At 57.5% G+C, this 57,671-nt stretch carries 44 protein-coding genes and 1 pseudogene (1 of these 45 only partly in view); 14 read left to right on the plus strand and 31 right to left on the minus strand.

From position 1 onward, the window contains the following. Positions 1-71 precede the first annotated feature (71 nt). On the minus strand, positions 72-533 hold the full coding sequence (locus tag AC1RZR_RS37555) for an Lrp/AsnC family transcriptional regulator (protein WP_006328321.1): 462 nt from the start codon (positions 531-533) through the stop codon (positions 72-74). A 299-nt stretch (positions 534-832) separates the two neighbouring features. Here AC1RZR_RS37555 and AC1RZR_RS37560 point away from each other — a divergent pair, with 299 nt between their 5' ends. The 5 genes from AC1RZR_RS37560 to AC1RZR_RS37580 all read left to right on the plus strand — a co-directional run bounded on the left by AC1RZR_RS37560 (position 833) and on the right by AC1RZR_RS37580 (position 7,338). Continuing rightward, positions 833-2,023, plus strand: coding sequence for an aminotransferase class V-fold PLP-dependent enzyme (locus AC1RZR_RS37560; RefSeq protein WP_481829697.1), 1,191 nt, complete (start codon positions 833-835; stop codon positions 2,021-2,023). A 34-nt stretch (positions 2,024-2,057) separates the two neighbouring features. Further along, on the plus strand, positions 2,058-3,203 hold the full coding sequence (locus tag AC1RZR_RS37565; RefSeq protein WP_481829698.1) for a M20 family metallopeptidase: 1,146 nt from the start codon (positions 2,058-2,060) through the stop codon (positions 3,201-3,203). A gap of 1,196 nt (positions 3,204-4,399) precedes the next feature. After that, positions 4,400-5,161 (plus strand): SDR family NAD(P)-dependent oxidoreductase, encoded by a 762-nt coding sequence (locus AC1RZR_RS37570; protein ID WP_006328325.1) that lies wholly within the window; start codon positions 4,400-4,402, stop codon positions 5,159-5,161. A gap of 232 nt (positions 5,162-5,393) precedes the next feature. Further along, positions 5,394-6,779, plus strand: coding sequence for an MmgE/PrpD family protein (locus tag AC1RZR_RS37575; RefSeq protein ID WP_481829699.1), 1,386 nt, complete (start codon positions 5,394-5,396; stop codon positions 6,777-6,779). Between the two features lie 292 nt (positions 6,780-7,071). Beyond that, positions 7,072-7,338, plus strand: a complete 267-nt coding sequence (locus AC1RZR_RS37580; RefSeq protein WP_481829700.1) for a hypothetical protein — start codon at positions 7,072-7,074, stop codon at positions 7,336-7,338. An 892-nt stretch (positions 7,339-8,230) separates the two neighbouring features. Here the strand turns inward: AC1RZR_RS37580 and AC1RZR_RS37585 are convergent. Together AC1RZR_RS37585 and AC1RZR_RS37590 are read right to left on the minus strand one after the other, a co-directional pair. Next, positions 8,231-10,705 carry a GcvT family protein gene (locus AC1RZR_RS37585; RefSeq protein WP_481829701.1) on the minus strand — a complete coding sequence of 825 codons (2,475 nt, stop codon included), beginning with the start codon at positions 10,703-10,705 and terminating at the stop codon, positions 8,231-8,233. A gap of 883 nt (positions 10,706-11,588) precedes the next feature. Then, positions 11,589-12,770: a M24 family metallopeptidase gene (locus AC1RZR_RS37590; protein ID WP_481829702.1), complete on the minus strand. Its 1,182-nt coding sequence runs from the start codon at positions 12,768-12,770 to the stop codon at positions 11,589-11,591. 738 nt (positions 12,771-13,508) lie between these two features. On the opposite strand from AC1RZR_RS37590, the gene AC1RZR_RS37595 reads away from it, so the two are divergent. The 6 genes and pseudogenes from AC1RZR_RS37595 (at position 13,509) to AC1RZR_RS37620 (ending at position 21,839) form a co-directional block, all read left to right on the plus strand. Further along, entirely contained in the window at positions 13,509-14,987 is a 1,479-nt protein-coding gene (locus AC1RZR_RS37595) for an NAD-dependent succinate-semialdehyde dehydrogenase (RefSeq protein WP_481829902.1), read from the plus strand. Positions 14,988-15,001: 14 nt separating this feature from the next. Next, positions 15,002-16,405, plus strand: coding sequence for an aspartate aminotransferase family protein (locus tag AC1RZR_RS37600; protein ID WP_481829703.1), 1,404 nt, complete (start codon positions 15,002-15,004; stop codon positions 16,403-16,405). Positions 16,406-16,533: 128 nt separating this feature from the next. After that, entirely contained in the window at positions 16,534-17,862 is a 1,329-nt protein-coding gene (locus tag AC1RZR_RS37605; RefSeq protein WP_481829704.1) for a GlxA family transcriptional regulator, read from the plus strand. 208 nt (positions 17,863-18,070) lie between these two features. Continuing rightward, positions 18,071-19,249, plus strand: coding sequence for a M24 family metallopeptidase (locus tag AC1RZR_RS37610; RefSeq protein ID WP_481829705.1), 1,179 nt, complete (start codon positions 18,071-18,073; stop codon positions 19,247-19,249). Next, the gene (locus AC1RZR_RS37615) at positions 19,236-20,432 is read left to right on the plus strand and encodes a M20 metallopeptidase family protein (RefSeq protein WP_481829706.1); all 1,197 of its coding nucleotides are present in this window, start codon (positions 19,236-19,238) and stop codon (positions 20,430-20,432) included. Before AC1RZR_RS37610 ends, AC1RZR_RS37615 begins: the two co-directional genes overlap by 14 nt. Before the next feature lie 125 nt (positions 20,433-20,557). Further along, positions 20,558-21,839, plus strand: a pseudogene (locus tag AC1RZR_RS37620) (NAD(P)/FAD-dependent oxidoreductase). A 732-nt stretch (positions 21,840-22,571) separates the two neighbouring features. Here AC1RZR_RS37620 and AC1RZR_RS37625 read toward each other — a convergent pair. The 16 genes from AC1RZR_RS37625 to AC1RZR_RS37700 form a co-directional block, all read right to left on the minus strand. Further along, positions 22,572-22,709 carry a hypothetical protein gene (locus AC1RZR_RS37625; RefSeq protein ID WP_481829707.1) on the minus strand — a complete coding sequence of 46 codons (138 nt, stop codon included), beginning with the start codon at positions 22,707-22,709 and terminating at the stop codon, positions 22,572-22,574. 3 nt (positions 22,710-22,712) lie between these two features. Next, entirely contained in the window at positions 22,713-23,597 is an 885-nt protein-coding gene (purU, locus tag AC1RZR_RS37630) for a formyltetrahydrofolate deformylase (RefSeq protein ID WP_481829708.1), read from the minus strand. 569 nt (positions 23,598-24,166) lie between these two features. After that, a complete protein-coding gene (locus AC1RZR_RS37635) occupies positions 24,167-25,573 on the minus strand; it encodes an aminotransferase (protein ID WP_481829709.1) in 1,407 nt (468 codons plus the stop codon). A 165-nt stretch (positions 25,574-25,738) separates the two neighbouring features. Further along, a complete protein-coding gene (locus AC1RZR_RS37640; protein WP_481829710.1) occupies positions 25,739-26,236 on the minus strand; it encodes an Lrp/AsnC family transcriptional regulator in 498 nt (165 codons plus the stop codon). A 218-nt stretch (positions 26,237-26,454) separates the two neighbouring features. Then, on the minus strand, positions 26,455-27,999 hold the full coding sequence (locus AC1RZR_RS37645; protein ID WP_481829711.1) for a fumarate hydratase: 1,545 nt from the start codon (positions 27,997-27,999) through the stop codon (positions 26,455-26,457). Positions 28,000-28,005: 6 nt separating this feature from the next. Then, positions 28,006-29,433: an NAD-dependent succinate-semialdehyde dehydrogenase gene (locus tag AC1RZR_RS37650; protein WP_481829712.1), complete on the minus strand. Its 1,428-nt coding sequence runs from the start codon at positions 29,431-29,433 to the stop codon at positions 28,006-28,008. A gap of 192 nt (positions 29,434-29,625) precedes the next feature. Next, on the minus strand, positions 29,626-30,552 hold the full coding sequence (locus tag AC1RZR_RS37655) for a LysR family transcriptional regulator (RefSeq protein WP_481829903.1): 927 nt from the start codon (positions 30,550-30,552) through the stop codon (positions 29,626-29,628). Positions 30,553-30,676: 124 nt separating this feature from the next. Then, the gene (locus AC1RZR_RS37660) at positions 30,677-31,579 is read right to left on the minus strand and encodes an HpcH/HpaI aldolase/citrate lyase family protein (protein ID WP_481829713.1); all 903 of its coding nucleotides are present in this window, start codon (positions 31,577-31,579) and stop codon (positions 30,677-30,679) included. A 103-nt stretch (positions 31,580-31,682) separates the two neighbouring features. Beyond that, a complete protein-coding gene (locus tag AC1RZR_RS37665; RefSeq protein ID WP_481829714.1) occupies positions 31,683-32,834 on the minus strand; it encodes a CaiB/BaiF CoA transferase family protein in 1,152 nt (383 codons plus the stop codon). Between the two features lie 12 nt (positions 32,835-32,846). Continuing rightward, positions 32,847-34,100: a methylaspartate ammonia-lyase gene (locus tag AC1RZR_RS37670; RefSeq protein ID WP_481829904.1), complete on the minus strand. Its 1,254-nt coding sequence runs from the start codon at positions 34,098-34,100 to the stop codon at positions 32,847-32,849. A 170-nt stretch (positions 34,101-34,270) separates the two neighbouring features. Continuing rightward, positions 34,271-35,095 carry an ectoine/hydroxyectoine ABC transporter ATP-binding protein EhuA gene (gene ehuA, locus AC1RZR_RS37675; protein ID WP_481829715.1) on the minus strand — a complete coding sequence of 275 codons (825 nt, stop codon included), beginning with the start codon at positions 35,093-35,095 and terminating at the stop codon, positions 34,271-34,273. Beyond that, entirely contained in the window at positions 35,095-35,760 is a 666-nt protein-coding gene (gene ehuD, locus AC1RZR_RS37680) for an ectoine/hydroxyectoine ABC transporter permease subunit EhuD (RefSeq protein WP_481829716.1), read from the minus strand. Before ehuD ends, ehuA begins: the two co-directional genes overlap by 1 nt. 2 nt (positions 35,761-35,762) lie before the next feature. Then, positions 35,763-36,428 carry an ectoine/hydroxyectoine ABC transporter permease subunit EhuC gene (gene ehuC / locus AC1RZR_RS37685; RefSeq protein ID WP_481829717.1) on the minus strand — a complete coding sequence of 222 codons (666 nt, stop codon included), beginning with the start codon at positions 36,426-36,428 and terminating at the stop codon, positions 35,763-35,765. 78 nt (positions 36,429-36,506) lie between these two features. Beyond that, entirely contained in the window at positions 36,507-36,728 is a 222-nt protein-coding gene (locus AC1RZR_RS37690) for a hypothetical protein (protein WP_481829718.1), read from the minus strand. A gap of 369 nt (positions 36,729-37,097) precedes the next feature. After that, positions 37,098-37,940 (minus strand): ectoine/hydroxyectoine ABC transporter substrate-binding protein EhuB, encoded by an 843-nt coding sequence (gene ehuB, locus AC1RZR_RS37695; protein ID WP_481829719.1) that lies wholly within the window; start codon positions 37,938-37,940, stop codon positions 37,098-37,100. 539 nt (positions 37,941-38,479) lie between these two features. Further along, a complete protein-coding gene (locus tag AC1RZR_RS37700) occupies positions 38,480-39,661 on the minus strand; it encodes a M20 aminoacylase family protein (protein ID WP_481829720.1) in 1,182 nt (393 codons plus the stop codon). A gap of 246 nt (positions 39,662-39,907) precedes the next feature. Here AC1RZR_RS37700 and AC1RZR_RS37705 point away from each other — a divergent pair, with 246 nt between their 5' ends. From AC1RZR_RS37705 to AC1RZR_RS37715, 3 genes are all read left to right on the plus strand, one after another. After that, on the plus strand, positions 39,908-40,363 hold the full coding sequence (locus AC1RZR_RS37705) for an Lrp/AsnC family transcriptional regulator (RefSeq protein ID WP_481829721.1): 456 nt from the start codon (positions 39,908-39,910) through the stop codon (positions 40,361-40,363). Between the two features lie 274 nt (positions 40,364-40,637). Next, a complete protein-coding gene (locus tag AC1RZR_RS37710; RefSeq protein ID WP_481829722.1) occupies positions 40,638-41,597 on the plus strand; it encodes an aminotransferase class IV in 960 nt (319 codons plus the stop codon). 65 nt (positions 41,598-41,662) lie between these two features. Next, complete coding sequence (locus AC1RZR_RS37715; protein WP_481829723.1) at positions 41,663-42,847, plus strand: glycine C-acetyltransferase; 1,185 nt, start codon at positions 41,663-41,665, stop codon at positions 42,845-42,847. Positions 42,848-42,906: 59 nt separating this feature from the next. Here the strand turns inward: AC1RZR_RS37715 and AC1RZR_RS37720 are convergent, their stop codons facing one another. The 12 genes from AC1RZR_RS37720 to argE form a co-directional block, all read right to left on the minus strand. After that, positions 42,907-44,076, minus strand: coding sequence for a M24 family metallopeptidase (locus AC1RZR_RS37720; protein ID WP_481829724.1), 1,170 nt, complete (start codon positions 44,074-44,076; stop codon positions 42,907-42,909). A gap of 490 nt (positions 44,077-44,566) precedes the next feature. After that, entirely contained in the window at positions 44,567-45,445 is an 879-nt protein-coding gene (locus tag AC1RZR_RS37725) for an alpha/beta hydrolase family protein (protein ID WP_481829725.1), read from the minus strand. 25 nt (positions 45,446-45,470) lie between these two features. Then, positions 45,471-46,688, minus strand: coding sequence for an NAD(P)/FAD-dependent oxidoreductase (locus tag AC1RZR_RS37730; protein WP_481829726.1), 1,218 nt, complete (start codon positions 46,686-46,688; stop codon positions 45,471-45,473). Positions 46,689-46,746: 58 nt separating this feature from the next. Continuing rightward, positions 46,747-47,064 carry a 2Fe-2S iron-sulfur cluster-binding protein gene (locus AC1RZR_RS37735; RefSeq protein WP_481829727.1) on the minus strand — a complete coding sequence of 106 codons (318 nt, stop codon included), beginning with the start codon at positions 47,062-47,064 and terminating at the stop codon, positions 46,747-46,749. An 11-nt stretch (positions 47,065-47,075) separates the two neighbouring features. Then, the gene (locus AC1RZR_RS37740) at positions 47,076-48,407 is read right to left on the minus strand and encodes a cytochrome P450 (RefSeq protein WP_481829728.1); all 1,332 of its coding nucleotides are present in this window, start codon (positions 48,405-48,407) and stop codon (positions 47,076-47,078) included. 612 nt (positions 48,408-49,019) lie between these two features. Next, positions 49,020-49,454: a sarcosine oxidase subunit gamma gene (locus AC1RZR_RS37745; RefSeq protein WP_481829729.1), complete on the minus strand. Its 435-nt coding sequence runs from the start codon at positions 49,452-49,454 to the stop codon at positions 49,020-49,022. Positions 49,455-49,530: 76 nt separating this feature from the next. Further along, positions 49,531-52,572 (minus strand): sarcosine oxidase subunit alpha family protein, encoded by a 3,042-nt coding sequence (locus AC1RZR_RS37750; RefSeq protein ID WP_481829730.1) that lies wholly within the window; start codon positions 52,570-52,572, stop codon positions 49,531-49,533. Continuing rightward, a complete protein-coding gene (locus AC1RZR_RS37755) occupies positions 52,569-52,835 on the minus strand; it encodes a sarcosine oxidase subunit delta (protein ID WP_481829731.1) in 267 nt (88 codons plus the stop codon). Before AC1RZR_RS37755 ends, AC1RZR_RS37750 begins: the two co-directional genes overlap by 4 nt. Positions 52,836-52,850: 15 nt before the next feature. Continuing rightward, entirely contained in the window at positions 52,851-54,107 is a 1,257-nt protein-coding gene (locus AC1RZR_RS37760; protein WP_481829732.1) for a sarcosine oxidase subunit beta family protein, read from the minus strand. 415 nt (positions 54,108-54,522) lie between these two features. Next, positions 54,523-55,668, minus strand: a complete 1,146-nt coding sequence (locus tag AC1RZR_RS37765) for a M24 family metallopeptidase (protein WP_481829733.1) — start codon at positions 55,666-55,668, stop codon at positions 54,523-54,525. A 264-nt stretch (positions 55,669-55,932) separates the two neighbouring features. Then, positions 55,933-57,105 (minus strand): M20 aminoacylase family protein, encoded by a 1,173-nt coding sequence (locus tag AC1RZR_RS37770; protein ID WP_481829734.1) that lies wholly within the window; start codon positions 57,103-57,105, stop codon positions 55,933-55,935. A gap of 435 nt (positions 57,106-57,540) precedes the next feature. Then, positions 57,541-57,671, minus strand: partial view of an acetylornithine deacetylase gene (gene argE, locus AC1RZR_RS37775; protein ID WP_481829735.1) — the end only. The gene runs 1,039 nt beyond the window's last position; the window shows 131 of its 1,170 coding nt (coding positions 1,040-1,170); its start codon lies beyond the right edge, outside the window; its stop codon occupies positions 57,541-57,543.

Genomic DNA, 57,671 nt, shown 5'->3' on the forward strand with positions numbered 1-57,671 from the left:
CACCTCGTACCAGGTTGATGCGCTCGAGAAAGCAAAGTGCCGCTAACACTCGAAGCTAGCGAGTACCGTCGTTATTCCTCGATAGGCAGAGCGAACGATGCCTTAATGCGGTCCATTACGACCATCGTCTTAACTGCCTTGATATCAGACTCGTGAAAAAATCGACGGGTAAATGCCTCATATTCAGCCATGTCGCGCACAGAAATCATAAGGACGAAATCGGCCTCACCCGTCACATAATACGCACTCATGATCTCAGGCGTGCGCCGAACCGCTTGCTTGAAGCGATCAATGATATCTACCCGCTCGCGCTCTAGGCTGATAGACGCCAGCATGAGCATGGGCCGACCAACGGCTTGCGGTGAGACTATGGCAACGTCAGCCTCAATCACACCATCGTCCCGAAGTCGCTTCAGCCGCCGCTGACAAGCGGTCGCAGAAAGGCCGGCGAGTTCGCCCAGCTCGGCTGTCGTAAGCCGATTGTCGCGCTGCACTGCATTGAGGAGCTTCCGGTCGACTCGATCCAGATCCATTTTACGTTCACTGCAAAAAGAGGGTCAGTTGCGCAGAAAAACTGCTCATCTCCGCGCATATTAGCCTCACTTCCACAATGATCAAGCCATAATATGATCCGATCAGCGTAGCCCTTTGCTCATTCCGGCGGTACCCCTCTTGTCCTTAATGAACCAGGCCACCAAAGCATGGTCGCCCGCAAGGTGGCTCGACGGCTTCTCAATTCAAAGCCAGTTTCGTTGCTTTTTGAATGTAAAAATCGGGCGATCTGAGTAGATTCAGCAAATCTCTCCACGCGAACACGGGTCTGATGACGAGCATGACGAAACATTTTCTTCCCTTGGACCTTCTCCAGCAGGAGTTCCCAGCCACCAAAAACGCCGTTTACATGGATGTTGCCAATCAGGGGCTTATATCCAGGACGACGCGCACTTCTATGGATCAGCATCTCGATAATAGACTGAATGGCCTGAATGACGAAGACGGAATGATGGATCTTGTCGAGCGGACACGTTCCAGATTCGCTCAACTCATTGGCGCGGGAAAAGATGAAATCGCTGTCACGAAGAACGCATCGGAAGGCATCAATATCATTGGAAACGCGGTTGCCTGGGAACCCGGAGACAACGTTGTCCTGTGCCGGGAATTGGAGCACGCGAACAACATCTTACCTTGGCTGCAAATCAGGGACAAACATCGAATTGAACTTCGGGTGGTAGACGCTGATAGCGGTGCAATTCCCTGCGACGCTGTCACTAAGGCCATCGACGCTCGCACCCGTGTTGTCACACTGTCAACGGTAACAATGATCCCAGGCTTCAAGACAGTGTTGGAGCCGATTGCCGAAGCTTGCAAGCGGGTCGGCGCCTTTCTTTTGGCCGACGCGTCCCAATCGGTTGGTATCCTCCACACCGAAGTCGCTCGGCTGGGAGTAGATGGCTTGGTGGCATCAACCTACAAGGGGTTAATGGGTCTCTACGGGTTGGGATTTTTGTACTGCCGCCAGGAATGGGCCGATCGACTAAGCCCGGTTTACCTTGCACGATTCAGCGTCGACATGGGGAACGCACCAGAATCGGCCCCGATATTCGATTCGGTAAAGTTGCGCGCCGGCGCGCCCCGCTTCGAAATTGGTCATTACAACTTTCCAGGCGTTATAGCGGCCTACGCATCAATGGGTCAGTTGATGGAAATCGGCACACCGGCTATTGAGCAAGCCGTCACATCGGTCGCCAAGAGGCTGGCGTCAGGCCTCCTGGAACTCGGTCTGCCTGTCTGCGGCGGTATCCCAGGGGAACACACTGGAAGTATTGTAGCTCTCGGGGACCCGGGGAACATCGGCGGCTCGCCCGCAGCCGACAACCGCATTCGGCTGCTTCACGAGCACTTGTTGAACAATCAAGTGATCGTCTCAATACGCCGGGGCATGCTGCGCTTTTCGCTACATCTGTACAACACCGCCGATGAGGTCGATCAAGTCGTCCGCCTCACCAAGGATTGGTTGTCCTAGCAGCAAATTTGCGTCTTAGAAGATAGGAGTATCTATGTCCTCGATAAGCTCACAGACCGTCACGCTCCTCCAGCAACTGATTAGAATTGAGAGCATCAACCCTTCAGCGTCAGCACAAGGGAGCGGGGAACAGAAGGTTGCCGAATTTCTCGAGACCTTTTGCCGAGAGCGAAATTTGCCTTATGAATATCAAGAGGTAACCGACGGCCGTTCGAACTTCTTTACCTGGGTGCCAGGGCAGGACCCCACCAAGCGCGTCTTGTTCATATCCCATATGGACACAGTGCCCGTTGATAATTGGACGGCAGACCCTTTTTCTCCGGAGGAAAGGGAAGGAAGGATATATGGCCGAGGAAGTTGTGACGACAAGGGCCCATTGGCGGCGATGTTGATCGCTCTCAGCACCCTCGGAGAGCGAAAGCCCCGAGCCACGATCGTCTTGGCCGCAAGCGTGGACGAGGAGTACCGCAAGAAAGGAGCGCGAGCGATCGCTCAATCAGGTGTTTCATACGACGCAGCTGTGGTCGGTGAGCCCACGGACCTGGAGCTTGTCGTCGCACATAAAGGGTCGGTCCGCTGGCAGGTTGAAGTTGAGGGCGTGCCCGCTCATAGCTCCAAGCCCCATCTCGGAGTCAACGCCATAACAGGAATGGCCAAGGTTATTTTGGCGCTCGACAAAATCAATGAAACCTTGTCCCAACGCGTACACCCATTGGTAGGCCCACCCACCCTCACAATCACTCTGATCGAAGGTGGAGCAGAACTGGCGACCGTACCGCCGTCATGCCGTGTCTGGATTGACAGACGCCTCATTCCGGGAGAACGACCGGTAGACGCTCTGCAAGAGGTGGAAAACATCTTGGAAGGGTTGCGCCAGGGTGCTGACAAAATCAAAGTCCGGTCATTGCTGCCCGCTTTGGAAGATCCAGCTCCCCTCAGCGCGGAGGCGAATAAAATTGCCGCGGTGTCAGCCAAGGCGTGTGCTGAAGTTGCCGGGACTGGTAAGTACGTCGGTGTCCCTTATGGTACAGATGCTAGCCAGCTCTCTTTGGCCGGAATTCCCTGCGTTGTTCTCGGCCCTGGAAGTATCGATCAGGCCCATACAACCGACGAGTACGTGGAGATAGAGCAGCTGACCAAGGCCGTCGAAATCTACAAAAAGATCATGCTGAGCTACTAGGCAACATTGTACCATCTGACGCTTTACTGGATCCGCTTAGTTCCCTGTCGTATTCATAGCTTCGGCTCTCGGCCAGCCTATTGAGAGTTGGTCCTAGCGCGACGTAGGAGTGCTTCTTGGGAGATCGACTCTCATCTGGTGGAGCAGGCCCCGAGCCGATGGCGACTAACGAACTCTGGTTGTCACCGGCGCGTTTCGCTGACGCCGTGTTCCTCGGCAGAGTCTATTTCCATGGCGCATTGGCCGACTTTTCGCTTGAGAGCCGCGATGCGCGTCGCGCCCATTCCGCAATGGTGCTGGGCTCGGCCTCCTCGTCAATCAGCTCAACTGGGCCGAACTGTGTCAGTCAAACTCGATGGGTATTGGCAGGCATGCTATAGGTGCGATGGGCATCGTGGCGCCCTGACCTGAGGCCCTGTTCCTCCCACTTCGACGGAGAGGCCTGAGCTGCATTTCTGGCGTCAAGCGGCCTGTTCCCAGCGCCATTTTTACAGCGAATTCCATGGGCGGGACGTTGCCCAGCGTTGAGTTTGTTCTGTCGCGGTTGCAGTCCTCCTTCTCAGTTGCTATCCGCGCTTGCGAGAGGGTGGAGAACAGGTTTCGTTTAGGCATTCGCGTGATTTGGGGCAGGCATCGGCGGTCCTCATTCCCTCCTCCTGCCCCTTCAAGATCGCGACGACTTGTTCTTCCGCGAACCGTGAGTGCTTCATTCGTCCGTCTCCTTAGACTGGGACGGGCTCTGCCAAAAACTGGAGGAGCGTCAGACCCTTAGGTCAGATGCACTGACTTTGACAATGGCGACCAGCTCGGTCTCTGACCCAAGTTCGAGTAATCTCCACTCCTAGCCAGCAATCGCCGATTATATGCGTCCGCTACGAAAACGCGCTTATTTTCAGCGTTCGATGCCCGGTAATTCGCGCAAGGCGGTCCACTGATCTTAATATTATCGTCAAAGCATTAGGGGGACATATAGGTTGCGAGGAGCGCTCATTGTCCCGGCATCTATGCCAAAAACTCGCTAACTGGGTAGGCTCTGAAAGCCATTGCAAGCTTGCCTGTTCCAAGACCGAAAGCGTGATGTATACCCCGCATGGATCATGGGATGAGTATGTTAAAAAGGAGATGGAAGTGAGTGTAGGTGAATTTCACAGCCTTGTGACGGCGCTCGGCGTCGGCAATTGCGCAGGAGGTAGAGCGTGACTCAGGATTTAAAGGGCCGAACTGCGATCGTCACGGGATCAGGCCAAAACATCGGAAAGGCAATAGCTCTAACTCTGGCTCGTGCTGGCGCGAATATCGTTGTCAACGGACTTCGAGATAAAGATAAGATTGAATCCGTGGCCGCGGAGATCCGCGCGCTTGGTGTCGAATCCTACGCCGTCCTTGCAGACGCGGCCGATCCAGACGCAATTGCCCATGTCGTGGATGAAGCGGCCAAGCATTTCGGTTCGGTCGACATTGCCGTCTCTAATGTGGGAATCAGGCCTCATCAAGCGTTTACAGATATATCTGTCGACGATTGGCAGAAGGTCATCAATATTGATTTGAACTCCGCTTTCTACCTTGCGAAGGCCGTTGTGCCCCACATGCGCAAGAAACAATTTGGACGAATTATCCATCTTTCGGGGTCAGAAGGAGTGATCCCAATGCCGAACCGCGCCCACGTCAACGTGGCAAAGGCGGGTATGCTCATCTTGGCAAAATCAATTGCGCTCGAGCTCGGTCCTGACGGGATAACAGCCAACTGCATATGTCCCGGCTGGATCGATACGGATAGAGATATGAAAAACTATCCGGACCTTCAAAACATATATCGACATGCAAGAGAAACATTGCCGGCGCGCCGCCTCGGTACGGTCGAAGACATCGCCAACGCCTGCTTGTACCTAGTATCGGAGATGGGCGGGTACGTCACTGGCAACACAATCTACGTCGATGGCGGCGACTCCATGCTGTAACTATGGATTGCCTCGACTGTCGACGTCGCAAGCATGAAATAACCCAGGTTTACTAGATCGACTAATGTGCGTTGGAGATAACGTCGACATCGGCACTTCGTCCCAGCCTGGCGCCGGCTTCCACCCCGGCGGTTCGGTGGCGATTACGACAGCCCTATCACGTCAGGAGGCTCGTGGCCCCTTACCCGACTAACATGAGTCAAGAAATGAATATGTCCAAAAGGAGCTGGAAATGAGTGTAGCGCGTGATCTCGCCGAAGTAGCGCTTGCGGTGGATTTTAATAAACTACCCGAGGATATCGCACGCCATTCGAAGCATCTGCTTATTGATGCTTTTGCTTGTATTGTCGGAGGCTTTAACAGCCCCACTGGACGTATATGCCGTGGTTTCGCCCATGAGATGCAAGGGCCCGCGCAAGCTACGATTTTGGGTGAGAACACGCGTGTGCCATTGCGGGGAGCCATACTCGCCAATCAAGCAATGATGCGCTTTCTCGACTACAACGATACGGTGGCAATATCCCTCGTAGCGGGAGATGTTGCCGGCGGGCATCCAAGCGGTTCGTTGCCGACTGCCATCGCGGTCAGCGAGCTAGTTGGCGCTTCCGGCAAAGCATTCCTAGAAGCTCTGGTCGCCGGCTATCAAGTCTACGGCTGCATGCTCGAGGCCCTCACGATTTCGCTCGAAGCCCGGGGCTTTCATCATGGCTCGCTACACCCTTATGTCGGGGCCGCAATTGCTGGGCGGCTCATGGGGTTGAATGCCGAACAAATAGCGAATGCTATGGGGATTGCGGGGAGTCTCTCGGTCGGACTGGATATTCTGGACGCCACGGGGGAAGAATATGTAATGACGAAGAACATCGCAGACGGCGTACTTTCCGAAATGGGTTTGTTCGCGTGTCAACTGGCCGCCAAGGGATTTACAGGACCAGAGCGAATTATTGAAGGGATCAAGGGCTTTGGTCATACAATCCTTGGCAACTCAGAAGGTTATTTGCCAAAATCGTTGGGAGATCGGTGGTTTATTTCACGTGTGGAGATCAAGAACGTGCCGGCGGAGTCAACCACGCTAGGACACCTGGAAGCAACGACGACCCTGGTTCGCAATCATAATCTTAGCCCCGACGACATCGAGAAGATCACCATTCGCACCAATAGACGCGCGGTCGTGCACACTGGGGATCTCGTGAAAAAATATCCGAAAAATAAGGAGTCTGCCGACCATAGTTCTTACTTTCTTACGGCGATGGCGGTGCTGCACGGAGATATCACCCCGCGAATTTACGAAGAGAGCAACTTTACCGATCCGAGCGTGCGGAGTTTGATCGATCGCGTGGAACTAGTACATGGTCCTGAGTTCGATGCCAATCTACCGGCCGCCGAAGTGCGAATCCGGACGCGAGATGGACGAGAGCTGTACCAACGCATTGATCCCAAAGATTTGAAGGGAGATCCTAGCAATCCGATGACAGATGAGGACTTGCGTAAGAAATTCCTGCTTTGTGCAAAAGGTAAGCTGTCTGAGTCGCAAGTCGATAAGATTATTGACAGGTGTCTTGAGATTGAGCATGCTGACCAATTCTCAAGTGTTCTTCCTCTGCTCACTCTCAAGTGACCTACATTGTTTTAAGCCGGCAGACATATCATAGGCATTTTTCACTCTCGGACCTCAGTCGCCGCGGCAGTCCCACCGCGCCGGGAGACGGCATAACGTTGGCATCGAGTCATGAGGGCAGCACCTGGGCTATGACTCTACCAACGGTAGCGACCCGGCTCTTCACGGCGGCGACGTTACATAGTCAGATGTTGGGACGAGACTGATGGAGGCGACAAGGAAGTCTTGCCGCAGGACGTCGCCAAGTTCGATAGTTACTCTAATTAACGAGCTCAAAGAAAGGCGCATTGGCATGAGAGGCATCGTGTCGAATAATGCCGAGGGCCGCGACGTTAGCATCCCCATTGATGAGTATAACGTTGATCTGCCCTATCTGGTGACCCACTTTCAGCTGATCATCAAACCGGATGGCGACAAGGATGGTGCTGCGGCGGCATTAGCACCGGGCCTTGAAGGTGACGATCAACGAACCGGGCGTTCGGCGGAACGGCGAAAAGTCCACCGACTATTGGCAAGGCTGCGGGACTGGGCGCATTTGCTTCAACGAGGATGGGTCTGACGGACTGAAGGATGCCGTGTCATTGTGTACCCGAGCCGGGCTGAACTGGCTCAATCGTCGACCTGTCAGTTGGTCGCTAGCGGGCGGGCGGGGATCGATCCGCAGTGCATCAAAGCACTCGATCGCCGACGAAAGAAGACTTTCCGCGCACGCTAGGCGCCCCCAACTGAACTGCCCAGGGCAAGCCCGTCCATGCGGGATCAAAGAGCATACCAAGCTCGACGCCCACTGACCGACGCACAGCAAGAGATCAAGCTGGCGCAGCAGACTGCCCATGCAGGCTCCTCTAATTGCGCGGCCACGTGGCGCGCGGCACGTACGCCTTCTGCTGCTTGACTGATGGGCTGACATATGACCGCGCAGCTGAGAGTGCCGAGGAACATCACGCGGCGGCGGCTGCCGGCGCGAGTCCCCGACTCAGCCGGCCAGAACGTCTGGCAATATCTGCGCACCGATTGGCCTTTCCGACCGCGTCTTTGACGACATGAAGCCATCATCCACACCGTGTGCGGCGGCTGGGCAGAAGCTCATCGCCTAACCCAGACAGTGGGGCTCAGGGTCGAGCTTCCGTGGCTCTTGTTCTAGACTAATATGGGGCTGTAGCACCAGGCGCGAAGAATTATTGCAAGCCCTCACCACGCCGGCTTCGCCTGCTTGGCAAAATCGATTAATGACTGAGCCCCATGTCCCCAAGCTTTTGGTAGCACAGCTGTAATGTGGACGCCGTGTCAGCGTTGAATCTCTCGTGGATCGCTCATCTAGAGGATGAAACGGCATTTCGACCCACCCGTCCGCACGTCACTGACGCGCATTGCGCGAGTTTGAGCCCGGACAAGACCTGTTTTATAAACGGGACAGAACCATCCCGTCCCGCCTCCACAGTGGCGAAAACCTATTGCTTGGCCCGATCTCCATTTGGATCGAAAAACGCCCGGAGCGACGCATCGGATTCATAAAGCTTGCCGGCGATCTCGATTTCCCACCGACTGTTTTCGATCAACTCCTTCGTGACACCGGCGGGATGGCTAACATATCCCATTCCGATTGACGTTCCGAGCGTAAAGCTCCTCACGCCAGACGAAATATACCCGACAATTCGGCCGTCGCAGCGGATAAGCTCTTCGTGAAAGAGAACAGGTTTGGGATCACGAAGTCTAAATGATACCAGCCGTTTTCTCAGGGGCATTGCGTCCTTTTGGGTTTTCAAGGCGTCCCTACCGAGAAAGCCACACTCTTTATCCCAATCGACTGTAAATCCCAGGCCCGCCTCGAGCAACGTGTCCACTGGAGTAAGATCGAACTGGTATTCCCGATATGCGCGTTCAGACCGCAGATGTTCGAGCGCGTGGTAGCCTGCAGGCTTAAGCCCAAGCCCTCGACCCGCGTCCCACACAACATCAAAGACATGCTGAGCCATTTCGGTCGGAATATGAAGCTCCCAACCAAGCTCTCCAACATATGTCAGCCTGTTGGCTATGACCCGTGCGTACCCGATGTCGATTTCCTGACTGGTCGCGAATGGAAAGGCTTCGTTCGCAAGATTTGTATCGGTAACCTGGGACAGAATCTCGCGCGACTTTGGCCCTTGCAGCGATAGAACCGCGTAGGCCGACGTGACGTCTGTGATCGTGACGTTCCACTCACTGGTGATGTGTTTTTCAATCCACGCTTTGTCCCTCGGATGGACTGTGGCCGACGAGATGATCAGGAATTCAGTCGTGGACAGGCGATTTACTGTGATGTCTGTTTCAATCCCGCCTTTTTGATTAAGCATATGTGTATACACAAGCTTCCCTACGGGCACATCCACATTTCCCGCGCAAAGCCACTGGAGGAACCGACAGGCGTCGCGCCCCTGAACCAGATGTTTTCCGAACGAGCTCTGGTCTAACAGAATTGCATCATTTCGAGCGGCATGGCATTCCTGACTGGTATATTCGAACCAATTCGGCTCGTCATAGGAATAGACGTTCTCCGTCCGTGCTCCCTCGCCTGCGAACCACATGGGCCGCTCCCAGCCCATGCCCTCCCCAAAGCTAGCTCCAAGCTTAGCCCACCGATCGTGTAGTACGCTTTTGCGCACACCGCGTGCAGTCTCGGGTTGGTAGCTCGGCCAGTGCATCTTGTAGTGAAGCCCCAACACTTCGGCAGTACGATCATGCAAATATGTCTTATTGATCTGGAAGGGATGAAATCGGGCCACATCGACGAAGCTGGTATCCATCTGAGGCTCGCCGGCAATGATCCACTCAGCCAGGGCCCGCCCTGCTCCCGCGCCGTATTCAATACCCTCCGAATTATAACCGGTCGAAACGTAGAGATTTTTCGATCCGGGAACTTCACCGATCATAAACAGAAGGTCGGGGGTGAAGCTCTCTGGGCCGTTAAAAAACTTTGCGATGCCGGCGTTGGCGAGGTCAGGAACAATTTCTATCGCCTTGGTCATGGGAAGTTCAAAGTGCTCCCAGTCTTCCCAGAGTTCGATGAAGGCTGTCTCCTTCGGGAGCTTCCCCATCGGCAAAGGCTTCCCCCACGGCTCGAAGGCACCCACCAGGATCTTGCCGGTATCTTCTTTCAGATACACATGGCCATCGGTATCGCGCAGGACAGGCAGGTTGGGCGACGCAAAATCCAGCGCTTCGGTCACCACATAAAAGTGCTCGGCCGCGTAGATCGGGATCCGCGCGCCCAGCTTGGATGCCAGGTCTCTGGTCCAAAGCCCGCACGCGAGTACGAGAACCTCAGCTTCAATGACACCTGCATTAGTTCGAACCTGGTATCGGCCGTCTGCAGTTCGCCAAAGGTCCGTGACTCCAGTGTTCTCAAGGATCTTTACCCCATTTTTCTTGGCGCCAATCGCCAGGGCCATGCATGTGTCGACGGGGTTGGTTTGGCCGTCTCCTGGGATAAAGACTGCACCTTCGATGATTGACGCGTTGAGGGCTGGATAGAGCCTCTTCGCCTCGCTCGGCGAAATCATGTTGGCCTCAAGACCGAAACTCTTGGCGATTGAGGCATTGCGCGCGGTTTCATGGAGGCGCTCTTTGGTTCTGGCGACACCAAGCGTGCCATTTCGTTTGAACCCTGTCGCTTGTCCAGTTTGCGCCTCTAGTGTGGAGTAGAGTTCTGCATTATATTTTGCGATCTCTGTCAGCGCATGAGTACCACGCGTCTGCATGATCAAACCGGCAGCATGCCAAGTTGTGCCAGACGTAAGAGTGTTGCGCTCCAAAAGCGCAATGTCTTTTTTGCCGTTCTTCGCAAGATGAAAGGCGACACTCGCACCCGCAATACCTCCGCCAACTATGACAATCTCGTGGTGGCGAGTGGGGACTTCTCGAGGACGGAAGGGCGGATTGATGGTCATATGTATCCCTGTTCGGTTTTCACTCGCGGGCAGGACAGCTTGAGCTTTGTGAATCGCTTCCGCTGTATCCGCCAAACGTTCCAGAGCCGGTCATTTTCCAACAGGTTAGGGGACGAGAGCGGGCGGAATCATGCTAATCGGGGACCAGGATGGTTTCGTTCTGCGTATTTCGCGGTTCTTCCGCCGAATATGTGCGCCAAGTGCCCAGCGGTGTGCTGGGTGGACTATTATCGATGGCCCTCGGTGTGGCCTTGATGCTGCGAACAGAGGCTGCCTATTTGCTTGGCGGCTAACGTTCTCGATGCACGTCCTTATGCGCTGGCCGACGGCAGATCGCCGTGAGGGGTCATGCCCATCGATCGCGGAACTGCGGCCGCTGATGGCCCAACCGGCGGCTCACCTGAGCCGTTCTCTGAGGCTGCGACCGAGGACGCTCGCTTCGGCTTGGCGCTTTTCATCGAGACACCCCGCCTTCGATCAACCTAACGTCGGCGCGAACTGCTCTGGCATCCTGGCCTGCGGGACCAAGGAAAGGGATAGGCGAGAAAGAAGTGGTCGAGCAATGTACCAATGGATGCGAAAGTGGTTGACTCCCAACGCGCATCGTCTTTCAGCAACAAAATGCGCCAGCTTGTAAGGTTCCGTCATGCCCTGTGCTTTCTAGACAGGACGACGGCGCCCAAGGGCCACGCTTCGCGCCAGGTGGTCGCCCTCCATTGATTTCTCGGTATCACATCACCGACCAATGGAAACAATTTGCTTGGGGCCGTTCGCTAAAGCTCGGTTGTCAGAATCACTTGGGTGAAAATGGTAGCTCATGGATCGGGAAGCTATCACTCGGTACACCTTCCCAATCCGGCTGAGTAAATAATGGAGCTTGCTGCTAGCCCACGACTATCAACTCACGGGCTACATCGGCCAGCCGCTCACCACCCTTTTCGGTAACAACAAACGACTCTGATATTGCGGCTCCGAAGGCAGCAGGTCTCACCCCGGATTGGAAATGGAAGCACATGCCCGCCTGGAGCACAGCCTTTTCACCGGCGCGAATGCTCACTGTACGTTCGCCCCAGTCCGGCGGAAAGTTCATGCCGATTGAGTAGCCGGAACGGCCTTTTTTGATGTACCCGTGCCGGTTAAGGACACTATGCCAGACGGCATTCAGCTCGTCGACGACTACTCCCGGCTTTGCTATTTCGAGTACAGCGTCGCCACCTTCCACGATGGCATTGGCGAGTTGCTTGACTTCTTCAGGTGGCTTTCCCATGTAAATCGTACGTGTCAGCGGCGCATGATAATGACGTCTCGCTGCGCCAATCTCCAAGAGAACCAGCCCCGTTGACGGCAACGGTTTATCCGACCACGTGAGGTGCGGAGCGTTCGTTTTTTCGCCAACCTGAATCAACGGACAGAGGCTGGCATAGTCCCCGTATTTTCCGTCAATACCTCGTGTTTGAGAAGCGTAAATCTGAGCCGCAATTTCGTACTCCGGCACACCCGGCTTCAGATTTTCGATCGCCATGCGCATAGTGTAGCTTACAATCCGGCCGGCTTCCCTCATATAGACGAGTTCAGCGTCAGATTTAACGAGTCTCGCCCAATTGACGAGCCCACGGTTATCGGAAAACTTTGCATTTGGAAGACCTTTAACAAGGTGATGGTGTGCTCGCGCAGTATAGAAATGCGCATCAAGCTCAACCCCGATCCGATCAGATCCCCACCCCCGCGATTTTATGATTTCGGCGACTTCATCGTAGGGATGCAGTTCCACATGATGGAGTCGGTCATCTGAGAAATTGATGATGTTCTCAGGAGGCAGGTCTGTCGTAGCTCGAGCACCGTTCACGTCCACCAGCCGTCCGATCCACACCGGTGTTTCCGATTGGAGGTGTAGCAGGACCACTTGAGGCGTGTAGAAGGACCAGGCGTCATAGCCGGTCAGCCAGCACATGTTGGCGGGATCTTGGCAGACTAGCAAGTCAAGTCCTGCTTCCTCCATCCGTGTCTTAACGTCATGAACACGGCGTCGATACTCCCCAGGCAGGAAGGGTTTGTCAAAGTCCATTCGTAATCGTCCTCTGCAGTGGGTGGTTTCCGGACCAAGCGTTCGTCCATGCCTATCCGTTCTAATCGACAACCTAGCATGCTTCAGGGCACTGCTTCGCGAGGACCAGGCTGTTCGTGTGCAGAAAACCTGCGTTTTTGTGACTTTGCCCGCAGCTTAGCTTCCTGGCCTGGAAGAGTCGGCGCTTTCTGAGCATGACAAGCGGTTGATCGGCTCGGCGCGAATACTGATCTTCGGCGAATGTCTTCGCGACAATTACCGCCTCGCCGAGGGTTGGGGAGGATGAGGCATTCTTGCTGGAGCTGGCGCCCGAGTTCGGACCCGCATAGCACGTTGACACTGACCTTGCGGATAGCCTCGGCAACTGCGCAGTGGTGGGTGCCGGCGAAGCTGTTGACGAGAATGAGCTCAACATTCTTGTCGCATCGTACGCCGCTGATCGATTCCGCCATCCACCTGGAGGAGACTCCCGATGTTGAGGAGGCTGGCCTCATCTTGATCATGTCCATACTCGCTATGGCGAGGCCGGCTCAAAGGATGCCTTATATATCGAGCTCGCCAAACAGGGTCCTTTTTGCTCGACGACGCCGTAACAAAGCTGAAGAGAGCAGACGGAGAAAAACTCAGCAGAACGGCATTATTCGCAGGAGAACGCCCTGGCAGCCCCGCATCGCGACGCCAATAATCGCAGCCACCGAGCTAGTTTGATGAAAACGGATGGTCGATTTGGAGTTAAAGATGAGAGGTTTAGCAATCGTCGCATTAGAGAGGCTCAAACGGCAAGACCTCCTCCAAAAATGCGCCTATGTGAACGGTGCTTGGCTCCCCAAGGTCGAAACAATCTCGGTGATGGACCCGGCTACTGGCGAGGAACTGGCTCAGGTAGCAGCCTGTGAGATTTCCGATGTGGACATTGCCGTCAACTTCGCGAGAAGCGCATTTCAACAGTGGCGCGATGTTATTCCTTCGGAACGGGGTGCATACCTGCGGAAATGGGCCGCAGGCATGCGCGAGAACGCGGAAGATCTCGCCATCATCATGAGCGCCGAGCAAGGCAAACCATTGACCGAAGCGCGGGGTGAGATTTCATATGCCGCTAGTTTCCTTGACTGGTTTGCAGCCGAGGGCGAGCGGGCATATGGCGAGACTATCCCGAGTCATCTTAGGGGCAGCCGCCTCTCCGTGCAGATGCAGCCGGTCGGAGTGACGGTCGCTATAACTCCTTGGAACTTTCCATCGGCGATGATCACCAGGAAGGCAGGGGCCGCGCTGGCTGCCGGCTGCACCATGATTGTCAAGCCCGCCCCGGAAACGCCCTTGTCAGCTCTGGCCCTTGCCCGTCTTGCCGAGGACGCAGGACTCCCCGCCGGCGTGTTTCAAGTAATCACGGGAGACGCTCCCGTGCTTGCGAAGCGGCTGCTCGAGCATAGCGATGTGCGGGCATTCTCCTTCACGGGCTCGACCGAAGTGGGTCGGATCCTGCTTGAGCAGTCCGCGAAGACCATGAAGAAGGCTTCACTTGAGCTCGGTGGCAATGCTCCCTTCATAGTTTTCGAGGACGCTCCATTGGATGCTGCCGTGACAGGGTGCGTGGCAGCCAAATTCGCGACATCCGGTCAGGACTGCCTGGCAGCCAACAGGATTTATGTCCAAAGGAGAAGCTATGACCGATTTGTGGAAGAATTCGCGAAGGCCACCAGTAAACTGAAAGTCGGGCACGGCTTCGAGTCTGGGGTGGATATTGGCCCAATGACCAAACCTTCCGTCGCCGAAAAGTGCAGGCGACAGGTTTCCGAAGCTCTTTGTGCTGGAGCCCGCATCGTTGTTGGCGGACAGGACAGTCCACTAGGAGGCAATTTCGTCACCCCGACTGTGCTCGCGGACGTCACAGACGACATGCTGGTTGCCAAGGAAGAAACTTTCGGTCCGGTTGCGGCAATCTTGGTTTTTGATGACGAGGCGGAGGTGCTCGCCCGGGCCAATAACTCGGAAATGGGCCTCGCGGCTTACGTTTACACAAGCGATCTGAACCGCGCCATGCGGCTGACCGACCGGTTGGAGTACGGCATGGTCGCTGTCAACACCCCGAAATTTACCGGGGCTCCCATACCTTTCGGCGGATGGAAGCAATCCGGCCTGGGCCGCGAGGGATCGAGACACGGTCTCGTCGAATATCTCGAACCCAAATACGTGTGCATCGGCAGCATCGCAGCCTGAAAGGAAAGTGCGCCATGACTATCAACATCAAGGATATCAGCGAGAAGGACAGAAACGCTGTCCTACACCCTTTCACGCAGCTCAAGGACTTTGCCATCGGCAAGCTTGGCGAGCCAACGATCGTCGAGACCGGCAAGGGAATCCGCATTCAAGACGCGCATGGAAACAAGTTTATCGATGGTTTTGCCGGTCTCTACTGCGTCAATGTCGGCTATGGCCGCACTGAAGTGGCAGAAGCGATCTCGCGTCAGGCCTATCGGCTAGCTTATTACCACTCATATGCGGCGCACACGACGGACGAGCTCGCGATTCTCTCCGATCGCCTCGTGAAGATGGCGCCTGGCAAGATGAGCAAAGTGTTCTACGGTATGTCCGGCTCGGACGCCAACGAGACCCAGGCCAAGCTTGTTTGGTACTATAACAATCTGCGTGGCAAGCCGAACAAGAAGAAGATCATCTCTCGTGAACGAGGCTATCACGGGTGCAGCGTCGTGTCCGGCTCAATGACTGGCATGAGCTTCTATCACGACCACATGGACCTGCCGCTCCCACAGATCGTTCACACCGGTGTTCCACATCACTACTGGGGCGCGAACCCAGGCGAGTCCGAACGTGAATTTTCAGCGAGGCGGGCCAAGGAACTTGATCAGTTGATCGAACGCCTGGGCCCGGACAATGTGGGCGCCTTCATCGGCGAGCCGGTGCTCGGCACCGGCGGCATCACGCCTCCGCCGGAAGGTTATTGGCAAGCAATCCAGCTCGTGCTCAAAAAGCACGATGTGCTCCTCATTGCAGATGAAGTCATAACCGGTTTTGGTCGGACTGGCTCCATGTTCGGCTCGCATCACTACGGCATTGAGCCAGACCTCATAACGGTCGCAAAGGGTCTGACTTCGGCCTATTTCCCGCTTTCGGCGGCAATCGTTGGTGAAAAGGTCTACAAGGTGCTGGAAGAAGGGGCTGACAGGGTCGGCGCCTTTTCGCACGGTTACACCTATTCGGGTCATCCGATTGGAGCTGCCGCGGCCAACGCGGTGCTTGACATCGTCGAGAGAGAAGATCTTCCGGGGAACGCTCGCGAGGTCGGTGCATTTTTCCAAGCGCAGCTGAAGGCGAAATTCGCGCAGCTGCCGATCGTCGGTGAAGTGCGCGGCGTCGGCCTGATGGGCGCAATCGAGTTCGTGACCGATCGCGACAAGAAAACGCGTTTTGATCCCTCACTCAAGGTTGGTGCACGAATTTCCAAGGCAGCGCGTGAACGCGGTCTTATCGCTCGCGCCATGCCGCACGGTGACATTCTGGGCTTCGCTCCTCCCTTGGTGACAACCAAGGCCGAAGTGGAAGAAATCGTTGGCATCGCTGAAAGTGCAGTGCGCTTCGTTATGGATGAGCTCACGCGAGACGGGCTAAAAATCTGAGGTGGGCGGCCGCCGCATCTGGGCATCAGGACGCTTAGAGAGTCTCTCCGACGTTCGAAAGTTGGAGTCTTGGCCCACTGCATCGAGCGGGTCATGTGGGTACCCTAGGGGGACGGATCGGACGAGACTTGCAGGAGGACATCGGTCACCCGCGGTGGGACGGCACCAAAACGTCTACCAAGGGCCAGGCCTGGGAAACCGACGCATTGAGCCTTCCGGCGCAGCCAGCACACCTTCGCTCGGGTGCTGCCGAATACGGGTTCGGTAGCCGCAAAGCTTCGAGTTGTGTAGCGGCGCGGCTCTCCAACGAAGCACGTCGGTCGCGCAGTTGGGCACCGGCCCTGGAAGCATCAGGCGAAAGTAGGAGAAAGGGCACCCCCGGGATGCTAGACTTACAGTCCACATGCCGAAATTTTTGCTTTTACCTCCTGCCGGCCTTTTCGCTTCAGGCCTTTTCGTCGGCAGTAGAAGCACTGAGGCTGGCCAACGAAGTGTTGGGACGGGACGAATATAGCTGGCTGGTGATTTCGGACGATGGGCAGCCTGCGGCCTCGAGTTGCGGCTTGTTGGTTTGCGCAGATTCTTCGTTGTCCTTCGAACGTGAAAGAATCCGTCGATCGATCTCAGCACCGGCTGTCGTGGTCGTCGGCGGCCGCAATGCTCCTAGTCCGCACAAACAGCTTGATGCCTGGCTGCGAGAGTGTCGCAACCGCCGCGGCAGCCTCGTAGGGATAAGCTGCGGTACGATTGTGCTTGCTCGGGCGGGGCTTGCAGAAGGGCGGCGATGCGCGGTTCACTGGGAGCAATTTCCTATGTTCTCCGAGCGGTTCCTCGGCGTGGTAGCCACTCAAACCGCCTTCGAACGGGACGGCGACCTATACACTTGCGCAGGGGGGGACGCCCCTTTCGATATGTTTCTGGATTTGGTTGACCGCCATCATGGGACAATAGTCGTCAATCGCATTTGCGAAAAAGCCATCGCGTACAGGACCCGTTCAGCGGGTGACCGCCAACGTCTGCCTCTTCATTCTCGAGTGCAACTCAACCATCAGGCGGTCATCAAGGTAATTGAAGAGATGGAGGCAAATCTTACGGAGCCATTGCTACTGGATGACTTAGTGGGATCAGCCGGCCTATCCCGCCGACAAATCGAGCGGCTGTTCAGGAGGGAACTTGGATGTTCTCCGAGTCGCTATTATCTGGATCTTCGTCTGGAACGTGCGCACCTGCTACTCGTCAGCTCGCGCCTGCCGGTCGTTGAAATCGCGATGGCTTGCGGCTTTGTCTCTGCATCACATTTCTCAAAAGCCTACCGCGATGCCTATGGATGCGCGCCGCATCAGTCACGATTGCCAGTCTACAACCGAAAAAAAATGAGATCGAACCGGCCGGAGGAAAATAGAACCCGGCAGTCCGATCGGAGCCTCAGTAACGAAAGAATGCCTAACTGCCACTAGCATGAGCGCCGTGTTGTTCTCAGAAGATCAGGTATTGCCCTCCTTTTGCTTAATGGCCTCAGCATACCAGTCGGGAACGGAGGTTCGAAGAGGTCCTGCTTCGATCAGCTTTGCCGATTGTCCCGTTACAAATTTGGTCGACCCAGCCCGCTTATTAGCACAGGCGCTAGGGAAGGCACTTGGACGCGATAGAATAGGAGATTTCGATATGATCCAATTGCCCTTTGCGCTCAGCGAGTACCGCGGCAGGCTTTCCGCCATCCGCGCTGAAATGGCGCGCCGCAACCTGGATCTTTTGATTGTTAACGACGTCGCCAACCAGCACTACATCACCGGCTATGACGGCTGGTCGTTCTACACACCGCAGGTGGTCCTGGTGTCGCTGGCTGACGAAGAACCGGTCTGGATCGGCCGCGCGATGGACGCAGCGGGCGGGCTACTGACCGCATGGATGAAGCCGGAGAACGTCGTCGGTTTTCCGGAAGATCATGTCCAGCGCCCCGACCGCCATCCGATGGACTGGATCGCCGCATGGATCGAGATGAAGGGCTGGGGGCGTGGCAACATCGGCATCGAGCTCGAGGCCTACTACTATTCGCCGAAGGCGCATGCCCGCCTGACCGCCGGCCTGCCCAATGCAACATTCCACGACGCCGACCTCTTGGTGAACTGGATACGCAGCGTCAAGTCGGGTGCCGAGATCGAGTATCTGCGCAAAGCCGCGCGCCTCGCCGAGGCGGCGGTTACGGCGGCCTACGAGGTGATTGCGCCGGGCGTGCGCGAGTGCGACGCCATCGCGAGAATCCAAGCAGCGCAAATAGCGGGCTCGCCTGATTTCGCTGGCGACATCACCGCTCTGCCGCCTACCATTCTGGGGGGCGAGAATGCGTCGGCGCCGCATATCATGTGGAGCGATCGCCGGTTCGGCGATAACGAAACCGTCGCGCTGGAACTCGCCGGCGTCGTGCGCCGCTATGCCGCCGGCCTCGCGCGCACGCTTCAGCTCGGCGCCATGCCACTCAAGGTCGGCGACACCGGCAAGGCCGTGCTCGAAGGCATGGAGGCGGTGCTGTCCACGATCAAGCCCGGCGTTGCGGCGGAACAGGTCGAGGCAAGCTGGCGCAACGTCATCCAGCGCTACGGCCTGAAAAAGGAATCCCGCATCGGCTATTCGATCGGCGCTGCCTATCCGCCCGATTGGGGGGAACACACGATCAGCCTGCGCCAGGGCGACAAGACGATCCTGAAGCCGGGCAATGTCCTGCACTCGATCCTCGGCATGTGGATGGATGGCTGGGGGATCGAAGTGAGCGAAACGATCCTCGTCACCGCCGACGGCTGCGAGACACTGACCAGCTTCCCGCGAGAGATACATGTCAAACCCTGAAATCGGCAATGGATTGATGGATCCTGAGCTGGAACGCCGGATGACGGCGGTCAGGCGCCATCTTCATCGCAATCCGGAACTCTCGAACGAAGAACGAGAGACTCAAGCCTATCTCCGAGGGGTACTGGAAGAAGCTGGATTGAGCGGGATCAGGCCCGTGGCCGGCTTCGGTCTCGCCGTCGACGTGGTCGGCACGGCTGGCCCGTCGAACCGCAAGGTCGTCATCAGGGCCGACATCGACGCGCTGCCGATCACGGAAACCTCGGGCGTGCCGTTCAGCTCCGAGCGCTTGGGCGTCATGCATGCCTGCGGCCACGACGCCCACGCCGCGATGGGTTACGCCGCCAGCGTTCTCCTCGACCGCCAGAAGCAGTCGTTCAGCGGCACCGTCCGCATCATCTTCCAGCCCGCTGAGGAGGCGGAGCCGCTCGGTGGCCGCCGGGTCGTCGATGAAGGGCTGCTCGACGATATCGACGGGGCAATCGGCATCCATGTCGATCCCTATACCGAGACCGGAAAGATTGCGGTCGGCGCGGGCCCGTACACGCTTGCCTGCGATATCTTCGACATTGCCGTCACCGGGAATTCCGCGCATGCCGCAAAACCGTCCGAAGGCGTCGACGCCATCGCCGTCGCCTGCTCGATGGTAACGGAATTGCAGAAGATCGTGTCGCGCGAGATCGATCCGTATGATCCGCTGGTCGTTTCCATCACCGGCATCGAAGGCGGCGGCGCCTACAACGTCATCGCCGCCGAGGTAAGGCTGAAAGGCACGATCCGCAGCGGGCATGAAGCAACCCGCCAGCATGCGTGGAAGAGGCTACGTCAAATCGTCGAAGGCGTGGCTTCAATCCACAACGCCAATGCCGAGGTGGACCTGAGGCGTGGCGAACCACCGGTTATCAACGACCCTGACATGGTCGAGATTATCCGCCGAACCGGTGCCGGCCTGCTAGGGCAGGATAACATGTTGAGCGCGCCGGGCTGGACCGCTGCCGATGATTTTGCCTTCTACAGCGAGAAATGCCCCTCGGTCTATTTCCGCCTGGGCATCCGCAATCAGGAACTCGGTGCGGTCTATCCGCTTCACCATCCGCGATTTCGGGTCGATGAACAGGCGCTGTCGATAGGTGCTGTCATCCTCTGTGACGCTGCCCGGAATTTCTTGATGCCGGTCACCTAGTGTTCGACATCCCCTGGAGCGTACCCGCCTCTCTGAGAAATGCATGAATTTGCCGCCGCCGAAAACGAACCTAATTTCCTTTTGCCGCCAGGGCGACCCTCATCTGTGAGTTGGAAAGGACGAAAATGCTGAACAACAGTCGTTCCCATGGGCTTTGGGAGCGCAGCGCACCAGACGCCCCGCAGACAAGCATCCTAAGATACGCCCACAAACAGGATGTAGCCGTGGTGGGCGGCGGGTACACGGGCCTTTCGACGGCATTGCACCTGGCGCAAGCCGGCGTAGGTTAGCGTGCTCGAGGCGGTCGAAATCGGCTATGGCGCCTCGGGCCGCAACGCTGGCTTAGTCAATGCCGGCCTATGGATGAAGCCCGAGGATGTGAAATCAAGTTTGGGCGCACCTTTCGGTGAACAGGTCTTGCAACTTCTCGGCGACGGGCCTGCCGAGGTCTGGTCTCTGATCGACAAGCATGTCATCGACTGCCAGCCTGTGAGGAACGGCACGCTTCATTGCGCGGTCGGCGAGACGGGACTAAATGAGCTGCGGGAACGCGAGCGGCAGTGGCGCGAGCGGGGCGCACCCGTGAAACTCCTCAACGCACAAGACACATCGGCGCGCATTGGTACGAGCGCCTATTCCGGATCACTTCTTGATTTGCGCGCCGGAACCATCCAGCCACTCGGTTATGCACGAGGACTTGCTCGAGCGGCTATCTCCGCAGGAGCCAAAATATATAATTCAAGTGGGGTCACCGGGGCCGAGCGGTCAAACGGCAAGTGGACATTGCGTACAGCAGGAGGGTCGGTCGAGGCCGACTGGGTCGTAGTTGCAACGGATGCATATACGAAAGCTCCCTGGCGAGAGCTGAGGCATGAGCAGATACATATTCCTTATTTCAATGTAGCAACGCGGCCGCTTCCAGACGAACTACAGAAGTCCATTCTTCCCAACCGCGAGGGCTGCTGGGACACAAAGAAGATCTTGAGTTCGTTTCGGCTTGACCGCGAGGGGCGGTTGATTTTCGGCAGTATCGGCGCGCTCGGAGGTACGGGTGCCGGGGTTCACCGATCATGGGCCAAGCGGGCCATTCGCAAGCTCTTCCCGCAAATTTTGGACGTCGAATTGGAGTTCGAGTGGTATGGCATGATCGGGACGACTGGCAATCATCTGCCTCGCTTTCACCGCTTCGCACCCAAAGTAGTCAGCATCTGCGGCTATAATGGCCGCGGAATTTCGCCAGCTACCGTCTTTGGGCGTGTACTGGCCGACCATATTCTTGGAAATGTTGCAAACGCGGATCTGCCACTTCCCGTCACTACCCCGGAAATCCCGGCCTTCCGTGCGCTGAAGGAGAATTATTATCGGATGGGAGCCCAGCTAGCGCATTTGGTCGATGCTCGTTTCTGAAGCGACATGGGCCTTGCGCATCTAGCTCCTTGACCGAGCCCTCGTCATCAGACCGTGGAGCCGCATTCGCCACGATGTCGCGCAAAGGCAAAATGGCCCATCCATCTGCGCTTATGCACCTGCGGCGTCCTCAACGCCGAACTCCTGCGTAGATGAAGCATCATTCGCGTAGATCGGTCCATTGAACGCGCTACATTTGTGGCGCCATCATAGAAGGTAGCAAGGTTTCCCAGGTACGCCTCCTCCCAAGGCGCAGCGCCCGGCAGCGAGCTCAGGCTCCTGGTGGGCGATCAATTTGCTGAGAGTCTGCTGCTTGCGTTAGATGCCCTCGGGGCATCCATCCGATTTGAGTCGGCGCCGAGCGGCGACTGCAAATGCGACGCGGATGCCCGGACAACCTCGAGGGCCGACCGATTCTCAACATCATAAGGAGGCAGTAGTGGCAGGCGCGATCAACAACGGTTGGTCCAAGGTAAGCGTATGGCTTCGTCAGTGTCCTGCCCCGTCGCGATCAGGGCGGATACGAAGCCGAGCGGCGGCAGCTTGCTAACCGACCCCTAGCAGGTTGATCGTGGAAAGGTCCGGGGACGGACCAGGAAGCCATCACCGGAGAGCGCGATTGGATCGCATCCTTGGAGGCCGGGATGCGCTACGCACTCCATGCCAGCCGCGAACGTTCAGGAACCCCGACCACCCCGTGGCCATCCAGGGACCACGCGGCCGGGCCATCAGCTAGAGACTGATGAGCCAGAAGGCGTGGCTGGCCGAATCGTCGCGCAATCGCACCGCAGGCCCTGCTTTCACGCGCTTGTTAGCTCCGCTGGCTTTACTGGTTGCCGCCACCTGTTTGCCGTCGATGGTGTGCGTCATCGCTCAGCCCATGCGCTCAGAAGCGTAGCTCCCCGGGCTTGCCGGGAAGACGACGGTTCGTTTGCCGTTGATGAAAATGCGGTGGTGTATATGCGCGTGTATGGCGCGTGCCAGCACCTGGCTTTCGACGTCGCGGCCCATCGATACGTAGTCCTCGGCTGACTGCGCATGGGTGACGCGCACCGTGTCCTGCTCGATGATCGGGCCTTCGTCGAGATCGGTAGTGACGTAGTGTGCCGTCGCCCCGATCAGCTTGACGCCGCGCTCATAGGCTTGCTTGTAGGGGTTGGCCCCCTTGAAGCTCGGCAGGAAGGAATGGTGGATGTTGATGATGCGGCCGGACATCTTGTTGCACATCGCGTCGGACAAGACCTGCATGTAGCGGGCAAGTACGATCAGCTCGCTGCCGGTCTGCTCGGCCAGATCGAGGATCTGCGCCTCCGCCTGCGGCTTATTCTCCTTCGTCACCTTGATGTGGTGGAAGGGGATGTCGTGGTTGACGACGACCTTCTGGTAATCGAAATGGTTGGAGACGACGCCGACGATGTCTATGGGTAGCGCGCCGATTTTCCAGCGGTAGAGCAGGTCGTTCAGACAATGGCCGAAGCGCGACACCATCAGCAGCACCTTCATGCGCTTGGTGGCATCGTGGATCTCAGCATCCATTGCAAACTTTTCGGCGATCGGCTGAAGGCCTTTCACCAGGTCGGCCTGGCCGACACCTTCCTCGGAGAGGAAGGAGACGCGCATGAAAAACCTGCCCGTGTCGAGATCGTCGAACTGCGAACTGTCGACAATGTTGCAGCCCTGGCCGGCCAGGAGAGTTGAAATCGCAGCAACGATACCGCGAGTCGATTTGCATGAAACGGTGAGTACGTAGTGCGTCATTTACGTTCACTTTCCTGAATTGCCGGCACCTTGCTTCTGGTGGAGTGATCTCCTCAAGCGAAATCGGACCCTTCCCTGACCATGCTACCTGTATTTGAAACCTTTGGAGCACCCGTTCGCCGCCTGCAAACTCGACGGTGTCGGCCGAGCCCATGTCAAGTGTGTCTTCCCGTAGCTGGAAAGTCTGCCCCTCCCCAGCCGGAAGATCTGTGACGATAGATGCCGAGAGAGCGATCTGGGGTCAGCCACCCAATGCCCAGGCCGCGCATCACGATGGCCGCCGAACCCAGTCCAACATCTAACAGGGACGGCACTACAGGCGGCGGGAATTCATGATCATTTCGTAGAACCTGCAGAATGCGGTGACACATCCAGCATTCCAGAAAAAGGTGCCCTGCCGATCGGAGGTGAACCGGCAGGGCGCGCCGCGCAGAGCTTGGTCAATGGGAGGACCGGACGCAGCGGCAAAAATGGTGGAGCAAGGCATTCAAGGTTCATCGCCAATCACTTTAGCCAGCGGCTGCACCAAGAGTTGCCTCGTACCCCTCCTCATCAATGCGCGGCCAGGATCATATCGCGCCCTCGGCCTTCAGCGCGCGGTAAGTCGTTTCGACCGATTTCGCGGTCGCGTCGACAATGATGTCGATTTCGTCCCGGGTAATGATCAGCGGCGGGGCAAAGCCGAGGATATCGCCATGCGGCATGGCCCGGCCGATGACACCGTTCTCAAGCAAAGCAGCGGCGGCACGCACGCCAACCTGCAGTTCGGGCTCAAAAGCTACGCGCGCTTTGGGATCCCGCATCATCTCGACGCCAGACAGGATTCCAACGCCGCGAACTTCACCGACAATGGGATGTCCCTCCAGTTCGGCTTTCATGCGGGAAAGCCAATAGGGCCCGACATCCTGGACATGTTCCAGGATGTTTCTTTCCTTAAGGACTTTGATGTTGGCGAGCGCGGCCGCCGCGCAAAGCGTATGACCGGAATATGTCCAGCCATGGCCCAGAGCTCCGTGCTTCTCCGTTCCTTCTTCCAGGACCTTCCAGACGCGGTCGCCGATAATTGACCCGGAGATGGGGAGGTAGGCGGAACTGACGCCCTTGGCGATGGTGACGAAATCCGGGCGCATGCCATAAAGGTGGGAACCAAACTTCTCGCCGGTTCGCGCGAAGCCGCAAACCACTTCATCGGCGATCAGCAGGATATCATACTTGTTCAGCACCTCTTGAATGGCCGTCCAGTACCCCTTTGGGGGCGGAACGATTCCGCCGGTCCCAAGTGCCGGTTCTCCGATAAAGGCTGCAACCGTATCTGGGCCCTCAGCAAGAATAAGGGCTTCTAGTTCGTCGGCGCAGCGTTTGGAGAAGGCTTCCTCAGTTTCGCCCTCATGCGCCTGGCGATAGTAATGTGGCGTCGTTGTATGGCGCACAAGGTTCAAAGGTAGATCGAAGAATTTGTGAAAGAACGGAAGCCCTGTCAGGCTGCCGGTGACCAGCCCGGATCCGTGATAACCACGATTTCGCGAGATGATCTTCTTCTTTTCAGGGTGCCCAAGGATGTTGTTGTAGTACCAGACGAGCTTGATGTTGGTTTCGTTGGCATCCGAACCGGACAGGCCAAAATAAACCCTTCGCATGTTCTGCCCGAAATATTCGACGATAGCCTCTGCCAAACGGGCGACGGGTTCCGTGCCCTGGCTGGCATAGACATGAGCGAACGGCAGGTCGTGTGCTTGCTTGGCAATGGCATCGGCGATCTCCGTGCAGCCATATCCCATGTTGACGCAGTAGAGTCCGCCGAAACCGTCGAGGCTCTTTCGGCCTTCAGTATCCCAGATGTAGACGCCTTCAGCGCCGGCCATAATCCGGTTTGGCGTCTCGCCGCGGCTGTGTTTTGCCAAGTGAGTGGACGGATGAAAGACGAAGCTCCGATCCTTCTCCTGGATTTGCTTGGTTCCCAGATTGGTCAGGCTCATTGCCGCTCTCCCTTTGATCGCACGGCGGAGAACACTTGGTCAGCCGCTCGTCAAGGAGCGATCATACCGCCGGACGCGCCTCGCGTTCCACGGCAATGCGCGGCCGCGACCGACGAATCCACGGAACTTGCGCCAATCTCCGTGGAAAACACGGGCTCTAGAAACTCACCGCTCTCTTAGTGCGGACAAGGGTATCGGCGAATTGGATTTGACGGATTTCGTCACGACCAGGCTATAATATTGGTCGATCCCGAGGCCTAGCTGCAGCAATCCCTCCATGAATTGTTGATAGGCGGCCATAGAGGGAGCTGCAACGCGCATCAGGTAATCGACACGGCCCCCGATAGCCCAGCAGTCCATAATATCGGGGATACCTTGAATTTCGGTCTCAAAGTGTCGTTGGTCTTCGAGGCGGTGACGATCCAGCACCACCTCCACCATCACGAAAATCACGCCCCCAGTGAGGGACGGACTGAGCCGTGCGTAATAGCCTTCAATCGCTCCTGCTGCTTCGAGTATACGAAGCCTTTCGGAGCAAGCCGATGCCGACAGATGAACGCGCTTGGCAAGCTCGCTTTTCGATATCCGACCGTCTGATTGCACCTCGGAGAGAATCCGAAGGTCCCAAGCGTCCAAGCGTACGGTGTTGAGTTTCGACTTCATGGCCTGCCGGAGCTGAATTATGGCTTTACGTTTAGGCTGCTTATGGGTCCGTGCCAATTGCATCTATGGTGCCGAGCACCAACTAACGTTGCGTTCGTCGCCGGTGTTGAGGCTTGGGCATGGACTATTCGCAGCTTGTCCAAACCAAGCGTGCAGCCTTCTCGTTGCTCTTCAGCGCCTATGGATAAGCGACGCAGGGCAATTGTTTGACGGAATTATCAAACGCCGATGTTCCGCGCGATGCTGTCGGCAGCCATGCGCTTGCGCCATTCAATCGGCCCGGAATTGTGAATCGAGTTTCCCTCGACATCGACAGCCATGATCACCGGCATGTCCTGGACCTCGAATTCAAAAATGCCTTCCATACCCAGGTCTTCAAAGGCAACGAGCCGCGCGGCCTTGATCGATTTTGAGATCAGGTAGGCAGCGCCACCCACTGCGACCAGATAGGGCGTCTTGTGTCTGGCAATGGATGCAACAGCCGTTGGGCCCCTCTCAGCCTTCCCAACCATCGCCAAAAGCCCGGTTTGCGCGAGCAGTTTTTCCGTAAAATCGTCCATGCGGCTTGAGGTCGTCGGGCCAGCCGGCCCCACGACCTCATCCCTTACCGCGCGGACAGGTCCGACATAGTAGATCACGCGTCCCCGCAGATCGACCGGGAGCGGCTTACCGGCATCGATCAAGTCGACCATTCGCTTATGGGCTGCATCACGGCCGGTCAGCATCTTTCCGGATAGAAGAAGAGTTTCCCCGCAGCGCCACGATGCTATCTCTTCTCTCGTCAGCCCATCCAGGTTGACCCGGCGCACGCCGGTTGTTTGCAAGTCCTCGGGACCGATCTGGGGCCATTGGGAAAGGTCGGGCGGTTGGAGTTGCGCTGGTCCTTTACCGTCCAATGTGAACGTCAGGTGCCGATTGGCTGCGCATTGCGGGATGAGTGCCACGGGCTTGGACGCTGCATGGGTCGGATAGGTTGCAACCTTGACATCAACGACAGTTGTCAGACCTCCGAGACCTTGGGCTCCTATCCCGAGAGCGTTGATGCGTTCATAAAGCTCAATGCGCAGCGCCTCCTCAGCGTTTGATGGCCCCTTGGCAATGAGATCGGTCATGTCGATAGGTTCGTTCATGGCCTCCTTGGCGAGCAGCATCGCCTTTTCGGCGCTACCACCAATGCCGACCGAGATAAGCCCGGGCGGGCACCATCCGCTGCCAAGGGTCGAAACGGTGTCGACCACCCAGTCGGCAACGGACGCGCTGGGGTTAAGAGTGGTGAAACGTGCCTTGTTTTCTGAGCCGCCACCTTTTGCGGCGATGGTGATCTCAATCTGGTCGCCTTGCACAAGGTCGACGTGGACGACCGCCGGTGTGTTGTCGCGGGTGTTCAATCGTCGGCCAAGCGGATCCGAAACGATCGATGGTCGAAGGGGATTGTCGGGGTCGAGATATGCCCGACGGACGCCTTCATTCACGAGGTCTGCGAAGCTGGCCGCGGACTTGATACGAACGCCCATTCCGACCTTGGCGAACACCACTACGAGACCAGTGTCCTGGCAGATCGGCCGCCGCCCAAATGCCGCCATGCGAGAATTCAGCAGGATCTGCCCGATGGCGTTTTTTGCCGATGGGCTCTGCTCGCGCGCGTATGCCTGGGTGAGGTACCGGATATAGTCTGGAGGATGGTAGTACGAGATGTACTGAAGCGCATCGGCAACGCTCGTTGCGATGTCTTCACCGGCAATGGTGCGTGTCCTTTTGTTCACCAGTTCTTATCCGAATGACCCGAGCCCATTGACCAGTTTCAGGCTTTGAAAGCTCCGCAGGCCCTGCTCGCCACCTTCATACCCATAGCCGCTCTGTTTGACGCCTCCATATGGTGCATCCGCGGAAACGCCTTTCAGGTAGTTTACGCTGACAGCGCCGGCCGAAACACCGCCGATCAGCGCCCGTTTCACCTCACTGGCCCCGGTGAAGAAGTAGGCGGCCAGGCCATACTCGGTGGCATTGGCTTCTTCGATAGCCTCCTCGATCGTGTCGAACGGCGCCACGGTCAGGATCGGCCCGAACGGCTCGTCATGAAGCACTTTCGCATCCTTTGGCACCCCTGTCAGGATAGTCGGCGGCCAGTAAAAGCCCGGCCCGGCGAGGCGGGCGCCACCGGTCTCGACGCGGGCGCCACGATCGACCGCGTCCTTTACCAGATGCTGCATGGCCTCTATTCGCCGCGCATTTGCCATCGGTCCCATCTCGGTCGAAGGGTCGTCGGGCGGGCCGATCTTGATATTGCGGGCGACGTCGGTCATCCGAGATAGAAACTCCTCATAGAGTCGCCGCGCGACGAGGATTCTGCTGGGCGCATTGCAGCTCTGGCCCGCGCACTCGAACTTGTATTCCGAAATTGCCGGAACAGCCGTTGTGAGATCCGCATCCTCGCAGACAACGACCGGGGAGTGTCCACCGAGTTCAAGGACACACCGTTGCAAGTTGTTCGCGGCGAGCTTGGCCAAGTGTTTTCCAACAGCGGTGGAACCCGTAAAGGTCAAGACTTTCACGATCGGCGAATTGAGCAGGTGCTCAGAAATCTGCGTCGGCACGCCGAAGACGAGATTGACCACGCCGTCCGGGATACCCGCCTGGCGCAGGGCTTCGACAATGTAAATGGCCGCACTCGGGGTCTCTTCAGCCCCTTTGAGGATCACAGGACAGCCTGCCGCCAACGCGGGGGCAAGCTTGCGGGCGATAAGCACTGCGGGATAGTTCCACGGCGTGAAGGCAGCGACCACGCCGAGCGGCTCGGGGACGATCATTCGGTTCGGGCCATGTGGAGTTGGGGCAGACAATTCTTCAGCGTGTGTGCCGTACCACTCCAGCGTTTCGACGGCGCGCGCGTATTCGCCCGTTGCTTCGGCGATCGTCTTGCCCTGTTCCCTCGACAAATCCGTGGCCGCGTCCCCCACCTTGCTTGCCAGGATTTTAGCGGCCGCAACAAGGATTTCGCCGCGATCCTTCGACGGTCGCGAGGACCAGGCCCGGCGGCTTGCCTCTGCAGAAGAAAGGGCCTCGTCCAGATCCGAAGCCGACGCTGCGGCCACCGAGCCAAATACCGTTTCTGTCGCCGGGTTGGTCACCGTCAGGGTTCCGCTACCGTCTCGCCAACTGCCGTTGATGAAAAGCTGATAGGTCGTGGCGTTGGACATCGCATGCTCCGCTTTCGTGAATTTGGCCAGGTACGAAAACGGCCGATATCCGAACCGTTTTTCACTCCTCTGCGATTTCATCGCGATAATCGCATGCGGTCAAATATCGAATGTGGGCCGAAATCATCTCGAATCCAGATTGAGACCGCTCAAGCAGCCGCGAAGAGCGGGAAGAACTTGGCTGGGTATTTCCTAAACCCGGTCCGGAACCGTGGCTGACCAGTGGTTGCCCTCGATCAAAGTCTTTACGACCTTGGGGATCAGCTTGCGGACCGCAGACACGGCTGGAGAGCGCTCATCTTTCGGGTTGACGGCAAGCACAACGGAACGAGTGATCACTGGATCAATGATCTTAACCGTCCGGACTTGGCCTAGAGACGCCTCTCTCTGAATGGCCGACGGGGTAAGGATGGAATACGCCTTTCCTTCCATGACCATATTGATGATCGTAGAAAGGGAGTCGACTTCGAATCTGACGTTCAAAACACAACCGTGTTGGGCAACGACATCAGCCACCGAACGCCTGACATTGTTGTTGCGCATGGGAACCGCCAGCGGAAACGCGTGCAGGTCTGCGAGCCGTACCGAATCTTCGAATGGCGGTTCGCCCGGCGGCACCACCAGGCAAAACTCTTCGCGGGCTAGCACCGTCATTTGCCCCACGCTCTCGGCAGTGCGGTACAGGACAGCTAGATTGAAACGGCCAGCAGCCATCCACTCCTCTAGCGGTCCGGTCATGCCCTCGATCATCTTAAGCGAAATCCTCGGCAATTCGCTTCTTACCGATTCAATCAGGGGACCACTAAGGACGCGAGCGGCTCCGGACGGAATGCCAATGGTCACCTCTCCGGAAGGAGCCGCCACCGAATTGGTCAGTTCCGCCTCAGTGAGCTGAATTTCCTTCAGGATAACCCGCGCGCGTTCAAGCAGCTTGTCTCCGGACGCCGTGACGCTAACACCGGTCCTGTCGCGAACCAGCAGCTGTGTCCCGAATCCTTCCTCCAGTTGACGCACATGCAGGCTTAGAGCGCTTTGAGCAACGTTGAGGGTCGCAGCTGCCTTCGTGAAACTGCCGGCTTCGACGACGCCGACAAAGTATCTTAACTGCCTGATGTCCACGATGAAGAAATCCACCCGGAGCACGTTCCCCGGTGCTCTTATCTATCTCGAAACGAGATGGCAGGCAAGCCACAAAACTGTCGCATTAGTTTCAAAACCGCCTGTCCGTCCGCCGACTATAGGCTCAGTTATTGCTGGAGAGAGCCAGGATCTCGTGGGCGCGCCGCACCACTGGCGGATCGATCATTTTGCCATTCAACGAGAATGCAGAGAGGCCACGCGTGGTGGCATCATTTTCCGCCGCGACGACTTTATGGGCCCACTCGAGTTCCTGGGCGTTTGGCGAGAAAGCCTCATTGAATATGGCCACCTGTGTCGGATGGATCGCCAAGGCTCCGGCAAAGCCTAGCCGCCGCGCATGCACCGCGGCTTCACGAAGTTTATGCATGTCCGAGAAATCGCCGATGCTTCCTATGAAGCCAAGCGGGAGCAAGCCGGCCGCACGGGCGGCAAACAGAACAGAAAGGTTCGGCGTCAACAGAAGGTCGAATTCCGGGGTGCCGCCAACAGCGGCACTGAAATCTTCAGGACCGAGCGCCATTGCGATCATCCTTGCATGCGCCGACGCAATGGTCGCAAGCCTTTGCAAGGCGCCCGGAGTCTCGATCTGAGCGAGGAACCGGATGCGCCCCGGCGCAAGATTTCTTTCCCGTTCAAGTTCTAAAACCGCATTCGCGATTTCTACAACCCACTCTGCCGAATCCGTCTTCGGAAGAACCAGTGCGTCAACACCCGCCATCACCGCTGCATCGAGATCAGCCGCCAAAGCGCGCAAACCACGATTCACGCGAACCAAAACAGAGGCGCCGTTGCGGGCCACCTTTGCCACCGATTCAGGAAGCTGCTTGCGTGCCTCACCCTTCTGTTCCTGCGGAACGGAGTCCTCCAGGTCGAGAATGACTCCATCTGCCCCGCGCTCATGGGCCATCTCCACAAAGCGCGGAACGTGAGAAGGAACGAAGAGCAGGGATCTCCAGCGGGGTACAGACATCGCGCTTTCAACGACCGGAATATTGTCCTTGATCATCGAACTGACTCCGAGCTTGCTGAGCCGCCGGTGCGCTGAAATGTTCCGGGGTCTGCCGGCTTTGCGTAAATCGCGAGCGCACTCAGGGTAGCGAGTTGCGCGCTCACGCTGACGCGGCTCTTTCGCGCAAAAACCCCAGAACCTCCTCGCGGACAGCCTCGGTATGAGCACCAAGAGCCGGAACTGGGCGCAGCGCGGGGGGCTCCGAGTTGAAAATCGCTGCCGGCGCTATCGTCTCGACGGTTCCTTCGGGTGTGCCAACCTCAACCCTGCGAATGTGTGGATGCCTTGAAACATCCACCACTTCGTTCAGTCGGCCATATGCCAGGCCGGCCGCCTCAAGCTCATGCATTGCTTCGTGGCAGGAAAGTTCGGAAAACCGCCGTTCAATGATCTCATCAAGTTGCGCACGGTGACCGAGGCGCTCCATATTGTCAGCAAAACCAGGTGTGCGTGTAAGCCCCGGCTGCTTCAGGAACTTCTCGCAGAAATTCACCCATTCACGGTCATTCTGAACCGAAAAGATGACCTCTTTGCCGTCGGCACAGCGATAGGCGCCATACGGCGCGAGCGACGGGTGTTTCACACCGGCGCGCACCGTGTGGTAGCCGCTGTAGTCGTTTTGCAGAACCGGCACGTTCATCCAGTCGGCGACGGCATCGAACAGTGACACCTGGATGCCTGTCCCTTCTCCGGCGACCTCGCGATGATACAGCGCCTGAAGAATGGCGCTGTGCGCTGTCATGCCCGCCGAGATATCGCAAACCGAGACCCCTACACGCGCAGGCCCCTGTTGGTTGCCGGTGATGGCGCATAGACCTGTTTCGGCCTGCACGATCAGATCGTAGGCCTTCAAATGGGAATACGGCCCCTTCTCTCCGAAGCCAGAAATGTCGCAGGTGATCAGCCGCGGATATCGTCGCCGGAGATCAGCAGATCCAAAACCCAGTTTTTCGATGCTGCCCGGCTTCAGATTCTGGATAAAGACGTCCGCACTGGCAATGAGCGTGTCCAGGACGGCGCGATCGGCCTCCAACCTCAGGTCCAGACAGACCGACTCCTTGCCCCGGTTGAGCCAGACGAAGTAAGCGCTCTGTCCCCGCACCAGCTTGTCGTAGTTTCGGGCAAAGTCCCCTTCGGGCCTTTCGACCTTGATCACCCGGGCGCCGGCATCCGCAAGGCGAGACGACGCGTAGGGCGCTGCAACGGCCTGTTCTACCGCCACAACCGTGATGTCCTTGAGACTGTTCTTCATCAGGGGCGCTTCCTACGCGGTGTTCAGATTCTGTGCCCGACGTCGATCAAGCATGGCGAGCAACCGATTTTGCTCATTCCCAACGATGGAAAGGCCTTCGTCGACGCCCATGCCTGGTTTCGCGAGCATCATGTCTGCCTGCGTAGCCACCGAAATGTGAACTGTCGCCCGCGCGGAGAGATCCGTCTCGCTACAGCTGCCTCCCACATAGGCGCCCACGTTGTTTTCTTTGCAGAGAAGCACCGCTCGAGCGCTGTCGGCGATCGAGCCCACGTCCGGCGTCTTGATCTGCACGAGATGGGTCGCCTTCGCCTCCGCAAACAGACGCACATCCTCAAGCGTGTTGCAGCGTTCATCGACAACGATGCGCGCACGCGAGGCCCGCGCGTCCAGGATGCTGACGATCCGCGCGTAGTTATCGACTTGTGCCGGCGTAGACCCGAAGTCGGCTGGCGATTCGATATTCACCGTGAACTCCGGAACCACATCAGCCACCTTGCTGATGAAGTCGGCGATGCGCTGAACGTCGAGACCGATCTCCATCCCGATCCAGCCGTACACATCGAAATGCAGCACCGGATGGTATCCTGGTTGGCCGATTTGCTTGATGCGGTGGGCCACCCATTTGACGAAATCCAGAAACGTTTCCCCACCAACGCCAAACTTGCTGCGCGAATTGATGAGGCCGTGAGGGAGTACATCCACGGCTTTCAAGATCATTTTCTCGACGTTGATTTCGCGGGCGTCGCCGCTCTGGGCGTAGATCGGCACCCTTCGGTTGGGGAGCGGCAGGCTAAGTTCGGCACATACGACTTCGGCCATGGTTGTGCGGGCAGCGTGGGCGGCGGCGCCGAGAAGGGCCTGGCTCACCCCGTATTCGATTGAGAGGGGCAGCCGCTCGCCTTTTTCAAAACCGAAAACCTCGCTGCAGGCATCCAGAAACCGCGAAGAATCAACATCGCGCAGTCGGGGAACAACGACTTTTGAAGCGATCTCAATGATCGATGCGGTTTCGAACAAAGGGTCGCGTCCGCCGGCGCCGGAGTACTGGACCCCCATCATATCGCCCCAGACCACCGTATCATCTTCAAGGATCAGGCCAATGCTGACAGATGCTGCGGGAATGCGGATGGAGCGGAAGCCGGGCAATAGCGGTTCGCCAACGTAGATGAAACCGTCCTGTCGGGCTCCTGCCCTGATGGCCGCTTGATCATCGTAGAAAAAGGCGCCGTTGCCGGGCGTTAAAAGAACGTCTTTGATTCGCACGTTTTTGCCGCCGCGATTGGCCAGCTCATCAGTGGCTGGCGAGGTCAACGAATTGCGTCACGCAAAGTATGCAACATCTGCAATTGAAGCTGCCAATATAATGGCCCGATCATAGCCATCACTTTTTAAGATGGCCTAGCCGAAATCGTCGACCTGCCGGCCTTTGATTCCTACACCGCTTCCTTGACGGCTGAAAGAAACTGCCGGGTGCGGTCGCTCTTTGGATCACCAAACAATTCGCTCGGGGACGCCTGTTCTTCAATTCTACCCCTGTAGAAAAAGCAGACACGGTCTGAAATATCGCGCGCAAATCCCATTTGATGCGTGACCATTAGCATGGTCAGATTGTAATCCGACACCAGCCGGCGAATGACGTTCGTCACTTCGCCGATGACCTCAGGATCCAGCGCGGAAGTCACCTCGTCGAAGAGCATGACCTTGGGACGCATCGCAAGTGCTCGAGCGATCGCCACGCGCTGCTGCTGCCCACCGGACAGACGTGAAGGATGCTGGTCGCGCTTGTCGGCCATGCCGACCATCTCGAGCAGTTCCTCCGAGCGCTCACGCGCTTGCTTGCGCGGAATGCCCAGTACGTGCACCGGTCCTTCCATGCAGTTCTCAAGGGCCGTCATGTGTGGGAACAGATTGAAATGCTGGAAACACATGCCGATCTTCGAGCGCATTGCTCTTAGATGCTTCTGGCTAGCCGGCACGAGCTTGCCGCCCTTTTCCATGTGAGTGAGCGGCTTGCCGTCGACGTAGATTACGCCGTCGTTGATGCCCTCCAGTGTCATCAGCGTGCGCAGCACCGTGGTCTTGCCCGAACCAGAAGGTCCGATGATTGTGACCATCTCCCCCTCTGCTACATCGAGATCGAGGTCTTCGATAACAGTCAGGGATCCGTACCGCTTGGCAACTTTCTTGAAACGCACCATCGGAACGTTCTCACCGGTAAGCTCCAGCGGGTATTGGGAAAGGTCTTCTGTTTGGTCCATCAGTTCATCCCGAGTTTGCGGCGAACCCAAGCGTCGAAGCTGCGAAGAAGGGCGGCCGATGGCAGGGAGATCAAGAGGAAGATGATTCCGACCATGGTGTAGGGTTCAAGATAGCGATAGTTTTCCGAGCCGATCGAGTTCGCGGTTTGCATCAATTCCGCAACGCCGATGACCGACAGCACGGGCGTGTCTTTAAAGATGCCTACCAGGTAATTTCCCATTCCCGCTATGGATGGCGGCAGCGCTTGGGGAATGATGATGCGGAAATAAGTACGGGCCGTCGACAAATTGAGCGAGGTCGCCGCCTCCCACTGTCCCTTTGGCACGTTTTCTAGACCCCCGCGGTACACCTCTGAAAGGTAAGCCGCATAGTGTAGCCCGATGGCTATCATGCCCGCCACCCACGGCGAAAGGACAACGCCGAACTCCGGCCCGACGTAGAAGACGAAGAATATCTGCAGCACCAGCGGCGTAGAGCGGATGAATTCGACCGCCTCGCGCACGATCATTGTCAATGTGTTGGACGGCGTGCGTTGCGCCAGCGCGAATGCGAGCCCCAGGAATATCGCGATGATGTAACCGATGCCGGCTGCCAAGAGCGTATTTACGGTGGCCGCCAGCAGGCGGGGGAGAATTTCCCAGGTAAAATCCCAGTCCACGACCATCGCTAGGCCCTTCCCAGCTTGCGGGCCATAGAGCGTTCAAGCCAACGCATAAAAGGCGTGATGATGAAACGGGCCATCACGTAATAGATAATCAGGGCCGATCCGAAGGCCTTCGCGGACATGAAAGTCGTCGCGTTTATCTGCTTGGCTTGGAACGTTAGGTCGGCGACTGAAATCAATGAGACCAAGGCGGTTGCCTTAAGAAGCTCGATCATGAGATTGCCCCACGGCGGTAGCATGATGACGAGAGCCTGGGGAAGAATGATGCGTCGCATGCGCGTCAGCGGCGACATGTTGATCGCCAAGGCTGCCTCCCACTGTCCCCTGGGGACTGAGAGGATAGCGCCGCGAACCAGCTCCGCCCCGTATGCTCCCAGGTTCATACCAACGCCGATAAAGCCCGCTGTAAACTTGTCCAGCGAGAGCCCGAACAACGGCAGGACGAAGAAAATCCAGTAGAGCTGGACCAGCAGCGAAGTGCCGCGGAAAAACTCGATATATACGGTGGCGACCCAGCGAACGGGGCCGGCTGGCGCCAGACGCATCAGGCCTGCGGTAAGCGCCAGCACGATCGCCAGCGCGATCGACACCACAGCCAGGATCGCCGTAACCAGCGTGCCACTTAGCAGCAGATTCCCATGGGTGACAAGAAATTCGAAATAGGACATCGGCTCGCTACACTGGGGATATCCCCTCTATGATAGTACAATCGGGCGGCCCCAAGTGCCAACCCGCTGCAGAGATCTTTATGCCGGCATGGTGCGCTCTGGGGTTGCGCCCTCGATGTTCTGGTCGGCCTCGCCAGCGCCACAAGGTGCGGCGCCCGCGTCAGCGCGACCCGGCTCAAGCGCGGCAAGGAGCGCCTGCCCCATCGCGGCAACGGTGTGGTAGGCTGCGCCGGCGACCCTCGCCGTGTCCTCTTGCGTCATGTCGGTGTCGTAGTGAATGTCTTTGGCGAAGCGGACCATTTGTTTTCGAAGTAGCCCGTCCGTTCGGGGGTCTGGATATTTTCGCCACGTGCTTCGGCGATGTCCGTGCCTCTGGGTAGTGAAGCCAAGGCAGCTGGATGTCGTCCTAGCCAGTCCGGTACGCAAACATCCAGCCCGTAGCCGTAGACCAAGAGCCTCGCGAGGCATTCTTCTCGCCGGGGCACGCCTCCGTCACCCTCGAAGCCATGCCGGAACGTTTCGCCAGCTCGATGCGGCCCGACTCCCTTGAAACTCAGGAGCTCCAAGACGGCTATCATGATGCCCTCTCCGGGGCTCACTACAAACTTCTGTCTTCCGTCCAAGTGACGAGCAATGGTGAGCCCCGAAGGGCCCACCGTAACAAAACAACTAACGATTTGAGCAAATCCACTTGGTTGTCGCGTCACCTGGAAGGCTGGCAGCTACAATTCCATAATCTTTAACAGAGTTCAGCATCTCTTCAGATCCGAGGTACTGCTTCAGAGCCTCATTGAATTTGGCCAGAAAGTCTGCATCTTCGGAGCGGAAACCGAGACCGACCCAATTATAGGTCCACTCCGGGAGAGCGGCAGGATCGGTAGCTTGGACTTCGCCATTCGATTGGTCTGCCATGAGCTTGGCTTCCAAATAAGTCATACTTCCAGCATCGCCGCGTCCTGATTTGATTGCGGCGAGCACTTCCGAAGGTCCGGGGACAACCATAATTTTATCCTCCGCAATCCCTTCTTTCTTGGCGGCTGCGATTGTGCTGGATCCAGCATACGTCACAAATACCGCCCCTTTCTCAGCGATATCCTTGTAAGTATTCACGTGTTTCGGATTGCCGGCCGTCACTATGAAGCCATCGCCGAGCTTCGCGATAGGTTCGGAGAAAGCGACGCTCTTGCATCGGGGTCCCAAGATATACATTCCGCCCGTGATAATGTCATAGCGGCTCGCCTGAAGCCCAGGGATTAGGCCTCCCCAGTCGGTGACGGTTGTCTCCACATTTGTGTATCCCATTTTCTTCAAGACACCGAGGGCAATCTCGTTTGCGAACCCCTTTGGGTGGCCCTGATCGTCGGGATACGCAAAGGGCAGAACATTGGAGAATCCTATTCTGATTGCTTGTCCTGCCTTGACACGATCGGTTAGTGGACCGGCGTAGGCAGTCCACGTACCCACCAAGAGCGCGAGACCTGCAATCAACGTGCTGAGTTTCAACTTACCCATTATATTCACCCTCTTTTCTGACATTGTTGTTTTTGACATTTGCGGCGACTTATTATCCTCGGAGCCGAGTGGCCGCCGCTCAGCATCGCCGCGATACCGATCGGTGAAGTGGCCACCCCGCTTGGAAATCCATTGCGGGCTTTTCTCACATGCCAAGGTGCCTGCCGTGTTTCACGTAGATCTCGTTCGAGGCTGAGCTGCACGTAGAACACGTGGGACATGCCTTCTTCTAAACATCATTCGCGGACCGGCCTCCGTCAAATTCTGTTTGTATATTCTCTTCATCTCGAAGCGAGATGGTGCCGCAAGTCTCTGCTTCCGATGTGCGACTCCATCCAACCCCGGGGGCTGTCCGCGTGGCAACGTCTGGCGCTCGCCAGATGCGCTACGCTCCCGAATCCCGCCTCAACGTTGTTAAATGCGACGCCGGTGGCGTGTTCAACCTTTCGGCATCATGGAGCACGCTCTGCATAGCATTCAGCCAAAAACATTGGATGGGTGAAACGTCTGGCGCAAAAATCGGCAATATTTGAAATGCCTTATCGTTCATTGCCAACACCGAGTGCTGCCTCCACAATGTTAGCCCAATAGGCAATTCCGAACGGGATTGCCGCATCATCGAAGTCGTATGCGGCATTGTGAACCGCGGCGGAGTCGCCGTTCCCTAGGAAAATTAGAGCGCCTGGGCGCGCCTGCAGCATGTAAGCGAAATCTTCGGCGCCCATAACCGGCTTCAGGCTTTCGTCGACCCCTTCGGCACCGCTGGCGCCGCTCGCGGCGCGAACTGCAAGAGCAGTGGCTTGGGCATCGTTGATGGTGGCCGGAACCGATCGGCGATAACGGTAGGTGATATCGCCGCCGAAGGCTTGCGCGATGCTTCTCGCGGTCGTCTCGAGGTGCGTCTCGGCGAAGTCGCGCAGGGGAGTTGCTAGAGCGCGGACGGTCCCCGCGAGTTCGACCTCGTCAGCGATCACGTTATACGCATTTGAAGCGTGGAGCTTAGTCACCGAAATGACCAGTGACTCAATTGGGTCAGTGCGGCGCGACACTAGCGCCTGCAGGCCAGTGATTATTTGAGCGGCGATGAAAACCGGATCGACTGTTAGGTGTGGAGCAGCTGCGTGCCCTCCACGGCCCTTTACAACGATGTCAAAATCGTCCTGAGAAGCCATCATTGGCCCCGCACAGATGGCGAAGTTGCCCACATCGATACCGGGCCAGTTATGCATCCCAAAGACCTGGGAGATGCCGAAGCGGTCCAAGAAGCCGTCTTCGACCATCTTGAATCCACCCGACGGCAATTCAACCTCCTCAGCCGGCTGGAAGATGAGGGCAACGGTGCCCCTGAAGTTCCGCTGCCCGACAAGGTGCTTTGCAGCACCAAGTAGCATCGCGGTATGGCCGTCATGACCGCAGGCGTGCATCTTCCCGGGGATCTTCGAGGCCCAATCCTTTCCCGTCGCTTCATGGATCGGCAAGGCGTCCATTTCTGCACGCAGGCCAATGGTCGGCCCTTCGCCACCCTCGCCCTGGATCAGGGCGACTACGCCGGTGCCGGCTATGCCAGTTTCAATGTGGTTGATTCCAAAGGACGCCAGCTTGTCTGCAACAAACCGTGCCGTCTCGTGCACGGCAAAGTCGAGTTCGGGGTTTTGATGAAAGTGCCGGCGCCAGGCCGTGACCTCGTCGGCCAGCTGACAAAACTCGTCGACTGAGTGCATGCTGGCTCCATTCAACAAAGTTTGGCGGCCATCTCGGGGCCGTGGTTGGCACCATGTGCAGAATGCCCTAAGCGTTTGGAATGGTTTGGGCGAAATTTGCATTCCGGTGAAACGAAACGTCGCATTTCCCCGACGATTGCAATATTGGCACCTTTTGAACGGGGTAGCGTTTCATCGAGCGTCCAATGCTGCCACGAGCGTTTCGGATCGCTTTGCCAATCGCGGTTTCGCCTCTAGGGTATTGAGATGATGGATGACCTTGACCGGCGGATCCTTGGCGCCCTGCAAAAAAACAACAGGCTGTCTTTCGCTGAGCTGGCGGACCTCGTGGGATCCTCCGCTGCCTCATGCATGCGTCGCGTGAATAAGTTACGTTCCGACGGCGTTATCACCGCTGATATCTCCCTGGTTGACCCCAAAGCGGTCGGGAAGTCGCTGACCGTGGTCGTAACGGTGGAGCTTGATCGTGAGCGTTTAGATCTTCTCGATGACTTCAAGCGAGCAATGAGGGCGGCAAAAGAAGTCACCCAATGCTATATGGTCACAGGCGATGCCGACTTTGTTCTGATTGTCGCTGTGGAGGACGTCGAGGCCTTCGACGTTTTTGTAAAGACGAAACTCTACACAAATCCCAATGTCCGCAAGTTCAAGAGCATGATTGCGCTGGACCGTGTGAAGTTCGAGCCCCGGACACTGCTGTAGGCTGTTATAAGGCTGAGGGTTTCCGCCACTCCTGTCCCCTTTTTGAAGCGTGCGTTGCGGCTTAAGGCCCAGTTTGATCGCCATTAGTGCATCGAGATCTGCGAATTTGGTAATCGATCGCGCCGACGACATTTAGCACGCGCGGCGTGGCTGCGGTCTGTGGTGCGCCAACATTTGAATTGCCGAGATGTGGGGTCGCTGAGCGGTTCTGCGGCGACAAATCGTAAACGGGTGTGCCGAGCGCCTGGATCGTCAAGATTTGGAGGACTTAGGAATGACACTTGCTGCAGCCGAACCTGCAACGGCTCTTCCAGCCATCGAGCAACGGCACCGGGATCAACGGCAGTATCCACATGGCGTAGCCTTCATGGACGGTCAGTACCTGCCGATGTCTGAAGCCAAGCTGTCCGTTCTGGACTGGGGCTTTCTTCATTCCGACGCCACCTATGACACCGTTCATGTTTGGAACGGGAGGTTCTTCAGGCTGGACCTGCACCTGGACCGGTTCTTCCGCGGGATGGAAAAGCTGCGCATGAAGCTTCCCTACGACCGCACTGAGATCGAAAAGATCCTGTCGACATGCGTGGCGCTGTCCGGGCACAAGTCGGCCTATGTCGAAATGATCTGCACGCGAGGCGGTTCGCCCACCTTTAGCCGCGACCCGCGCCAGTCGGAGAACAGGTTCATCGCGTTCGCGGTGCCTTTCGGATCGGTTGCCAACAAGGAACAGCTGGAGCGCGGCCTGCATGTCGCCATCAGCAACACCGTCCGGATCCCGCCCAGGTCGATCGATCCGACCATCAAGAACTATCACTGGCTCGATCTGGTGAAGGGCCTGTTCGACGCGTACGACTACGGTGCCGAAACTGCATTGATCGTCGACATAAACGACAACGTTGCCGAGGGGCCTGGCTTCAACGTTTTCACCGTCAAGGACAGCTGCTTGAAGACACCGGCCTATGGCGTCCTTGCTGGCATTACCCGGCAGACCGTATTCGATCTATGCGACGAACTAAGCCTATCCGTCAGCGCCGGCGATATTGATCGCAATGAGCTGAAGGGCGCCGATGAGGTCTTCATCACGTCTACAGCGGGCGGGATCATGCCGGTGTCCAAGGTTGACGAGACCGTCATAGGCGACGGCAAGGTTGGCGCTCTGACTCGCCAGCTGACAGACCTGTATTGGGAGAAGCATGCCGATCCGGCATGGTCGACCGCGATAAAGTACGCATAGTACCGCGACACATTGTCGACCGTTCCTCCCCCGCGCGGGTAGGGCTTGCTGCCGTGAGTCTGCCGATGACCGACGCCTTCATTTCTCATCTCTCGAACGAACTCGCAGGCCTGAAGTCGGCCGGCCTCTACAAGTCCGAACGAGTGATCACCTCGACGCAGTCGGCCGAGATCGAGGTCGGCGGCGAAAAGGTGCTGAATTTCTGCGCCAACAACTACCTCGGCCTCGCCGACAGCGTCGAATTGCGCGATGCGGCCAAGCAGGCGCTCGACCGCTACGGCTACGGCATGGCCTCGGTGCGCTTCATCTGCGGCACGCAGGAGGAACACAAGCAGCTCGAATCCACGATTTCCTCTTTCCTCGGCATGGACGACACCATCCTCTACGGCTCCTGCTTCGACGCCAATGGCGGTCTGTTCGAGACGTTGCTCGGCGAAGAGGATGCGATCATCTCCGATGCGCTGAACCACGCCTCGATCATCGACGGCGTGCGGCTGTCGAAAGCAAAACGCTTCCGCTACGCCAACAACGACATGGCCGACCTGGAAGCGCGGCTGAAGGAGGCGAAGGATTGCCGTTTTCGGCTGATCGCCACTGACGGCGTGTTTTCCATGGACGGCATCATCGCCAATCTGAAGGGCGTCTGCGATCTCGCCGAGAAATACGAAGCGATGGTGATGGTCGACGACAGCCATGCGGTCGGCTTCGTCGGCACCAATGGCCGCGGCTCGGCGGAACATTGCGGCGTCGAGGGCAGGGTGGACATCATCACAGGCACGCTCGGCAAGGCGCTGGGCGGCGCGTCGGGTGGCTACACCTCGGGCAAGAAGCAGGTGGTCGACTGGCTGCGCCAGCGCTCGCGGCCCTATCTCTTCTCGAACACGCTGATGCCGGCACTCGCCGGGGCTTCGATCAAGGTGTTCGACCTTGTCAAAGACGGCGATGGTTTGCGCAAGCGGCTATACGACAATGCCGCGCGCTTCCGGACAGAGATGGGCAAGCTCGGCTTCACGCTGGCCGGCGCCGACCATCCGATCATCCCGGTGATGCTGGGCGATGCGACGCTGGCGCAGGAGATGGCGGCGCGCATGCTAAAGCGCGGCATCTATGTCATAGGCTTCTCCTTCCCGGTGGTGCCGAAGGGCCAGGCGCGCATCCGCACGCAGATGTCGGCGGCGCATTCGAGTGCCGACATCGACAGGGCGGTCGAGGCGTTTGCGGAGGTAGCGGGGGAACTTTCGATCATATGACTGGCGGTCGCTAACTCCCCTCGCCGCCAAAGGAATTTTGGCGAAAGCCTGGAATCCCATCAGCGTATCCGCGCTAGCTGCTTCGGCGCCCGAGCTGTGAGCAGTTGGGCCTTTCCCTCAGTGACCACCACAGTTTCCTCGTGCAGGACGATTTTCCCGGGTTCGTACTCCAGGGCAGGCTCAATGCAGAGCACCATGCCGGGCTGCAACACTGTATTGTCCTCCAGTCGAATTGACGGCGGTTCGGTCAGCCGCAAACCAAGTCCATGCCCCATGCGCCCGTTGCTATTGAGGTCCGCCCCACCGGAAGAGAGCGCCTTTGCCATCTGTTCAAACACAAATCCGGCCGTAACCCCTGCTGTTGCCGCTTGAAGCCCAATCTCGTGCGCTTCCCAAACCTTCTCTTGGGCGTACCGCAGGGCATCTGTAGCCCTGCCAACCTGGTAGTTGCGATCGTAGTCGCAGAAATACCCGTCGAAGGTGGTACCCGTGTCGATGAAGAGCAGGTCACCATCGGCGATAGGCCGCTCCCTTGGCCCGCCTGTAATCTCGAACGGCCCACCGACGTCGGATCTGCAAATGAGAGTCGGGATAGAGCTGGCGCCTCCAATATTAAGGCGACCGCGGAATTCGCGAAGGACCGTGCGTTCAGTATCGCCGATTTTAACGAAATCGGGCACCTGGGCGTATACGGCACCCGCGATGTCGACAGCCTTTTTGATTTTACTGACCTCGGCCGCGCTCTTGATCATGCGGAGCTGCCAAATGAGGCTTGCGCCATCGACAATCTCAACGCTTTTCAGATCACCGATAATCGCATTCAATTGGGTTACCGGCATCCCCAGTCGCAGTTCGAAACCAAGCTCGGCGCCGACCCGTCCGTGTCGTCGGGGCAGGTCGGATATCGCAGCGACAACGAGAGATGTGCCTTCGTCCTCGGGCCGAGGCGAAGGCCAGGATCGGATTTCCTTGATCCACGTCTTCTCGATGATAGCCCTGCCGATCTCAGGAATGATCGCAAGGGGCGCCCCGATAGCAGGCACTAACACGAACCAAGGTCGGGTGTAGCTCTCCCAGAATGTGGAATCGACACCGATGAAATACCGGATGTTGTCCATCGAAGTGAGCAACAAGCCGTCCAGGCGATGTTGACCCATCAAACGCTGAGCCCGGCCGACACGCTCTCCGAACTCGGTCGGCGCAAAGCCGTAGGAGGCTTCCTGATCCATTCTGCAACCCTGTTTATCCGGCTTCCAGAACCATCCTAAAGGCGCCCGGTGCGCGAAACATCTCAAAATCGCGCCGAAGGCGCAGACGCTATTTCAATTGTGCCTGATGGCCCGCCAGATTTGCGTCTCTCACCCGACGATATCGAGGCGCCCCGGTGGTTTGCTGGGTCTGGCCGCCTGAGCATCCAACCCCCGAGCTCGATTGCCTCTGCGGCCAATGCTTCATCGTTGTCAGATGTATCTCCGGTAGTCCCCATCGCACCAAGCAACCGACCGGGCCTGGTCTCGCACCGGCCCCCCGGGAACGGTGTGAGATTTTCTGGTATGGGGGCCGGACATGCTTCCGGCCCTTGGAGCAACGCAGGAGAGCGCAAAAACGGCTTCGATCGGACCTTTGAGGCGTTTCTAAAGCTGCCAGGCGTGGAACCGGCATTGCAATACCAGCAGACCGTCGCGAGTATCTCCTCATACACCCGCCGGCAGCCACCGTTTAACCGACGATCTCCTTGCTGGCGATTTTCTTTTCGATCTGTTGCGTGGACAGACCCTTCAAAGCCCACGCCACCGCGTGCTGGCCTGTGGCGTCCAGAACGTGATTGTTTCCGAGCCCTTCAGTTCGGATGAGGGTGACATCGTGTCCTTGCGCCCGAGCAGCCTGATAGTAGTCCTCGAGGTTCAAAAAAAGCGCTGACTTGTCCTTTTCGTCGCCAATCACAAACAAACGACGGCGAGGATTGATTGCGACCTTGGACAGGTGCGCCACAGGGTCGTAAATATTCACCGCGCCGTCATACCCACTGCGCTCCGGGCTACCCCTGCGAAGGCCATCCAGGGACAGGCAAGCAGCTGAAAATGCGACACATTCCACATCGGGGAATTGTGTCAGCAAATAACTGGCTACACTACCGCCGCCGGACTGTCCCGCAAACCCGTAACGCTTGATATTGTGGCGCGCGATCAGCTGCCGAATAGCCCCTTCAACCAACTCCATCTCGCGCATCTGACGAGCCAAGCTGTGTTTGCCTGATGATCCGTACAGTCCCGGCCGGGCGATCTTGATGAACGGCATCCCGAGCGAAGACGCTGCCGCATTCGCGTAGGCTTGCTGCCTCGCAACACTGTTGTCCTCGTAGCCGACCGGTTCTCCAAACCACAAGCGATCGCCGTGAATATACAAGACGGCCATTTGGGTCTGATCGGATAAACCGGACGACCAGTGGCGGATACAGTCGCCAGTCCCATGGACTTCAACCCAAAGGCCATTGCCGTACGCCAGACACTCAGTTTCAGTGCAGACGGGCACGCCCTGCGCCACGCTGTCGACAGAAAATATCTCATCATGTAGCTCAAACCTGGCTGAAGTAGTCATGATGCTGCCCTTTGTCCTGTCGAGCCTAAGCCTTTAGGAGTGCCGATATATTGAAATCAACCTCTTGAAGGCTCCGCCTGGTAATTTCTTTACTGCCCGCCAGAAGTCGGCGCGCCGCCATGTGGTCACGCGGACGATTGACACTTTCAACGCTGACGCAGACGTCATCGCGGAAATGAAAGACGGAAACATCCGATTTCTCGCCATGCCGGGATTCAGAATCAGTAGCCCCTACCGATAGACCCGCAATCTGGATTTTCGACTCATACTGATCGGACCAGAACCAAGGAACCGCGTGGTAAACCTTGTCCCTTCCAGCTATCGCGTTGCCGGCTACACGGGCCTGATCGATCGCGTTCTGCACCGATTCAAGGCGGATGCCCGCTCGGTTGAACTGACCAGTGAACGTGGCGCAGTCGCCCGCTGCAAATACATTGCTCCTGGAGGTCCGCGACCTATCGTCGACAACAATTCCGTTTCCCACATTCAACTCGAGCTGCTGCGCGAGCTCAAGATTGGGGTGAGAGCCGACCCCAACAACAACAATGTCCGCTTTGAGGACACAGCCGTCATCCAATTCGATCAGATTGATAAGCCCGCTGGCGCCAATGACCGGACGCACCTTCCGGGAAGTGATTAGTTTCACCCCGTTCTGGGCGTGAATTGTCGACAGCAATCGCGAAAGTTCGGGGGACACGGCGCGAGCCAGAACACGGTCAGCAGCTTCCACTACCGTGACGTGCTTGTTTTGCCGAACAAGGGCGGATGCGACTTCGAGGCCGATGAATCCTGCTCCGACGATCACCACCTTTTCCGCGCCAGAGATCGCTGACCGGAGTTTTTGGGCGTCTGCAACACTCCGGACGTAGTGCACGTTGCCCGGGCAGGAATCGAGGCCGGGAAGCCTTCGGGCGCGGGCGCCTGTTGCAAGAGCTAGTGTGTCGAATGGTAGAACGATGTCGTTGGAAAGCGTGGCGCGATTCGCGCGCCCATCAATCTCGACGATTCTCGCCCCCAGCTCTACCTCAATGCCCTTGTCCCTATAGTAAGCTTCCGCCCTTAAGGGCATGAGCTCCTCGCTGGCGTCCTTGAGATAGGACTTGGAAAGTGGCGGCCTATGATACGGAAGGTCACTTTCCTCGCTAACAATCAAGATCTCTTCCGCGTAGCCGCTCTCTCGCGCCTGGCACGCCAACTCGGATGCGGCGTATGAACCGCCGACAATCAATAGTCTCTTTCGCATAGGCGTGCTTCCGCCGTTCAATTGTTGCAAAAGTGCCGTGGAATGCGACGGGCTTGCGTTAGAACCCGGAACCGGGTGCCAGGGTTACAGTCAAACCGTCGAGATCTTCAGTCAGCTTCACCTGGCAGGAGAGTCGAGAGTTTTCCTGCCGCTCTTCGGCGATGTCCAGCATGGCATCCTCAACATCGCTGACAGGCTTGAGCTTGCTGACCCATTCGTCGTCCACATATACGTGGCACGTAGCGCATGCGGCACAGCCACCACACTGGGCCGTGATGTTCAGGCCTTTGTGGCGGATAGCGCTCATAAGCGTTTGGTCGGCAACCTCTCCGATTTCGACCCTTGCCCCGCCCTGCTCGTATACGACTATTCTCACCCTGATTTACCTCAAAATAGAACGTTGAGTGGCCCGTAAGAGCGATGGGAATAGTTCCTGAAGCGTGGAGGCTCCATGGAAGGATCGAGCCGTAGCTCAGGAAGCCGTTCGATAAGACCCTTCATGCCTTCACGAATCAAAAGCCTGGCAAAGTGCATGCCTGCGCAGAGCCGTGGTCCAACGTTCAGGGCCAGATGGTCATTCGGCGCTTTTCTGGTGAGGTCCAGGGCGTGGGGACAACTATAGTGTTCCGGATCTCGGTTGGCGGCAGCGTGCAGATTGCAAATAACATCGTCCTTCTTCACTGACACGCCCAAGACCGACACGTCCCGGTTCGCCACCCGGAAGCGCCACTGAACAGATCCTAAAAGCCGCAGGGTCTCCTCCACAAACGCATTAAGGGCTGCACCCTGATCGTTCGTGATTGCCTGGCGAGCTTCGGGATTCGTCAGATAGAGGTAGGCCGCGTTGGCAATGGCGTTTGCCGTCGTTTCTCCTGAGCCAGCGGCAGCATCTCGCGTGTTGTGCAGAACTTCCTCTACTCCGAAACCAGGATAATCTTTCTCACCCTGGGACCAGAGCAAACTTATGAAATCATCGCCGCGCTTGTCTTTTCGCTCAAGCACAAGGGGCAAAAAGAGCTCATTCAGCTTGTCCGATGCATGCTGGGCTTTCTGCATCAGTTCGCCGCTTGCAAGCTTCATGCCGAGCCAGGCCACAATGTCCTTGTGCCACTCCGCAACCTGCTTGACGAGCGCATCGTCCTTCCACGGGAGCCCAAACATCGAGGCCATCACCCGCTCCGGAATGGCCTGCGCATACTCCGTAACGAGCTCGACGCTCCCTCGTTTCTGAAAGCGGTCTATAGCATCGTTGATAACGGGAAGCACGTGATCAACGCGATACTTTGTCATGGCACTGGGACTGAGCAGCTTGAGGTACACCCGACGCATGGCCGCGTGTTTCTCGCCAGTCAAAACCGTAATGCCGGTCTCGCCGCCATTGATTTCGATGGTTTTGGCACTTGCACCGACATACATCACCTGAAAGGTGTCCTCGTCGGACTCTATCATTTTGCAGGCCTCGTAACTTACTGCCAGCCAACAGTTCATGCCGGGGTCCCACACCAAGGGGCCACGCTTCCTGAGTTCGTCATAGCTTGGGAAGGGGTCTACGTTTGCCAGCGACAGCATTGACCAATTGGGAGAAGAGATCGGAGTCAAGGCATGTGTCATAACGGGTTCCTTGATAATCAAAGACAGACGTGGCGCTACCAAAGCTTCCAGTAGCTTGCCCTCGGTGATCGGCACGCCTTGTGTAGCTTCGGCCGAACTGGCAGACACGATCGATGTCGAGAAGCAGCTGGATCGAATTTAGGCTAACGAAGGCCTACATTCGCGCCAAAAGGTGATGTTTGTTGAAATGAGCTCTGCATAGTCCCGCGTGGCGTGAAACGGATCTGCGGTGAGCAGCGTTCAGCGGCGCCTAGTTTTGCCAGGAGTCCATTGCATGCCTGCCGCCGCTTTAAGGCCGCTTGCCCGGGTCAATCGTTCGGATCGGGTAGCCCCCTGAACAGGCTGCTTCCTTTACGGCGCGGTGAAACTGCTGGTTATTCCCTTTGCGGGTTCGAAAACAACTGCGCCGGGCGGCCTGGTTCCTCAATCTTGCCGCAGTAGGAGAAACACGCCCTGTCAAGAAATGTCGTGGGCAAAGCCCGCTTGATGGGTCACCTTCAGCGTGGTCAGGTTATGTTGCCGCGCCGAGCTTTCTAATGAAACCTTGGTGAACTGAAAGCCTGACGCAATCCCTCGCGACTCGCGCGGACCGGTCGCAATGCTGTATCACTGAGAGGTGTGACGGCGATCCCCGCGTGGCAGCCGAATGCCCTGCGCAGTGGCAGCAGCAAAATCGCCTCGCGTCTGGCTGGCGGCACAGCGATCAGCATAGACTTCTTTTCATGAGCCGGTATGCCGGCAGCCAATTTCGACGTCTGAAATCCATTCAACGAGGCTTCTCGCGAAACTACGCGGGACGAAGAGGTCGCACTCGAACGACCCGGTGCGCAGCAGCAGGACGGGCACGCGATGAAAACCAACTTGGACTCCCTCGCCCTCCCGCAGGGAGTCCCAATCAACCACGACGCATCGCTCCAGCACATGCTTGATTTTCGAGCCGGAAAGCCGCAGTCGCACCCTGCCTTCGCCGAGCTCGAGCAGGCAGCCCAGCTCAGGATCGATATCGATAGGAGGTAGCGATCCCTCCGAGAGCAGCCAGAAGCGGCGCGGCGCAATGCGAATAACATGCTTGCTGTCTTGGTACGTGGTCTCACCGACCTTCGTCGGCAGATGCCCTCCAAGCCTTGGCGCGAGGTCCGCCTCAAAACGGGCCATGGCGTCGTCCCAGCCGTCGAACTGAACGATTCCGCAGTCCTGAGACGCTATTTCAAGACCGGCTTGGTCAGACCCACTAGCCATGGAGCCGATCTCCTTTAGGGTCGAGGAATGTAGGAGAGACTACGCGGGCCCGCACCGCCTCGCCCTTCAGAGGATAATGAGCGATAAACTCGGCGCCTTCCTGCGCTGCGCTGGAAGCTAGCAGCCCCAATCCTAACCAAGCTTCAAGTGTGGGACTGTATGTGGTCGAAGTAATACGGCCGAGCCCATGGCCCTGAACAGGGTCGTTGGGCCTGAAAAGTATCGCGCCGCCGCGCAACCGCTTGCCATCCTCAACGCAACGTAGCCCGACCAACCGTGGCCGATCAGGGTCGCTGAATGCTTCGCGCCGACCAAGCACCTCGCCGACGAAGCCGCTGCGTTTGCCCGCCATGCGGCGTAATCCGAGGTCGTCGAGCGTTGTCCTGCCGTCGATCTCCGGCCCTGCGACATGACCTTTTTCGACCCGCAAAGCCCCCAAAGCCTCAATGCCGTAGGGCTTAAGGCCGAAGGGCGAGCCGGCCTCCATCACACGGCACCATGCTTCCTTGCCCAGGGTAGCCCCCACGTAGACTTCGTAGGCCCGCTCGCCGGAAAAGCTAAGACGGATGATGCGAAGGGGCTTGTCCCTATACCGTCCTTCAAGAAGACCCATATGCGGCAACGCCTCATTAGACACGTCCAAATCGGGAAAGGCGGTCGCGAGGATTTTGCGACTGTTAGGACCGGCCACCGACATCGCCGCCCACTCGTCCGACACCGAAGTTACGGAAACGCGCAGGTCAGGCCAGGCGGTATCGAGCAGAAATTCGAGCCGAGACATCACGTCCGCGGCCCGAGCGGTTGATGTCGTCATAAAAAAGTGCTGGTCGCCAACCCGCGTCGTGGTCCCGTCGTCGAAGACGATGCCGTCATCGCGCAACATTACGCCATAACGCGCGCGACCGACCGGCAGCTTGGCAAAGCCGTTAACATAAACCCGGTCAAGGAATTCAGCCGCATCCGGCCCCTGGACCACTATTTTGCCGAGTGTGGAGATGTCCATGAGCCCGGCCGCCTCGCGCGCATTTCGCATCTCCGCGACATAGGCCTCGTTCACGTCGCGGCCAGAAGCGTGATAGAACCAGGGCCGCATCCAGAGGCCGGTTTCAAGCATCTCCGCGTCATTGGAAACATGCCAGTCATGCATTGGCGTTCGGCGAAACGGCTTGTAATGATGCCCATGGCTGAGCCCGGCCAGCGTCCCGACGGCTACTGGCGTAAAGGGAGGCCGGAAAGTTGTGGTGCCAACCTCCGGGATCGCCATCCCTCGCAGGCCAGCCATGGCGGAAAGTGCGGAGAAATTGCTCGTCTTGCCCTGGTCGGTACCCATCCCCAGCGTGGTATAGCGCTTTAGATGCTCGACCGACCGGTATCCCTCTTGATGCGCCAACGTGATGTCACTGACGGTTACATCCATCTGCAGGTCGACAAAGGCCTTGCCTTTGGCAAGGGTCATGTTCCCGCCAACCCCGTCGCTAACCTGCATTGAGAGCCTTCCATCCTCCGGCGGAGGAGACAACGGGGGTTTTTCCCGCAAACCCGGGTTCTCGTCTCCCACAACACCAGGTCCGGCATTGGTCTGAGGAGGATCACGCTGGACCCGCGCCCGTGATGAACTCGTTGCACCGCAGAACGTGAACGCCTCGTTTCCTGCTCGATGCCCCTCGTCGACGGCAGTTCTCGGAGCAAAGTTTCCAGTTACAGCACCGGCCACGAACTGTCCCGTTCCGAGCTTGCCAGGAACGAAGGCGCGAATGTCTTCACGATAAACCGGTTTGATCCCGAGATGAGAGGTCAAATGCACCGTCGGAGACCAACCGCCGGAAACCGCGACCAGATCGCATTCCAGCGTAACCCTGCCGCTGGGTTCCAAAAGCACGACCGCACGAACACTTTGACCTCCAAGAGCCTTCGCGATCGTCGATTTCGCGCGGACGGCTACGCCTGCGCGGCGCGCCTGCTCGAGAAGTTGAGGCGCAGGCTGCGTGCGGCTATCAGCTATCGTGACTTGCGCCCCGGCCACGGCAAGATCGAAGGCCGCGCTGTAGGCGCTGTCGTTGTCAGCCGCAACCAGCACCCTCTTCCCCGCAAGCACGCCGTATCTATTAAGATAGGTCCGCGCTGCCGAGGCGAGCATTATGCCGGGCCTGTCGTTGTTCGCAAAGGTCAGAGGACGTTCGATCGACCCCGTACAGTAGACAATCGATTTCGCGCGCAAAATCCCCAGGGTCTGGCGCGCTTCACCTCGTCTGGGGTCAGCGGAACTTGAACCGTGCCGCTCCAAAAGGCCCAGCACATTGCCGTCATAGGTGCCGAACGCGCTGGTGCGCGTCATCAGGGATACATTTGGCATGCCCGCGAGCCGTGCCAACGTCCCAGCAAGCCAAGCTCCCGCTTCGCCGTCAGAAGGCTCTGACAAAAGATAGCCTCCTGCCAGAAAATCCTGCTCGACGAGCACAACCTTGGCACCCGCTTCCGCGGCAGCCAGCGCGGCCGCCAGTCCAGCCGGTCCAGCCCCGACCACCACCACGTCTGCGAAGAGATGACGAACTTCATACTTGTCAGGGTCGGGCTGTTCCCCTCCACGGCCGAGCCCTGCCGCCTTGCGGATGAAGTGCTCGTAAAACATCCAGGACCGCCGAGTTGGCCCCATAAAAGTCTTGTAGTAGAAGCCGGCCGCTAAGAACGGTGAGAACCAGCTGTTGATGCTTTGTAGGTCGAACTTGAGCGATGGCCAGCGATTCTGACTTTCTGCCATCAGACCGTCCGCCAGTTCCACCGTGGTTGCCGGCAGGTTGGGCTCTCGCCGTCCGCCGGTTCCTAGAGTCACGAGCGCATTCGGCTCCTCGGGTCCAGCCGAAAATATTCCGCGCGGCCGATGATATTTGAAACTCCGGCCAACGATTTTAACTCCGTTGGCAAGCATGGCCGACGCCAGGCTGTCGCCACGAAAGCCCGTCATCGCCTTGCCGTCGAAGGTAAATGCGACGGGCTGCGAACGATCGATCCGTCCGTGTTTGTTCAGCCGTTTCATGCCGGTGCCCTCCTGCTGAAGTTCACTGAAAGGATCGTATGATTGACGGTATTGCGCTCGACGATTAGCCACTGCCGGCAGCCCATCACGTGCTGCCAATATTCCCGGTGGGCGCCTGCCAGGTTCTCTCGCACGAAGACGTAGCGGTACCAGCGGTCGAAATCGGCATCATTGTGAGCGGGACGACTAACCGACGCGTCGCCGGCATAGCGAAACTCATCGTGATCGCGCGGACCGCAGCAGGGGCATTTGATTTGCAGCACTTGGGGTCAGTCCTATTATTGCAACCAGGCGAATGGGCCGATGCCGGCTTCGTCGATTGTACGTCCGGTGCGGAAGCGGTCGAGACCGTAGGCGGCGATGAGCGGATGCGGTGAGTCTGTGGCGAGGGTATGGGCGAAGCACCAACCCGAGGCGGGAGTAGCTTTGAAGCCGCCATAACACCATCCACCATTAAGGTAGAGCCCATCGATCGGCGTTGGGCACATGATCGGGCTGGCGTCGGGCGTCATGTCCATCACCCCACCCCAGTGGCGCAGAATGCGTAGGCGCGAAATGCACGGCATAAGAGCGACCGCCGCCTCGGCCACATCGCGCACGATGCCAAGATTGCCGCGCTGAGCATATGAATTGTAGCCGTCGAGCGCGCCACCAAACACGAGACCGCCCTTGTCAGACTGACTGACATAAAAATGGTCCGCACCATAGGCAACGGTCTGATGAACAAGTGGCTTGATCGGTTCGGTCACGAAAGCCTGCAGAACATGGCTCTCGATCGGCAGTTCAAGGCCGGCCTTGCGGCCTAACGTCGAGGTGTGCCCCGCCACCGCAAGCCCAACCCTCCCAGCGCCGATGTGCCCCCTCGTCGTTTCAACGCCAACGATACGCTCACCTTGACGGATGAAGCCCGTCACCTCGCAATTCTGGATGATGTCGACACCATGGGCATCGGCGGCACGCGCATATCCCCAGGCCACCGCATCGTGACGCGCCGTACCAGCGCGGCTCTGCCAGTGCGCGCCATAGATCGGAAAGCGCGCCGTCTCCGAATAGTCGAAATAAGGCACCATTCGTCGAACTTCGTCGCGGTCAAGCACTTCCGCGTCGATCCCGTTTAGCCGCATCACGTTGGCGCGGTGGCTGAAGCCATCGAGCTGATCAGGCGAGTGGGCAGCGACCAGCTGGCCACGTTGTGAGAACATCACGTTGTAGTTAAGTGTCCGAGACAGGTCCTCCCACAGTTTCAACGAAAATTCGTAGAACTGGGTATTGCCATCGAGCAGATAGTTGGATCGGACGATCGTCGTATTCCGGCCAACGTTGCCACCTCCAATATAACCCTTCTCAACAACGGCTATATTGCGAATTCCATGGTTCTCGGCGAGATAGAATGCGGTCGCCAGCCCGTGTCCACCGCCGCCCACGATGACCACGTCATAGTTCGACTTCGGACTGGGCGCTCGCCAGGCGAGAGGCCAGTGCTTTTGGCCCGAGAGGCCGTTGCGCAGAATGGAGAAAACCGAATAGCCGTGCATGCCGAACCCGCTATTTTATGAGCAGCAGACGAAAAGAAATGCAGAGTTTTTCCCGCGCCCCGCTCGATGGTGACCTAGACATTCGCGCCCCGGTCAGGCGCAAGAAGGTTAGATCTTTCTGACGCAGGGCTCGACATCGTGTTGAACAGGCAGATCGATTAGGAAGACCGCTACCGAGTATGCGCCACTAGGCTTTGGATGCACCAACATAGAGTCTCGAAAGGTGCCATCGCGTTTTAAGATGGCCGAAGCGCGGTCGAGACTAGATGCCCAGCTCCATACCCGGCAAGAGATCGGCCGTGCTGGGCTCCAGGGAGAGCTGATTGCTTGACAAACTGCGTTGTCTTAAGCCCGCGATGGCAGGGCAGGAACTCTGCCCCAGCGCCCAGTCGAAATATCGGCCGACCGACTTCTGTCAGATCTCGAAAATCTCTCTTGGCGTTTTCGTTAGAAAAACGGCACCGGCCTTTTCGACGACAACGCAGTCAGAAAGAAAGTGGTCATTCTGCCCATCGGTTACCCAGGTCAAAAGATGGAACACCATGGACTCACGGATTTCCATCGAGCTCGTCTCATGCAGGCTCTGAACGCCGGGGCCGCCAGTCCAGGTGGGCGGGAAGGATAGACCGACCATATAGCCACAGTGAGGGGCTCTCGGCAGAACATTCGCAGGGTCAAGGCATGCCTTCCAAGCGGAATAGACATCCCGAGCAAGACATCCGGGTTTAAGAGCTGCAAGCGCGGCCAAATGCGCTTGGTGGCTCACTTCGCTTAGTCGCTTCGCTGCTGCGGATGCGGATCCAATGTACCCGTACCGAGCCATCGGTGCATGATAGCGATTTACACAGCCCGACAATTCCAGAAGAAGCGGAGCACCACTTTTTAGAGGCTGATCGGTCCACGAAGTATGTGGCTCGGATATCCTGTCACCCGATCTGAGGAATGGTGGAAAGCCCGGACATTGACCTCCCGCCGCGATCATCGCACCGTAAATCTTGGCAGCAACAATGTTTTCCACCACCCCCTCACCCGCTTCACGCAGACCGGTGGAAACCATGAGATCCGAAATTTCCGCAGCGCGCTTTATCTGCTCTATTTCGAAAGGCGATTTTACCTCTCGCAAGCTCTCGACTATACCCGACGCATCAACGATATCGGCTTTAGGAAGATATGACTGCAGAGAGGCGTCGATCCTAACCGTAGCGGCGCTGTTTCGCTGAAGCGCAACGCGCGCGCCTTCCCCGGCGAGTGAGACTATTTTAGCGGTTATCAGTGCGGCAACGTCATCAGTATCAGTGTATCCGGCAAATTCAACGCCTGACGTCTGCCGAGCGACCGTAGGCGCCTCGATATAGCGAGCAAATTGAATTGATTCCCCATCGGGCGATACCAGCAGAGCATGAAGGGCAAAATAGCCTTCATAATCAAGACCCGTAAGGTAGCAGATATTCTCCGGGCTAGTGAATACGGCTACGTCAATTTTGCGGTCCCGGCAAATCTGCTTGACGGCGCTTAGCCGGCGTTGATGTTCAAGACTAGCCGACGTGACATAGTGATTCATCCCGGATTCCCCGATTTGAGTGGAAATATTCATAGGGCCGCCCTTAGGCGATTGGGTTTGGTTCGTACAAACACACTCATAGGCGGATAAAGGACCATCTATTTGCCCCGGATTCCATCACTGCCCATGCGTTCGCGCTGGCTCTGAACGAATATGCGTAGGCATCGTTTGATCGGTCAAATGCAGTGTCGATATAGCGCCCATCTAGCATCGAGATCGGTCACTAGACTCCTAGTCGAAGCTTCGGCACGTGGCGTGATCGCTTCAAGGCGCGAGCTTCGTCTCGACAAGTTTGATCCAGTAGGAAGTTCCGTACGGAATGGCCTCGTCATTAAAGTCATAGGCCGGATGATGCAAACCGGCGCTATCGCCATTTCCGCAAAGTATGTAAGCTCCTGGACGAGCTTCCAACATGTAACCGAAGTCTTCAGCCGCCATGATCGGTCGATTAGAATGGACATTGGCTTCGCCGACCAAATCCTTCGCGACTGTTAGCGCTGTCTCGGTCTGATCAGAGTGGTTAAACGTCAGCGGCGCACCACCAATAAATGAAAGCTCGATATGGGCGCCGCTCATCTTCGCCGTGCCGGCAACAATCTCGCTCAATCGAGCCTTGATCAGGTCGTGCACCTTAACTGAAAGGGAGCGTATCGTTCCGCGTAAAACAGCTGATTGTGGAATCACGCCTGGTGTCGAGCCGGCGTGAAATTCGGAGATCGAAACTCCCGCTGCTTCCAAGGGATCCACGTTCCGAGAAACAATTTGCTGGACGGCTGCTATAAGCTGAGCGCCGACTAGAACCGGATCAATGCAGTCGTGTGGCGCGGATGCGTGACCGCCTCGCCCCTCAATGTTTATCTCCACGACATTGTAAGCGGCCATCATGGGACCTGGCCGAATGCTAAATGATCCCAACGCGAGACCCGGCCAATTGTGCATGCCGAACACTTCCGACACATCGAAGCGTTCCATCAAGCCGTCCTTGATCATGGCAGCAGCGCCAGCTTCCTCTTCTTCAGCAGGCTGGAAAATCAAGACGGCGCTGCCACGGAAATTGCGTGTTTCTGCAAGGTAGCGGGCAGCACCCAGCAACATGGCTGTATGGCCGTCATGGCCGCACGCATGCATTTTACCGGGAGTCTGCGACGCATAGGGTAGGCCGGTCGCCTCTAGAATGGGCAGTGCGTCCATATCCGCCCTTAACCCAATGGATACGCTTGGACTTGAGTCTGATTGAATCCGCCCCTTGATGACGCCCACAACGCCTGTACGCCCGATGCCTTCGACAACTTCATCGCAGCCAAACTCACGGAGGCGAGCAGCGACAAACGCAGAGGTTCGATGGACATCATAAAGGAGTTCGGGATGCTGATGCAGGTCTCGCCGCCAATCTTTGATATCAGGATGGAAATCGGCCACGCGATTGATGATGGGCATGTGACACCTCCTGACATACGGCTCGCAGGGTGCCCTACCGCCCCCGAAGACTCTACCGTTATCCCGCTATTCCTGCGCAAACAAAGCGTCAAATGCCATGTGTAGATGGGCATGATCTAGAATTCAGATCGTCCGCCTCGAAAGACAGCGGCGTTGGTTTCTGCCCTCTTTCAATGGGGATTGCGCGAACAAGCGCAGTCTTCGGCGACGCCAAGATGACGACAGCGGTGTTCTACCGCCTCACCATTACTGCGAAACCATGGAGACCGTAGATGAACCATAACGCTTCTAGAATTGTGCTTGGGCAGCAATCAAGCTGCCAAGGGCCATCCGCGCTCGCCCGGGTTGCGCAACCCAGCCCCGCCCGCATACGTAGACGCATGAGAACAGATCACGCCTCGTCTTGCCGATATGGCCGACCTGGCAACGTAAGGGCTACCGATAAGCGAGTTTCGACTGCAGTCGTGAGAGCATCTTCAGGCAAATCTTGAGTTGGTCGATCTCGACGAATTCGTTCGGCTTGTGCGCTTGCTCGATTGAGCCTGGCCCACAGATAACAGCCGAAA

This window comes from Mesorhizobium bavaricum, from assembly GCF_056781655.1.

Coding starts and splice junctions, on each gene's coding strand:
- AC1RZR_RS37555 (WP_006328321.1), bottom strand. CDS start 533: ATGGATCTGGATCGAGTCGACCGGAAGCTCCTCAATGCAGTGCAGCGC.
- AC1RZR_RS37560 (WP_481829697.1), top strand. CDS start 833: ATGACGAAACATTTTCTTCCCTTGGACCTTCTCCAGCAGGAGTTCCCA.
- AC1RZR_RS37565 (WP_481829698.1), top strand. CDS start 2,058: ATGTCCTCGATAAGCTCACAGACCGTCACGCTCCTCCAGCAACTGATT.
- AC1RZR_RS37575 (WP_481829699.1), top strand. CDS start 5,394: ATGAGTGTAGCGCGTGATCTCGCCGAAGTAGCGCTTGCGGTGGATTTT.
- AC1RZR_RS37580 (WP_481829700.1), top strand. CDS start 7,072: ATGAGAGGCATCGTGTCGAATAATGCCGAGGGCCGCGACGTTAGCATC.
- AC1RZR_RS37585 (WP_481829701.1), bottom strand. CDS start 10,705: ATGACCATCAATCCGCCCTTCCGTCCTCGAGAAGTCCCCACTCGCCAC.
- AC1RZR_RS37590 (WP_481829702.1), bottom strand. CDS start 12,770: ATGGACTTTGACAAACCCTTCCTGCCTGGGGAGTATCGACGCCGTGTT.
- AC1RZR_RS37595 (WP_481829902.1), top strand. CDS start 13,509: ATGAGAGGTTTAGCAATCGTCGCATTAGAGAGGCTCAAACGGCAAGAC.
- AC1RZR_RS37600 (WP_481829703.1), top strand. CDS start 15,002: ATGACTATCAACATCAAGGATATCAGCGAGAAGGACAGAAACGCTGTC.
- AC1RZR_RS37610 (WP_481829705.1), top strand. CDS start 18,071: ATGATCCAATTGCCCTTTGCGCTCAGCGAGTACCGCGGCAGGCTTTCC.
- AC1RZR_RS37615 (WP_481829706.1), top strand. CDS start 19,236: ATGTCAAACCCTGAAATCGGCAATGGATTGATGGATCCTGAGCTGGAA.
- AC1RZR_RS37625 (WP_481829707.1), bottom strand. CDS start 22,709: ATGACGCACACCATCGACGGCAAACAGGTGGCGGCAACCAGTAAAGCC.
- purU (WP_481829708.1), bottom strand. CDS start 23,597: ATGACGCACTACGTACTCACCGTTTCATGCAAATCGACTCGCGGTATC.
- AC1RZR_RS37635 (WP_481829709.1), bottom strand. CDS start 25,573: ATGAGCCTGACCAATCTGGGAACCAAGCAAATCCAGGAGAAGGATCGG.
- AC1RZR_RS37640 (WP_481829710.1), bottom strand. CDS start 26,236: ATGAAGTCGAAACTCAACACCGTACGCTTGGACGCTTGGGACCTTCGG.
- AC1RZR_RS37650 (WP_481829712.1), bottom strand. CDS start 29,433: ATGTCCAACGCCACGACCTATCAGCTTTTCATCAACGGCAGTTGGCGA.
- AC1RZR_RS37660 (WP_481829713.1), bottom strand. CDS start 31,579: ATGATCAAGGACAATATTCCGGTCGTTGAAAGCGCGATGTCTGTACCC.
- AC1RZR_RS37665 (WP_481829714.1), bottom strand. CDS start 32,834: ATGAAGAACAGTCTCAAGGACATCACGGTTGTGGCGGTAGAACAGGCC.
- ehuA (WP_481829715.1), bottom strand. CDS start 35,095: ATGGACCAAACAGAAGACCTTTCCCAATACCCGCTGGAGCTTACCGGT.
- ehuD (WP_481829716.1), bottom strand. CDS start 35,760: ATGGTCGTGGACTGGGATTTTACCTGGGAAATTCTCCCCCGCCTGCTG.
- ehuC (WP_481829717.1), bottom strand. CDS start 36,428: ATGTCCTATTTCGAATTTCTTGTCACCCATGGGAATCTGCTGCTAAGT.
- AC1RZR_RS37690 (WP_481829718.1), bottom strand. CDS start 36,728: ATGGTCCGCTTCGCCAAAGACATTCACTACGACACCGACATGACGCAA.
- ehuB (WP_481829719.1), bottom strand. CDS start 37,940: ATGGGTAAGTTGAAACTCAGCACGTTGATTGCAGGTCTCGCGCTCTTG.
- AC1RZR_RS37700 (WP_481829720.1), bottom strand. CDS start 39,661: ATGCACTCAGTCGACGAGTTTTGTCAGCTGGCCGACGAGGTCACGGCC.
- AC1RZR_RS37705 (WP_481829721.1), top strand. CDS start 39,908: ATGATGGATGACCTTGACCGGCGGATCCTTGGCGCCCTGCAAAAAAAC.
- AC1RZR_RS37710 (WP_481829722.1), top strand. CDS start 40,638: ATGACACTTGCTGCAGCCGAACCTGCAACGGCTCTTCCAGCCATCGAG.
- AC1RZR_RS37715 (WP_481829723.1), top strand. CDS start 41,663: ATGACCGACGCCTTCATTTCTCATCTCTCGAACGAACTCGCAGGCCTG.
- AC1RZR_RS37720 (WP_481829724.1), bottom strand. CDS start 44,076: ATGGATCAGGAAGCCTCCTACGGCTTTGCGCCGACCGAGTTCGGAGAG.
- AC1RZR_RS37725 (WP_481829725.1), bottom strand. CDS start 45,445: ATGACTACTTCAGCCAGGTTTGAGCTACATGATGAGATATTTTCTGTC.
- AC1RZR_RS37730 (WP_481829726.1), bottom strand. CDS start 46,688: ATGCGAAAGAGACTATTGATTGTCGGCGGTTCATACGCCGCATCCGAG.
- AC1RZR_RS37745 (WP_481829729.1), bottom strand. CDS start 49,454: ATGGCCCGTTTTGAGGCGGACCTCGCGCCAAGGCTTGGAGGGCATCTG.
- AC1RZR_RS37750 (WP_481829730.1), bottom strand. CDS start 52,572: ATGAAACGGCTGAACAAACACGGACGGATCGATCGTTCGCAGCCCGTC.
- AC1RZR_RS37760 (WP_481829732.1), bottom strand. CDS start 54,107: ATGCACGGCTATTCGGTTTTCTCCATTCTGCGCAACGGCCTCTCGGGC.
- AC1RZR_RS37765 (WP_481829733.1), bottom strand. CDS start 55,668: ATGAATCACTATGTCACGTCGGCTAGTCTTGAACATCAACGCCGGCTA.
- AC1RZR_RS37770 (WP_481829734.1), bottom strand. CDS start 57,105: ATGCCCATCATCAATCGCGTGGCCGATTTCCATCCTGATATCAAAGAT.